Annotated in this window: 42 protein-coding genes and 3 pseudogenes; 25 read left to right on the top strand and 20 right to left on the bottom strand. The window is 71.5% G+C overall.

The features are described from left to right. Window positions 1-238: 238 nt before the first annotated feature. From ACZ6ZT_RS32815 to ACZ6ZT_RS32805, 3 genes and pseudogenes are all read right to left on the bottom strand, one after another. On the bottom strand, window positions 239-811 hold the full coding sequence (locus tag ACZ6ZT_RS32815) for a pYEATS domain-containing protein (protein WP_469723947.1): 573 nt from the start codon (window positions 809-811) through the stop codon (window positions 239-241). Between the two features lie 295 nt (window positions 812-1,106). Then, window positions 1,107-1,598, bottom strand: a pseudogene (tpg, locus tag ACZ6ZT_RS32810) (telomere-protecting terminal protein Tpg); the annotation flags it as partial. A gap of 889 nt (window positions 1,599-2,487) precedes the next feature. Then, on the bottom strand, window positions 2,488-2,763 hold the full coding sequence (locus tag ACZ6ZT_RS32805; protein WP_469723946.1) for a hypothetical protein: 276 nt from the start codon (window positions 2,761-2,763) through the stop codon (window positions 2,488-2,490). A 533-nt stretch (window positions 2,764-3,296) separates the two neighbouring features. On the opposite strand from ACZ6ZT_RS32805, the gene ACZ6ZT_RS32800 reads away from it, so the two are divergent. Beyond that, entirely contained in the window at window positions 3,297-3,545 is a 249-nt protein-coding gene (locus ACZ6ZT_RS32800; protein ID WP_469723944.1) for a zeta toxin family protein, read from the top strand. Between the two features lie 523 nt (window positions 3,546-4,068). On the opposite strand, the gene ACZ6ZT_RS32795 is transcribed toward ACZ6ZT_RS32800, so the two are convergent. Continuing rightward, complete coding sequence (locus ACZ6ZT_RS32795; protein WP_469723943.1) at window positions 4,069-4,251, bottom strand: hypothetical protein; 183 nt, start codon at window positions 4,249-4,251, stop codon at window positions 4,069-4,071. A 163-nt stretch (window positions 4,252-4,414) separates the two neighbouring features. On the opposite strand from ACZ6ZT_RS32795, the gene ACZ6ZT_RS32790 reads away from it, so the two are divergent. Then, window positions 4,415-5,482: a helix-turn-helix transcriptional regulator gene (locus ACZ6ZT_RS32790; RefSeq protein ID WP_469723941.1), complete on the top strand. Its 1,068-nt coding sequence runs from the start codon at window positions 4,415-4,417 to the stop codon at window positions 5,480-5,482. 29 nt (window positions 5,483-5,511) lie between these two features. Here ACZ6ZT_RS32790 and ACZ6ZT_RS32785 read toward each other — a convergent pair whose 3' ends face one another. Further along, window positions 5,512-5,955 carry a hypothetical protein gene (locus ACZ6ZT_RS32785; RefSeq protein WP_469723940.1) on the bottom strand — a complete coding sequence of 148 codons (444 nt, stop codon included), beginning with the start codon at window positions 5,953-5,955 and terminating at the stop codon, window positions 5,512-5,514. Between the two features lie 342 nt (window positions 5,956-6,297). Between ACZ6ZT_RS32785 and ACZ6ZT_RS32780 the strand changes: the two genes are divergently transcribed. Next, window positions 6,298-6,567, top strand: a complete 270-nt coding sequence (locus ACZ6ZT_RS32780; protein ID WP_469723939.1) for a response regulator transcription factor — start codon at window positions 6,298-6,300, stop codon at window positions 6,565-6,567. Between the two features lie 253 nt (window positions 6,568-6,820). Here ACZ6ZT_RS32780 and ACZ6ZT_RS32775 read toward each other — a convergent pair whose 3' ends face one another. From ACZ6ZT_RS32775 to ACZ6ZT_RS32745, 7 genes are read right to left on the bottom strand one after another with little or no spacing between them, the layout of a single operon-like run. Beyond that, a complete protein-coding gene (locus tag ACZ6ZT_RS32775) occupies window positions 6,821-8,260 on the bottom strand; it encodes a DUF6421 family protein (protein WP_469723938.1) in 1,440 nt (479 codons plus the stop codon). A gap of 29 nt (window positions 8,261-8,289) precedes the next feature. Then, on the bottom strand, window positions 8,290-9,114 hold the full coding sequence (locus ACZ6ZT_RS32770) for an ABC transporter permease (RefSeq protein WP_469723936.1): 825 nt from the start codon (window positions 9,112-9,114) through the stop codon (window positions 8,290-8,292). Beyond that, on the bottom strand, window positions 9,107-9,865 hold the full coding sequence (locus tag ACZ6ZT_RS32765; protein ID WP_469723935.1) for an ABC transporter permease: 759 nt from the start codon (window positions 9,863-9,865) through the stop codon (window positions 9,107-9,109). Before ACZ6ZT_RS32765 ends, ACZ6ZT_RS32770 begins: the two co-directional genes overlap by 8 nt. Continuing rightward, window positions 9,865-10,803, bottom strand: a complete 939-nt coding sequence (locus ACZ6ZT_RS32760; protein ID WP_469723933.1) for an ABC transporter ATP-binding protein — start codon at window positions 10,801-10,803, stop codon at window positions 9,865-9,867. The genes ACZ6ZT_RS32765 and ACZ6ZT_RS32760 overlap by 1 nt, the downstream gene beginning before the upstream one ends. Before the next feature lie 5 nt (window positions 10,804-10,808). After that, a complete protein-coding gene (locus ACZ6ZT_RS32755; RefSeq protein ID WP_469723932.1) occupies window positions 10,809-11,957 on the bottom strand; it encodes a hypothetical protein in 1,149 nt (382 codons plus the stop codon). A 41-nt stretch (window positions 11,958-11,998) separates the two neighbouring features. Next, window positions 11,999-12,853 carry a hypothetical protein gene (locus ACZ6ZT_RS32750; RefSeq protein ID WP_469723930.1) on the bottom strand — a complete coding sequence of 285 codons (855 nt, stop codon included), beginning with the start codon at window positions 12,851-12,853 and terminating at the stop codon, window positions 11,999-12,001. Then, entirely contained in the window at window positions 12,850-14,076 is a 1,227-nt protein-coding gene (locus tag ACZ6ZT_RS32745) for a M16 family metallopeptidase (protein ID WP_469723929.1), read from the bottom strand. The genes ACZ6ZT_RS32750 and ACZ6ZT_RS32745 overlap by 4 nt, the downstream gene beginning before the upstream one ends. 534 nt (window positions 14,077-14,610) lie before the next feature. On the opposite strand from ACZ6ZT_RS32745, the gene ACZ6ZT_RS32740 reads away from it, so the two are divergent. The 12 genes from ACZ6ZT_RS32740 to ACZ6ZT_RS32685 are packed head-to-tail and all read left to right on the top strand — an operon-like array spanning window position 14,611 to window position 28,128. Further along, window positions 14,611-15,504 carry a hypothetical protein gene (locus tag ACZ6ZT_RS32740; RefSeq protein WP_469723928.1) on the top strand — a complete coding sequence of 298 codons (894 nt, stop codon included), beginning with the start codon at window positions 14,611-14,613 and terminating at the stop codon, window positions 15,502-15,504. Next, window positions 15,501-17,087: an amino acid--tRNA ligase-related protein gene (locus ACZ6ZT_RS32735; RefSeq protein WP_469723926.1), complete on the top strand. Its 1,587-nt coding sequence runs from the start codon at window positions 15,501-15,503 to the stop codon at window positions 17,085-17,087. Before ACZ6ZT_RS32740 ends, ACZ6ZT_RS32735 begins: the two co-directional genes overlap by 4 nt. Continuing rightward, on the top strand, window positions 17,051-18,607 hold the full coding sequence (locus ACZ6ZT_RS32730; RefSeq protein WP_469723925.1) for a class I adenylate-forming enzyme family protein: 1,557 nt from the start codon (window positions 17,051-17,053) through the stop codon (window positions 18,605-18,607). Before ACZ6ZT_RS32735 ends, ACZ6ZT_RS32730 begins: the two co-directional genes overlap by 37 nt. Continuing rightward, window positions 18,604-19,446, top strand: a complete 843-nt coding sequence (locus ACZ6ZT_RS32725; RefSeq protein ID WP_469723924.1) for a sugar phosphate isomerase/epimerase family protein — start codon at window positions 18,604-18,606, stop codon at window positions 19,444-19,446. The genes ACZ6ZT_RS32730 and ACZ6ZT_RS32725 overlap by 4 nt, the downstream gene beginning before the upstream one ends. Further along, window positions 19,443-20,870, top strand: coding sequence for a pentapeptide repeat-containing protein (locus ACZ6ZT_RS32720; protein ID WP_469723923.1), 1,428 nt, complete (start codon window positions 19,443-19,445; stop codon window positions 20,868-20,870). Before ACZ6ZT_RS32725 ends, ACZ6ZT_RS32720 begins: the two co-directional genes overlap by 4 nt. Next, window positions 20,867-21,532 (top strand): PIG-L deacetylase family protein, encoded by a 666-nt coding sequence (locus tag ACZ6ZT_RS32715; RefSeq protein WP_469723922.1) that lies wholly within the window; start codon window positions 20,867-20,869, stop codon window positions 21,530-21,532. The genes ACZ6ZT_RS32720 and ACZ6ZT_RS32715 overlap by 4 nt, the downstream gene beginning before the upstream one ends. 48 nt (window positions 21,533-21,580) lie before the next feature. Next, window positions 21,581-22,969 carry a UDP binding domain-containing protein gene (locus ACZ6ZT_RS32710; protein WP_469723920.1) on the top strand — a complete coding sequence of 463 codons (1,389 nt, stop codon included), beginning with the start codon at window positions 21,581-21,583 and terminating at the stop codon, window positions 22,967-22,969. Between the two features lie 40 nt (window positions 22,970-23,009). Further along, window positions 23,010-24,215, top strand: coding sequence for a pyridoxal phosphate-dependent aminotransferase (locus ACZ6ZT_RS32705; protein ID WP_469723919.1), 1,206 nt, complete (start codon window positions 23,010-23,012; stop codon window positions 24,213-24,215). Beyond that, window positions 24,212-24,976: a YggS family pyridoxal phosphate-dependent enzyme gene (locus ACZ6ZT_RS32700; RefSeq protein ID WP_469723918.1), complete on the top strand. Its 765-nt coding sequence runs from the start codon at window positions 24,212-24,214 to the stop codon at window positions 24,974-24,976. The genes ACZ6ZT_RS32705 and ACZ6ZT_RS32700 overlap by 4 nt, the downstream gene beginning before the upstream one ends. Next, window positions 24,973-26,169 (top strand): class I SAM-dependent methyltransferase, encoded by a 1,197-nt coding sequence (locus tag ACZ6ZT_RS32695; RefSeq protein ID WP_469723916.1) that lies wholly within the window; start codon window positions 24,973-24,975, stop codon window positions 26,167-26,169. Before ACZ6ZT_RS32700 ends, ACZ6ZT_RS32695 begins: the two co-directional genes overlap by 4 nt. A 1-nt stretch (window position 26,170) precedes the next feature. Further along, window positions 26,171-27,397 (top strand): DapH/DapD/GlmU-related protein, encoded by a 1,227-nt coding sequence (locus tag ACZ6ZT_RS32690; RefSeq protein ID WP_469723915.1) that lies wholly within the window; start codon window positions 26,171-26,173, stop codon window positions 27,395-27,397. Beyond that, on the top strand, window positions 27,394-28,128 hold the full coding sequence (locus ACZ6ZT_RS32685) for an aspartate/glutamate racemase family protein (protein WP_469723914.1): 735 nt from the start codon (window positions 27,394-27,396) through the stop codon (window positions 28,126-28,128). Before ACZ6ZT_RS32690 ends, ACZ6ZT_RS32685 begins: the two co-directional genes overlap by 4 nt. Before the next feature lie 109 nt (window positions 28,129-28,237). Here the strand turns inward: ACZ6ZT_RS32685 and ACZ6ZT_RS32680 are convergent. Both ACZ6ZT_RS32680 and ACZ6ZT_RS32675 read right to left on the bottom strand, forming a co-directional pair. Next, a pseudogene (locus ACZ6ZT_RS32680) lies at window positions 28,238-28,522 on the bottom strand (NAD(P)-binding domain-containing protein); the annotation flags it as partial. Window positions 28,523-28,710: 188 nt separating this feature from the next. Beyond that, window positions 28,711-29,565: an NAD-dependent epimerase/dehydratase family protein gene (locus tag ACZ6ZT_RS32675; RefSeq protein WP_469723912.1), complete on the bottom strand. Its 855-nt coding sequence runs from the start codon at window positions 29,563-29,565 to the stop codon at window positions 28,711-28,713. A gap of 136 nt (window positions 29,566-29,701) precedes the next feature. Here ACZ6ZT_RS32675 and ACZ6ZT_RS32670 point away from each other — a divergent pair, with 136 nt between their 5' ends. After that, the gene (locus tag ACZ6ZT_RS32670) at window positions 29,702-30,550 is read left to right on the top strand and encodes a helix-turn-helix transcriptional regulator (protein WP_469723910.1); all 849 of its coding nucleotides are present in this window, start codon (window positions 29,702-29,704) and stop codon (window positions 30,548-30,550) included. Between the two features lie 83 nt (window positions 30,551-30,633). Here ACZ6ZT_RS32670 and ACZ6ZT_RS32665 read toward each other — a convergent pair whose 3' ends face one another. Next, window positions 30,634-31,440 (bottom strand): helix-turn-helix transcriptional regulator, encoded by an 807-nt coding sequence (locus tag ACZ6ZT_RS32665; protein WP_469723908.1) that lies wholly within the window; start codon window positions 31,438-31,440, stop codon window positions 30,634-30,636. 159 nt (window positions 31,441-31,599) lie between these two features. Between ACZ6ZT_RS32665 and ACZ6ZT_RS32660 the strand changes: the two genes are divergently transcribed. Then, window positions 31,600-32,379, top strand: coding sequence for an NAD(P)H-dependent oxidoreductase (locus ACZ6ZT_RS32660; protein ID WP_469723907.1), 780 nt, complete (start codon window positions 31,600-31,602; stop codon window positions 32,377-32,379). A gap of 197 nt (window positions 32,380-32,576) precedes the next feature. On the opposite strand, the gene ACZ6ZT_RS32655 is transcribed toward ACZ6ZT_RS32660, so the two are convergent. Further along, complete coding sequence (locus ACZ6ZT_RS32655; RefSeq protein WP_469723905.1) at window positions 32,577-33,308, bottom strand: helix-turn-helix domain-containing protein; 732 nt, start codon at window positions 33,306-33,308, stop codon at window positions 32,577-32,579. A 265-nt stretch (window positions 33,309-33,573) separates the two neighbouring features. Here ACZ6ZT_RS32655 and ACZ6ZT_RS32650 point away from each other — a divergent pair, with 265 nt between their 5' ends. From ACZ6ZT_RS32650 to ACZ6ZT_RS32630, 5 genes are all read left to right on the top strand, one after another. Beyond that, complete coding sequence (locus ACZ6ZT_RS32650) at window positions 33,574-34,245, top strand: DUF4097 family beta strand repeat-containing protein (protein WP_469723904.1); 672 nt, start codon at window positions 33,574-33,576, stop codon at window positions 34,243-34,245. A gap of 20 nt (window positions 34,246-34,265) precedes the next feature. Next, complete coding sequence (locus ACZ6ZT_RS32645) at window positions 34,266-35,261, top strand: ATP-binding cassette domain-containing protein (protein WP_469723903.1); 996 nt, start codon at window positions 34,266-34,268, stop codon at window positions 35,259-35,261. After that, on the top strand, window positions 35,258-36,049 hold the full coding sequence (locus ACZ6ZT_RS32640) for an ABC transporter permease (RefSeq protein ID WP_469723901.1): 792 nt from the start codon (window positions 35,258-35,260) through the stop codon (window positions 36,047-36,049). The genes ACZ6ZT_RS32645 and ACZ6ZT_RS32640 overlap by 4 nt, the downstream gene beginning before the upstream one ends. A gap of 211 nt (window positions 36,050-36,260) precedes the next feature. After that, window positions 36,261-37,583, top strand: coding sequence for an aminotransferase-like domain-containing protein (locus ACZ6ZT_RS32635; protein WP_469723900.1), 1,323 nt, complete (start codon window positions 36,261-36,263; stop codon window positions 37,581-37,583). Window positions 37,584-37,619: 36 nt separating this feature from the next. Continuing rightward, complete coding sequence (locus tag ACZ6ZT_RS32630; protein WP_469723899.1) at window positions 37,620-38,081, top strand: GNAT family N-acetyltransferase; 462 nt, start codon at window positions 37,620-37,622, stop codon at window positions 38,079-38,081. Between the two features lie 88 nt (window positions 38,082-38,169). On the opposite strand, the gene ACZ6ZT_RS32625 is transcribed toward ACZ6ZT_RS32630, so the two are convergent. Beyond that, window positions 38,170-38,676, bottom strand: a complete 507-nt coding sequence (locus ACZ6ZT_RS32625) for a DinB family protein (protein WP_469723897.1) — start codon at window positions 38,674-38,676, stop codon at window positions 38,170-38,172. Window positions 38,677-38,737: 61 nt separating this feature from the next. Further along, complete coding sequence (locus tag ACZ6ZT_RS32620; RefSeq protein WP_469723896.1) at window positions 38,738-39,037, bottom strand: DUF4287 domain-containing protein; 300 nt, start codon at window positions 39,035-39,037, stop codon at window positions 38,738-38,740. A 159-nt stretch (window positions 39,038-39,196) separates the two neighbouring features. Between ACZ6ZT_RS32620 and ACZ6ZT_RS32615 the strand changes: the two genes are divergently transcribed. The 3 genes from ACZ6ZT_RS32615 (at window position 39,197) to ACZ6ZT_RS32605 (ending at window position 41,229) form a co-directional block, all read left to right on the top strand. Then, window positions 39,197-39,682 carry a DUF3515 family protein gene (locus tag ACZ6ZT_RS32615; protein WP_469723895.1) on the top strand — a complete coding sequence of 162 codons (486 nt, stop codon included), beginning with the start codon at window positions 39,197-39,199 and terminating at the stop codon, window positions 39,680-39,682. 89 nt (window positions 39,683-39,771) lie between these two features. Then, on the top strand, window positions 39,772-40,182 hold the full coding sequence (locus tag ACZ6ZT_RS32610) for a rodlin (RefSeq protein ID WP_469723893.1): 411 nt from the start codon (window positions 39,772-39,774) through the stop codon (window positions 40,180-40,182). Window positions 40,183-40,305: 123 nt separating this feature from the next. Continuing rightward, window positions 40,306-41,229, top strand: coding sequence for an alpha/beta fold hydrolase (locus ACZ6ZT_RS32605; protein ID WP_469723891.1), 924 nt, complete (start codon window positions 40,306-40,308; stop codon window positions 41,227-41,229). A gap of 17 nt (window positions 41,230-41,246) precedes the next feature. Here the strand turns inward: ACZ6ZT_RS32605 and ACZ6ZT_RS32600 are convergent, their stop codons facing one another. Together ACZ6ZT_RS32600 and ACZ6ZT_RS32595 are read right to left on the bottom strand one after the other, a co-directional pair. Then, a complete protein-coding gene (locus ACZ6ZT_RS32600) occupies window positions 41,247-42,299 on the bottom strand; it encodes a 2-oxoacid:ferredoxin oxidoreductase subunit beta (protein WP_469723890.1) in 1,053 nt (350 codons plus the stop codon). Beyond that, window positions 42,292-43,385 (bottom strand): annotated as a pseudogene (locus ACZ6ZT_RS32595) (2-oxoacid:acceptor oxidoreductase subunit alpha); the annotation flags it as partial. The pseudogene ACZ6ZT_RS32595 and the gene ACZ6ZT_RS32600, both read right to left, overlap by 8 nt.

Genomic DNA, 43,385 nt, shown 5'->3' with positions numbered 1-43,385 from the left:
TCACCTCAACCTCACCGGCGTCACTCGATCAGTGACCACGCTGAAAACGCTCACTCATTGCCGAAGAGCTTATGCATTAAGTCACCCGCCTCTTCCGGGTGGTCCGTGGCCATCGGCGCTTGGCCCCCCGCGGACACGCGAGTGAGGCCCCACACCGGCTCCAGGAGCGCGGTGCAGGGCCTCTGTGACGGAGCGCTTCAGTTGGCGAGTTGGGCGTTGGCCGGGCAGGCTCAGCCGGTCAGAAGTTCAGGTACCGCTCCAGTCGGATGGGCTCGGTGCTGTCGTTCACGTAGACATCGGCAGTAAGGCTGAACGTCCCCCACGCGGCCGTGGTCAGCTCGAAGCCGGTCGAGCGATTCGTCACGGTGCGATCGGGATCCCGGAAGGTTGGGTGCAGGTGGTAGACGACCTTAGTGACACGGTCGAGATCCGAGTCGGTATCGCCCTCAAGGGCGATCCGGACCCGGAAGTACCTGTAGCCGTTCCGGTCGACCGTGTTGTCGCGGTGAGCGGTGTGAACCAGATGAACCCTGGGAGCGGCTTCGGTCGGGGCCTCGGTCAGTACGGCTAGCGGCGGTGGCACTTCAAGAACGGGCTGCGCGCCCGGCTGTGGCTCAACCCCGGTCGGGATCTGTGGGGCCCCGGGCCCGAGCCTGATTCCTGATGGCCCTGCCCAGAAGGGGTCACCACGCTCGACTCGACTGTTGACGGCTCCGATGAATCGTCTCAGGCCGGTGCGGAATGTGAACGCGAGCGTTAGCAGGACGGTCGGCCAGGCTAAGCCCTGAAGAAGCGGTATCCAGTCCTTCATCTTTCCCCAGACATCCCAGACAGACCGGTGTAGCCACCAGCAAGTCCGTCCCCCGATATCAGAAAACCGTCACCCAGTCTGCCACGAGCCAGGGGGGCATAGTTGTGTTGGGCGCCCTGGTTCTGCAGGGCCCTCTGCCTCTGCCGACCGTGGCTCCAAGCTGCGTCGCGGCGTCACGATTGGTATGGCTCCGGCACACCAAGCGACGCCACACACAGCCCGCCACCTGAACGGTTCACTCGCCAACTGAAGCGCTCAGCCACAGCCTCACGGTCGTCCGGGACGTTCCGGGCTCTTACAGCTCGATGTCGAGCCGCTCCACGTCGGTGAACTCCACGCCCAGCCCATGGGCCCGGCTGTTGTTGGCGCGGAAGTACATCCGGGCGAGGCCGTCGGCCGCGATCTGCCGGAGCTGGTCCTCGTTGGCGCCCTGCTCCCGTGCGCTGAACAGCTGGTCGGCGTACTCGGGTGGCAGAGCCTGGGTGATGTCGCGGATCCGGGCGTCGTCGGTCGTGCCCCCGGCGGCTTCGAATCCGAAGCGGGCGCGGGTGGAGACGACCAGCCCTCCCGTGGTCGCCGCCTTCTTCCTCGCTTTCGGGCGGATCTGGGGCTGCCAGCGCGTCTTGACCTCGCGTTCCAGGCGGGCGCGCAGGTCCTGGCGGGGCTGCTTGATCTTGCCGGTGACGTACCGCTCCACGGTGCGCCGGGTGATCCCGAGCGCCTGGGCGGCGGCCTTGGTGCTCTTGAGCTGCTTGACCAGGTACTTCATCTGGGCCTGGGCGCTCTGCGAGCTTGCGGTGCAGGCCGGTCCGCTGGGTCGCCAGCACGGCGGCCCGGATGTCGGGGCGCCACGTCCACCGTTCCAGCGCCGGGTAGGGCTCGTAGTACGGCACCTGGCCCCGGCTTCGCTGGCGCAGCTTGCCGATCGCACCCTTGGCCGTGGCCTTGATCGCGGTCTCCAGCAGTGCCATCGTCGGGTCGACCTGCTTGCGGCGCGCCATCGCCTCGAGGAACTCGCTCCCGGTGAGGTCGGTGGTGACGCCCATGTCGGCCATCGTGTCCACGTACGCGTCGCGCAGTCGCTTGTACCAGAACAGGCCGGGCCTTCGGGGCGGTCGCCCTTCGGCGTGAACGGGCTCGGGAGCCGGGTGCCGTCGACGGTGCGGCCGTTGATCCGTACGCGGGACAGGTCGACGTGGCTGAGGTCGACCAGCCACAGCCGGGCAGCGCCGGGTCGAAGGCCGGGTTGCCGGTCAGGTGGGTGGGTCCGTTCAGCCCGACCGTGAGCCTGTTCGCGGCTGCGGCGAACGATATGTTGATGTCGACGACGACCAGGTACGGGTTGGCGCACTTCTCATCGGTCAGCGGCCGGCACCAGTCGTAGGGCTCCTCCACCAGCATCTCTGCCGGCGTGCGCAGGTGGTGCCGGGCGAACTTGCCCTTCAGGATCGGATGCTCGTCGGGGACCTCGCACGGTACGACGTCGTACTTGGCGGTGATCGAGTCGTCGTTGAAGGCGGGCTTGAACTCGCCGGTGTCCTCGTCCTTCTCCGCGCGGGTGGGCGGGCGCAGCGCGGTCATCAGCTCCAGGCCGGTCGTCGCGGTGCTGCCGCGCGGCGTGATCACCCGGGCCGCGTACAGGCCTAGCTACTGGACGAGGTCGGCCGGGTGCATGGTCAGCAGTAGCTGCGGGTCGTCCTTCCGGCTCCACTCGCGGACGTCCGGAGACCGGCCCGTTCGATCTGCTTGACCACCTTGTGGCCGGCCCGGAGTCGGCTCGCGTTGCGCTCCTCCTCCGGCAGGGCGGCGGGCAGGCCGAAGCGCTGCAGCGCGGCCGCGGTGAGGACGAGGATCGGGTCGGCGTCGCGGCCGTTGCGGTGCAGGCGGGCCTGTCCGAGGCGGCCTTCGGTCAGCGTCCAGTCGACCAGGGCCGGGATCGTCTTGGCGGGCACGTCCAGGACCAGGCCGCCGATGCAGTACGCGGAGACCTGCCCGTCCTCGCAGTCGATGACCGCGAGGTGGCGGCGAATCCCACGGCGGCCGCGACCGCCGTCGACCCCCGCTTCGAGCACGGCCCGCTGCCCGGGCGCCGCGACGACGTCGACGGCATGGTGGTGCTGCTCGCCGGCGGGTGAGACGGCGGTACCGCTGCGGGGCGCGCGGTGGGGGTGGGATCCGGGGCCGGGCCGGTGAACGACTCCGGGACCAGCGGGGCCGGGGCGGTGGCGGGCGCGTCGGCGGCCGGGGTGGGGAAGCGGGCGGCGAGGCCCTCCAGGAGCCGGGCGTACGCGGCGCGCTTCGCCGGCCGCGGCTCGGTGGTGCCGGACTCCCAGTTCCCGGTGGTCTCGCGTCGGCTCTTCAGAGCGGTCGCGATCTGTTCCTGGCTCAGTCCGGCGGCTTCGCGCGGACGCTTGCGCTCCTCGGGTGACCTATGGTCTGCCGGACCGATCCAGTGAGCGTGGAAGCTGATGAGGCTGGAGGGCCCGTGGAAGACCTGGACGCCTGCACCGTGCTCTCGGCGCACGAGAGCCAGGACGTCCTGGAACGCGTACTCCTGCCTGCGGCCACCAAGAGCGCCGTACCCCAGCGCCGCCCGGTCGTGATGATCGTCGGCAGCCAGCCGGGAGCCGGGAAGACCAAGGTCGCCGACTCGGTGCAGGCGGCGCTCGACCTGCGCGGCGGGGCCGTACGGATCGAGGTGGCGACCTTCGTCAGCCGATTCGCCGCGTCGTAGCTGTAGCCGGCCGTCTTACCCGAGCGTCGTGGCCCGCACAGGCCGTCATCGCCCTCAATGACCTGCACCGCCGACCAAGGTGTCGCGTCGGCATCCCAGCGACGGGCCAGGATGTGGCCGAAGGCGTGGTCGATACGGGGTTTGTTGTGGGCGCGAGTTCGTGGCCGGTGCTGTGTCCACGGCCGCAATCCTGGTACTCGGACACGGCGAAGCACATGCGCAAATACAGCGGATTTTGCGCCGTTGCGGTGTCCGGTCACGGCTTTTCGATACAGACTGCCCGGGAATTCTCGCGCGAGATTTTACCGGTTCATTGCCCGCCGATTGTAAACCGTGGCTGGCGCGGCACCCTCCGCCCCTCAGGGCGGCGGCCGCGGCACCAGGGGGTGCGGCAGCCGCCGCCCGCGGCGGTCCGGCCGGCGTGGGGCCTCAGCCCCTGTGAGGGGCCCCGGCGGGAGCGGATGCCCTTTCGGGTAACCGGTCGTGGCACTTCAGACGGGGTATGGGACCGCGGGGTCGGTCTCTACTGAAGCTTCGGCGGTACACCGCCCCAGCCCCAGGAGGTGTCGGTCGGCTCGCTCTGCCCGTCGGCCAAGGCCACACGCGCCGAGTCGTGGGCGGCCGCCTGGTACGCCTCGACCGCTACCGGCGACAGCAGGGCGGCGACGGAGGCCGCGATCGTCACTATGCGTGCAACGCGCTTCATGGGACTTCTCCAAGGGATCTAATGAGAGAACGCCGTGCGAGGTAACTCTGACGGCTCGCCGTGTTCCCGCTTTCGAGAGAAGTCTTTCCCGGCGCCTATCCTGGCCGCAATTGGTCACCCCCTTCATCAAGGTGCGTGGCAGCAAGGCGAGGAGGGGACATTAATGGACATTAGCCGCGATCATGGTCTATCTACGGTTCTGGGTGGCTGGCAGAAGGCCGACACGGCTGTCTATGGGTGGGTCCTGGAGCAGGGGCGTCTGGACGAACCCGCGGTGGCGGCCGGTCTCGGCCTGCGGGAGGAGGAGGTACGGGAGGCTCTCGCCCGCCTCACCGCATCCCGGCTGATCCGGCGCGACCCCCAGGCTCCGGCGGAGGGTTTCGCCGTGTCGCCCGATGTCGCCCGTGCGGAGCTGGCCGCCCCCGTGCGGTCGCGGATCCGTCAGGTCGAGGAGGAGCTCGACCGTGCTCAGGAGAAGTTGGATCACTTCTCTGTGGAGTACCTCCGGCACGCCAAGGGGGGCAACGGCCAGATTCGGGTGATCGGCAACATGCTGGAGGTCCGGGTAGCTCTCACCCAGGCTTCCGAACGGTGTACCGAGGAGGTGCTCTGCAGCCAGCCGGGGGGTGGCAGCCGGGTGGTCGAGGCGATGAGTGAGGCCTTGGACCGCGACCGGGCGATCCTGGAGCGCGGTGTGCGGATGCGTACCCTCTATCACCACACTGCGCGTTTCAACGGTCCGAGCCAGGCGTATGTCGCGGCGGCCTCGGAGTTCGGGGCGCAGTACCGAACCGCGCACGAGCTCTTCGGCCGGCTCATCGTCTTCGACCGGAAGTTGGCTTTCATCCCGTTGAACGACGGCTCGCGCGGTGCGGTGGTTGTCAGTGAGCCTTCGGTGGTGTGCTATCTCGCCGAGGTCTTCGAGCAGACCTGGACGCATGCCACGCCGTTCGCGGACGCAGCCAGTCAGGGCTTCGGCGAGGTCGCCCAGGAGATCGACCAGACCATCCTGCGGCTGCTCGCCGCGGGGTTGAAGGATGAGGCGGTTGCCCGGCGTCTCGGTATGTCGCTGCGTACGGCGCGGCGCCATATCGCGGACATGATGCAGCAGTTGGGGGCGGAGAGCCGCTTCCAGGCGGGTGTGGCCGCCGTACAGCGGGGGCTGCTGGATGCCGGGGAGGTGTGTGCTCCCCTGGCAGATGGGTCCGGGTCTGCCTGTGCGGAGGCTTGACCACGGTGCCTGGGCATGGGCGGCCGGGGTCAGGGGGCCGTCTCGATGCGGATCAGCAGATAGCGTGCGGAGGCCGAGAGGTCGGCCGTCCATGCCCGTCCGGGGGGTACGTAGAGCAGCTCTCCTGCTCGCAGGCGGCAGTGGAACGGCTCCGTCGGGGAGGTTTTCCCCGTGCCTGGGGGGAGTGTCCAGTCGCCGCCGCCCGAGAGCTGCTGGACGAGGGAGTGGGTGAAGTCGGGGTCTTGGCGGATCTGCCGCGGTGCGTCGGGGGCGTCGCGGGTGATGCGTACCGTGGTGCCGAGCGCGGTGGACAGTTCGGCTTCCAGCAGTGCGAGATCGGCCGCGGTGGCGTTCGCGTGGCAGCTCGGGTGGTCGTGTTCGGCCCAGAGGATCGCCGGGCCGGCGTTCCGGTGGACCGAGAGGAACAGCGCGAGCTCCCTCACGTGGCGGGCTCCGTTGTCGCCGGACGGCATGTCAGTCCTCCTGCTCTTTGTGCGACACGGAGAGCTCTTCCCGGTGCCGCGTCCCGGCTCGGGTGCCGGAACACATGGGCGGCGTGCCGGGGCCGTGACCAGACTGGTGCACCGGCCCAGTCTGCGACAGTCACGTGATTCCGGTTCCCCGCAGCCGCTCGCTGGGGTCAGATGGTCGGATTGCGTCCGGTTTGCTCCTGCCTCGTTTTGCTGCCAGGCACCTTGCTGAGGCCCGTGGGGGGTGGAGGGCGGGCGTCGCGGTGGCCAGGCTGGGTCACGGAGCCGGCACCGTCCACCAACGAGATGGCTGCCTCGAGCCACGCCCGGACGAAGGAATCAGCCATGACCGACACACTCGCCACATCGCCTCAGTTCAGCGCCCGTGAAGCGGACATCCTCAGCCTGCTCATCGGCGGCGGCACCTACGGTGCCATCGCCCGGCAGTTGGGCATCAGCCCGCACACCGTCGACACCTACCTGCGCCGGCTGCGCGTCAAGACGGGAACGGCCAACCGCACCCAACTCGTCGTGCTGGCGCTGCAGCGGGGCTACGCCACCCGGACGGCGGACGGACTGCCGCACGGCCCGGGACAGCACCAGGCAGCCGACTAGCGCCCAGCCCACCGCGACCAGGGCCTCGGCGAGGACCGGTCCCACCGGGGTGCTTCCGTTCTGCGCCAGTCGCCGGACGCAGATGCCGGCAAGCCCGGCAAAACGGCGTCGCCCAGCGCATGACACCCACTTCGGCGCGTCCCGGCCGGGCCGGGTGACCACACCGTCGGGACGAACATCCGCCCCATGGGGAGCAGGCCGTGTGCGAGGAGCAGCGCCCGGCTCGCCACCCGCTGGGCCAGGCAGGGGGGTGCTACCGGGCCTGAACCGTCGGACGAGCTCCCGATGGCCCGGCTACCGGTTCCGGGCCGGCGGCCGTCCGGCTGGAGAGGCCGCGGGACGCGGTGATCGCGCCGCGCAGCCGCTTCGCGAGCTGCTCGTGGAACATGCCGAGGGGGAACTCGTCGGGCAGCACCTCGTCGCAGAGCTCCGGGAGCGCAAGCCCGAGGTCGAGCGCGTCGGGCCCCTTGGCCCAGTGTGAGCCCGGGTGCGGCGGGACCAGCGCGGTGACCAGGTCGTACCCGGCGAGCCAGTGGACCAGCCGGGGGCGCTCGACACCGTCGTGGTAGAGCTGCTCGATCTGCGCGAGCAGCAGCGCCACCACCTCGGGCACCCGCTCCCACGCGACCCGCAGGGTGCCGTCCAGCCACTGCAGGACCCCGTGGCGGCGCAGATGGGCGAAGAGCAGCTGTCCGGCCAGACTGTCGTAGTTGCGGACCCGGTCACTGGTGGCCGGGAAGCGGAACAGCCGGTCGAACAGGACGGCGTACTGCATGCAGCGACCCACCTCGCGTAGCGGCCCGTCGGCGGCGTCGGCGGTGAGCCGCACCGCCGCGCCGAACGCGGTGAGGTCGCAGCGGAGCTCCTCCAGGGCGTACATCCAGAACGGCGCCCGCCGCTTGGCCATGAACAGGTCGTACGGCAACGAGCCGAGATTGTGGGTGCGGTCGTGGATGAGGTCCCAGAGCGCGAAGGTCTGCTGCGCCAGTTCCTGGTCTGCCAGCAGCCGGGTGGCGTCGGCGGGTAGGTCGATCCCGAGGACCCGCACGGCCTCCGCCGCCACCACGCGGAAGCGGGCGGACTCCCGGTCGCAGAACACCCCGCCCCACGGGTAGCGCTCCGGGGGCGTGCGCACCGGGATGTTCTCGGCGAAGAACACGGCGTTGTTCCCCCGGTACTCGGGGGTGTAATCCTCGAAGGCGAGCGTCACGAAGGCCGGATTGCCGAACGTGGTGCGTTCCAGTTCGGCCAGCCAGTCCGGCCACACCAGCCGCATGGCCACGGCCTCCAGCCTCACCATGGCGCGGGCGTTCTGACTGCGCATCGGAAAAAGCGCCAGGTGCTCCCGCCCGTCCCGGCGGTCACCGGCCGGGTCGAAGGCCAGCAGCGAGTCGAGGAAGTCCGGTACGCCGAAGCCGCCGTCGGTCCAGCGGCGCAGATCGGCGGTGAGCGCGTGGTGGTAGGCGGCGTCGTGCGGGAGTAGTGCGGTCAGCTCGCCCACCGCCTCGATCATCCGGCCGACCGTGGCCCGCAGCTCGGCGGGGGAGGGGGCGCCGTCGGCCGAGAAGTCGATGGAGCCGTCCTTCCGGTGCCAGGGCCGGACGGATTCCACCGCGTTCTTGAGCACCGTCCAGGCGGGGTGGCCCGCGATGCTCCCGGGGTCGCGCGGTCGCGCGTGGGTCGGTGTGCTCATGTTTCGACTCCTGTTCTCGTGGTGGGCGTTCAGCGAAGGGTGAGCGTGCCGGTGCGGACGGTGTGCCGCAGGCCGTGGGTGAGCACCAGGAAGCCCGCCGCCGCCCAGCCGGCCGCGACCAGGGCCTCGTCGAGGACGAGCGGCAGCGGCAGCGCGCCGCCGTGAGCCAACTGCCGTACGGCGTTCAGGCCGTGGCTGACCGGCAGAAGCTGCGCGAGCACCGCCAGGGGACCGTTCTGCGGGACTGGCGTGCTCACCCCGCCCACGAGCATCAGCACGATGGTGGTGCCGGCCGTCAGGTACATCCGGGACTCCGGCATCCGCAGACTGATACCGGAGAGGCACAGGGCGACGGAGTAGCCGCCGAGGGTCATCAGCGTCGTCACGCCGATGATGGCGGGCAGCGCCGCCCAGTGCAGGGAGACCGGGAGCAGCAGGTTCATCACCAGCAGCGCGATCGTCGAGGTGATCAGGCCGTCGGCGACCCAGTGCAGGCCGCGCGAAGCCAGTGCGAGGAACGGCGGGGTGCGACTGAGCAGCAGGAACTGCAGTGTCCCCGAGCGGCGTTCGCCGACGGTCGATGAGACCACGCCGAGCGCGCCCAGCGGGCCGAGCACGACGGCGTTGCCCAGGGCGAGATAGCCCTGGGATCCCGGGGAGCCGAGCAGCTGCCCCAGACTCGCGAAGAAGAGGACCTGGCACAGCAGTCTGATCAGCCAGCCGCACAGCCATGAGCGCCAGCCGAACATGGCGCGGTAGTCCTGATAGCTGGCGAGAGCCCCGTAACCCATCAGCCGGAGGGTCGAGCCGACGGTGCGGCGAGGTGTGAGGAGCGCCCCGGCCTGGCTAGTCATGCAGAATCACCCTTCCGCTGCGGACGGACGTCAGGACGTGGCGCAAGACCAGTACGCCCAGCAGGCTCTGCAGCAGGATCAGGGCGCACAGCATGCCCAGCCGCTCGGGCAGGTGGGTGACCGGGCCGCCGGCGGCAGCGCTGCGGAGCAGTCCGGTGCCCCAGGAGAGGAAGAAGGCCTTCGCTAGAACCGGGAAGGGGAACGGCAGGTGGGAGGCGGGCAGGATGAGCCCGCCCATCAGGTAGAACGGGTAGGTGAGCGAGTTCTGCAGGGTCCGTGCTCCACGGACCACGATCATGAGCCCGCTGACCAGCAGCGCGCTGCTCGCACAGCCGGCGGCCAGCAGGACGACGACCAGCACGGTGAGTCCTGGGCTGTGCAGCGTCACGTCCATTGCGAACACGCCTCGCCCGATCAGGACGACTTCGGCCAGGGCCGGCAGGGCGAGCACGGTGGTGGTGGCGATCCGCACGATCAGTGAAGTGAGATAACGCCCGGGGTTGAGCAGCGACAACTCCAGCGTGCCGTCAGACCGGTCGTCGTCGACGACCTCGGAGGCCACGAAGACGGAGTGCGCCCACAGGCTCATCATGAAGGAGGTCAGCGCCACCGTGGTGGCGAGGTCCTCGCGGTGATGGCGCTGCAGGAAGTGGAAGAAGACGAGCGAGTACAGCGGGATCACGGCCAGGGTGGCGAGCATGCCGGGAGAGCGGGCGATGATCACCCCCTGTGCTCGGGCGTAGGGGAGCATCACAGCGCGAACTCCCGGTCCTCGATGATGCTGCGGTAGACCTCGCTGAGACTGGGAGCGGTGACCGCGATCGAGGATGCCCTGACCTGGACGAGCAGCATCAGCGCCTGGGACAGGGTGTCCTCGTCGGCCGGGTGGGCCGTCAGGTTGCCCTCGGCGTCGGTGGCCGCGCCGCCCGGGAGCGCCGCGATGCGTGCTGCGGTCTCGGCGGGCACGCCTTGGGCCGTCAGCGTGCGTGAGGTGCCGATGTCGGCGAGCAGTTCGGTGGCGGAGCCGATCCGCAGGATCCGGCCGTGGTCGATCAACGCCACCCGCGAGCACAGCGCCTGGGCCTCATGCATGTCGTGCGTGGTGAGCACCACGGTGGTGCCGCGGTTCTTCAGTGTCCTGACCAGTTCGCGGAAACCGGTGGCGGCGTGCGGATCCATGCCGTTGGTCGGCTCGTCCATGATCAGTACGGTCGGCTCGCCGAGGAGTGCACGGGCCAGGTGGACCCGCTGCACCATGCCCCGGGAGAAGGTCTCGACCCGGTCGTCGGCGCGGCCGGACAGTCCCAGGAGCTCCAGCAGCTCGTCGGCGCGACTGCGGGCGGCCCGGGTGTTCAGCCCCTGCAGCGCGGCCCAGTAGCGCAGGTTCTGGCGTGCCGTGAGGCGTCCGTACAGGCCGCGGTCGCCGCCGAGGACCAGGCCGATCCTGCTGCGCACCTCGCGCGGCTGGCGGACGACGTCGAAGCCGGCCACCCGGGCACTGCCCGAGGTGGGCACCAGCAGGGTGGTGAGGATGCGGGACAGGGTGGTCTTCCCGGCCCCGTTCGGTCCGAGCAGGCCGAGGACCTCGCCCTGCTCGACCTGGAAGGTGACGTGGTCGAGCGCGGTGACCTCGCGGCCCCGCCTGCTGCGGTAGCTCCGGCTGAGATCGCGGACGTCGAGTACGGCCATGGGGCTCAGACCTCTGTGCCGTAGTGCGGGCGCGCCGGACGGCGGTCGTCCGGGCGCAGCGGCCAGGGAGTGAGTGTGCTCAGCTCGGCGAGGGCGGATTCGTAGCTGTGAGGGTCGACGAGCTCGCCGGGGACCATCAGAAAGTCAGCGATCGGCGTACGGGTGATGGCGCCCCCGCTCCAGCGGTGCTCGGTGCAGCTCTCGCCCGCGCCGCGCCGCAGCGGTGTGGCCAGCAGCATCCCGTAGCGCGGTTCGGGTGAGGCGTCGGCCGCGGCCGGTGGCTGCTGCGGACCGCCGGCCTGTTCGGCGCGGCGCAGCCGCTCGGCCTCGGCCGGTCCGCGCAGCCCGTCGACGAGTTCGGACGGCAGGGTGGCGGCGAGCCGCGGACAGGCCCGCACCTGCTCGCAGAGTTCGAGCAGCTCGGGCGCGAGCGCGAACTCTGTGGCGGCGGCGATCAGGCCGCTGCTGCGGGGAGCCGCGGGCGAGGTCATGACGAAGACCAGATCGAGGATGTCCTTGACGGTGAACGGGCGCTGGAAACGCTCCTCCGCAAGGGAGAGCACGTCGGCGTGGACCTGCTCCTCGGGCAGCGCGGCGCGCAGCGGGACCGTGCCCGGCTGGCCGGCAAAGCCGAAGGTGGTGATGTCGACGCAGTAGTTGGGATCCAGCAGGGGATCCTCGCCGGTCCACCACACGCCCGCGAACACATGCCGCCGGCCGCCCTCGTACAGCTCGGTCAGTTCGGCCTCGTCGCTGTGGTGGCGGTCCAGGACGAGCGCCAGCACCTGCCACAGGGCGGCTTCGGTGGAGGTGACCACGTCGAGATCGCCGAGCGGCCGCAGCACGCCTTCGGGGTAGTAGCGGGCGATCGACGGGCCCTTGACCACGCGGGCGCCAGGCACCCGGGCGATCTCCTCGGTCAGGCGGGCGTAGGTGTCGATCCGCCGGTGCAGGCGCTCCAGCTCGCCGCGCGAGCCACTGCCCATCGGGGTGCCCTCGCGGACGGCCAGCGACAGTACGAGCGGGGCGAGCACGCCGCGTACCTGCCGGGCGGCCTGCAGCAGCCGGCGCACGGGCAGGTTGCGGTCGACGTCGAGAAGCTCGTAGAGCAGGTCGAGGGTGATCGGGAAGGACGAGCGCGGATCAGGGGTCATGCGGGAGCTCCTCGAAGCCTGGGCGGCAGCGGCGGCCTTGATCATGGGCGCGCGGCATAGCGGTAGACATGGGTCGGGGTCCAGCCCCGACGGCACAGAGCGGCCACGATCGCGGCGGCCGGATCCGCGCCGTCGGGGCCACGGGGGTGCGAGACGTGGCCGATGAGCGGCAGGTCGAGCTCGGCCGCGGTGCGGGCGCAGGCGGCCACCAGGCGGTCGGTCGCGGACCGGCGCAGGCCGCTGTCCTCGACCAGAATGTCCACCAGTTCCACGAAGCCGGTGCCGCTGACGTCGTCGTACGCGTCGGTCAGGATCGTCGCGTGACCCACCGGGTCCACCTGTCCGGGGGCGCTGACCAGGTACGAGCGCCGGTCGGGCGAGGTGAGCAGGCCGCGGACGCAGTTCTCGGCCCCGAGCTCGTCCACGGTGACACCGCGGCCGGCGCAGGCCCCGCGGATCGCCTGCGAGAGCCATCGGCCCACCGCTTCCTCGTCCGTGTCGGCGGCATCGCGGATGTCGACGGCGTGGGACGGGCGGGCTACGGGTGGGGGCGGCTCGGCGAGGTGCCGCAGATACGTCAGCAGGGGCTGCAGGAGCGCGTGGGGAGCGAGGTACGCCGGCACCCGCACCACGGCGGCCGTGCAGTCGGGGTGACGACTGAAGAGGGTGTCGAGCAGCCGGGGCGCGTCGGCGAGCAGTTCCGGGGCGGCGTACTCCACCAGGCACTGCAACTCACCGCTGGCGGGCTCCGGATACTCGCCCGCCACCAGCGGCAGGCCGTCGAGGCGGCTCAGCAGGCCGACCTCGTCGGCGGCTCGGAGATAGCTGTCGGTGACGGTGAAGTCGGCGGCGGGAAGAGGGGGCGGGGCCGTGACGGCCGCCGCCTCGCCGCTCATCGGCCCTCCGGCCGGACCACCGCGATCAGCTGCGCGGACAGTTCTGCTGCCGCCCGGCGAACCTGATCCGCCGTCACGGCCTTCAGGGCGGCGATCTCCTCGTCCGCGTCCCAGACCCGCTCGCTCAGCAGCCGCTGGGTGGCCAGCACGATGGCCAGGTCGAGCGGGGCCTCGGCCTCCCGGACGGTCTCGACGGTCGCCTGGCGCTTGGCGGCCAGGAAGGCCCGTTCCTGCGGACCGTCGACGGCGACCTGGTCCAGCACCTCGCGGAACGCGCCGAGCAGCCGGGGGGCGTTGTCCGGCTCGCAGCCCGCGAGCATCCGCCAGGCTCCCGTGTCGCTGTAGCTGCGCGACCAGGATCGAAACGAGTACGCCAGGGCGTCCTGGTTGCGGAACCGGTCGTACAGCGGTGACGCGGGGCTGCCACCGAGCAGGTGTCCGAGGACCGCGAAGGCGTGCCGGCGCGGATCGGTGGCCTGGGGGGCGCGCCCCCCGACCAGTATCCAGCAGAACTCGTCGGGCCACTGCTCCACCAGCCCCGCGGCCAGCGGACCGGGCACTCCACCGGTCGAGCCGAGGTCCGGATCCGGTACCGCACCGCGCGCTATCCGGCCCAGCCCCGCCACGGACAGTGCCTCGCGCAGGGCTTCCCCGGTCAGGCCGCCGACGCTGGACACCGCGAGAGGAGCGGTCCGCAGCGCGCGGTCATGAGCATCGCGCACCGAGTCGACGGTCAGCCCGGATACCGTCTGCGGCAGGCCGCCGACCGGGGAGCCCAGCGGATGACCGGCGAAGAGACGGCCGAGGAAGGCTTCCTGGACGGCGTCCGCGTCGTCCGAGGCCGCCGCCGACAGTTCCTGCAGGACCACCCGTCGCTCGGTGTCCAGCCGCTCTTGGTCCACGCGCAGGTCCAGCAGCGCCTGGCAGATCCACTCGGCCACCTCGGCGGCGTCCTCGTTCAGGACCTGGGCGTGGACCACCAGCGACTCGGGCCCGGTCATGGCATTGCAGTCGCCCCCTCGGTGCTCGATCCGCTCGCACAGGGAGAGGCCGTCCGGGAACGGCGTGGACATCACCAGGTGTTCGAGCATGTGGGCGACCCCGGCACTGCCGGGGGGATCGTGTCGTGCTCCGAATCCGAGCGCGAAGCAAAGGCTTGTGGTGCGCAGCCGGGGTTCGTGGTTCACCACCACGGGGACGTCGAGCGACAGCGGTGCGTTCATGGGAATTCCCGTCGTGCGGAGAAAGCGGAGTGCGGGTGGGGCTATACGGGTGGGTCCAAGCAGGCGAGGGTGCCGCCGGGTGAATACCCGGCGACACCCTCAGTGCTGCGAATTACTTGCCGGTGCGGACGTTGACCTTGTCCAGACGCGGGCGCATGCCGACCAGGTGGTTGCGAGTCATGATGGCTCCTCAGAAGAGATGGAATGGGTAATTCGGTGCTCGTCCCGCCGGGGATGTTTTTCCCTGGCGGCACGTTCAGTAGTTCACCGGAAAACCCGGACGGTGTCAACGAATTCCCTGTTTCCCGCTTGTCACGGGATGGCGTGTCACGTGAATTCGTTACCGATTTCACGGTAACCGGAAAACGGTGCCCGAGGGGAGTGTCACGCGAATTCGGCAATGCGTGCGGAGCTTCATTCCTGGCATTGTCGGATCGCGTAGCCGTCAATTTCGCTCGGCCGGGTTCGGTCCTACCGTGCACTTCCGGGGCGTATCACACACGTGGCACACGTGTATTCATGAAGGAGAGCTCAATGGCAGATCAGCACTCCCTGTTCCTGATCAAGCCGGACGGGGTTGAGCGGAATCTCGAACAGGCGGTCGTCGAGGCGGCCCAGGACGCGGGCCTGACCGTCGTCTGCCGGCACCGGCTGCTGCTGGGCGAGGAGGAGATCGTCCGTGCCTGGGCCGACACCCGTCGCACGGAACATCCGCTCGAACACCTCTCCCTGGACCTCTGGTACGGCGCGCGTCCGATGGAGATGCTGCTGGTGACGGGCCCGGACGCGCTGACCCGCGCCGACCGGGTCAAGTCACGGGTGCGGGCCGGCTACCGGCGCGGCCCGTTCACCAACGTCCTGCACACCCCGGACCACCTGGGCGAGTTCGAACTCCAGCTGTCGGTCTTCGGCCGCGGCTGTGAGACCTGCACGGCCGTGCTCACCACCGATTTCGGCGACTACTCGACGGTCCCGCAGGCCTACCCGCCGGGCACGCTGCTCCCCGAGGAGTGGCGCGACATCGTCCGGCTGCGGGAGCTGATCCAGCCGCTGTGGGACGACCCCGACTCCTGCTTCTGGCGTCCGGCCTACCCGGAGCCCTTCTGCAGCGAGCAGTCGGTGGGCACAGCGGACCACGCGCTGTACATCGCCGCCTCCCCCAATCAGCTCTCCTTCGACAACCTGATCGGCGCGATGCTGACGGCGCTGCCGGGGATCGGGTTCGCCCAGGCGACGGAGTTGATCATTTCGGCACTGCACCACCGTGACTTCACGCTGGCGGTGGGATCCGCCGAGGAGTGCGGGCGCTACCGTGCCTCGCTGACGGCGCAGGGCCTCGTCACCCCGGTTCGCACGCTCGACCAGGACACCCTGCGCCGCGCGGAACAGGTGCGCTCCGGCGGCCTGACCGACTTCGCGACGGTATGAAGAGCTCGGCCCGGCCGGCGCCTGCCGTCCCCCAGCACGAGCAGGAACGGCGCTCCGGCCAGATCCAGGACCGGCTGGCCAGGCGCACCGCCCTGCTGTCCGAGGGTGTTGACCTCTACCCGGCGGCCCAGCCGGTCGCCGACCGCGTCCACCTCCTGCGAGGGCGCTACGGGGGTCTGCCGCCAAGGGTCCGCACGGGGGCCAGGGTGAGCGTGGCCGGCCGGATCATGAGCCGCCGGGACCACCGGGGCGTCGAGTTCGCGACCCTGCGCGACATGTCCGAGGAGATTCAGATCCTCCTGCCGGGGGACCGTGCCGCGGCCGAGCCGCGCGCCCGCTGGCGTGCGTCGGTCGACCTGGGCGACCTGGTGGTCGTCGAGGGCGAGCTGATCACCACGGACAGCGGCGCCCTGGCCGTCGAGGCGGTGGACTTCCAACTGGCCTCCAAGGCCCTGCGCCCACTGCCGGGCCGGCCCGTGGGCGCAGCCGGGGCGTGCCGGCCGGCCACCGCCCGGCACCGCTACCAGCGCATGTTGCTCGACCCGGCCGAGACCGCCCGGACCCAGCGCCGGGGCGCCGTTCTGCGGGTCCTGCGGGAGGAGTTGTACGCCCGCGGGTTCACCGAGGCCGACACCCCGCTGCTGCACCCGGTGCACGGCGGCACCGCCCGTCCCTTCACCGCACGGATGAACGCCTGGGGCATACCGCTGCACCTGCGCGGCACCGCCGAGATGTACCTCAAGCGGCTGATGGTCGGCGGGATGGACCGGGTCTTCGAGATCGGCAGGTCCTTTCGCAACGAAGGTGTCGACGCCACGCACTTCCCCGAGTTCAGCGCCTGCGAGGCCTACCTGGTCCACAGCGACTACCTCGCCACCGCCGATCTGGCCGAGCAGCTGGTGGCCGCCGCGGCAGTGGCCCTGAACGGCCACGGGAGCGCCGTCCCGGTCTTCGCCCGCCACCGGCTGCACGAGCTGCTCGGCCGGGTACTCGGCACGCCGGTGGACAGCGCCACCTCGCAGGCCGAACTGGCGGGGCACGCCGAGCGCCACGGCGTTCCTTTCCCACCGGGAGCCGGCGCCGGCGCCCTGGCCGTGCTGCTCTACCGCAAGCTCGTCGAACCGGGCCTGCGCGAGCCGACGTTCGTCCTCGACTTCCCGCTGGAGGGCGCGATACTCGCCCGCCCGCACCGCCGGGACCCCGCGCTGGTGGAGGCCTGGACCCTGGTGATCGGCGGCCTCGACGTCGGACAGGGCTGCAGCGAGTTGACGGACCCGGTGGAACAGCGGCGCCGCTTCACTGAGCAGGCGCTGGCCCGCGAGCGCCAACAGCTCGGCGTCACGGAGCTGGACGAGGAGTTCCTCGCGGCTCTGGAACACGGACTGCCGCCGCTGGGCGGACTGATGTTCGGGGTGGACCGCCTGATCACCGCCCTCGGCGGCGGCGGACGGCTGCGCGATCACCAGTGTCATCCGATCGTGCGCCCGGCCCCGGCCCCAACCGCCGTCCCAGCCCACCCGACCACGGACCGGAAGGAAACAACGCAGTGGACACCAGCCACCAGCGACTCGACACCCTGCTGACCGAGGCATGCGCTCGGTTCTCCGGGCAGACCGCGCTCGTCAGCGGCGCGCAGTCGCTGACCTACGCCGAACTGGCGGAGGCGGCGTCGGGGTGGGGCGCCGACCTGGCCGACGTCGGCCACCGGTCGGGGGAGCCGGTGCTGCTCTCGGTCGGCAACCGCTGTGCGGACATCCCGGCCCAGCTCGCGATCTGGCGGGCCGGCGGCATCGTCGTCCCGGTACACCACGGCGTGCCGCAGACGGTGCTGCGGGAAACGGCGCTGCGCACGGGCGCCCGCCTGCTGGTGCGCCCGGAGCAGGACCGGCCCGCTGAGAGGGTCGGCCGCCTGGACCTGTCGCCGCACCCCGCCTCCGGAGAACTCGACGCCGACCAGGCGCTGGTGGCCTTCACCTCCGGGTCCACCGGTCAGCCCAAGGGCGTCATCCTGTCCCACCGCGCGTTCACCGCCAAGCTGGGGGCCATCGCGCAGGCGCTGCCGTTCCGCTCCGGCGACCGGGCCGTCCAGGTGCTGCAGCTGAACTTCACCTTCGGCCAGTGGACGTCGCTGCTCACCCTGGCCACCGGCGGCACCCTGGAGCTGGTCGAGCAGTTCAGCGCGGCAGCCGTCCTGCGGCGGCTGGCCGAGCGGTCCGTACAGCGGATCGCCGTGGTGCCCAGCATGCTGCGGCTGATCAGCCGGGAACTGGACGCCCCCGACACGGGACCGGGCCTGCGTGCGGCTCTACGGGAGGCCGGCTCCCCGGCCCTGTGGATCACCGGCGGGGAACCACTGCCTGCGGGACTCGGCCGGCGGCTGCGCGCAGCCCTTCCGAGCGCCGGCATCGCCGATGTCTACGGGCTCAGTGAGACCTCGACCTCCGACTTCATCCTCACCCCGGACCAGTACGAGGCCGGTGCCGGCACCATCGGCCGGCCCAGCCCCGGGGTGGAGTTCCGGATCGTCCCGGACGAGGGCCCGGACTCGGCCGCGCCCGGTGTCGCGGGCGAACTGTTCCTGCGCACCCCGTACCTGATGACCGGCTACCTGGACGATCCGGCGGCCACGGCCGAGGCGACCGCCGGCGGCTGGCTGCGCACCGGCGATCTCGCCACCGTCCGGGAGGCCGACGGCCTGGTCCAACTGGTCGGCCGAAAAAAGCAGCTGATCTCCCGCGGTGGCGCCAAGATCTCCCCGCTGGAGGTGGAGCACGTCTACTCCCGGCATCCGTACTGCGGCGGTTGCCTGGCCGTCGGCGTCCCGGACCCGATGCTGGGTGAGCGCGTCCACCTGCTCTTCGTCCCCGCCGTCGGCAGCAGCCCGACCGAGGACGAACTGCGTTCCTACGGCCGCGAGCGGTTGGAGGAGTACAAGGCGCCCGAGCGCGTCCACCTGGTGGCGGAGCTGCCGCTGGGGCGTACCGGCAAGGCCGACCGGGCCGCCGCCGCGCGCCTGGCGGAGGCTGCGCGCCTGGCGGAGAGTACGCGCCTGGCGGAGACCGTGGCCCAGAATCCAGCGACCGAGCCGCAGGTGGCCCGATGACCCTGCTCGGCGTCTCGACCGCGGCCCTGGCCGACCGCAACGACTTCGAAGCCCTGCTCCCCTACCACCCCGACGTGATCGAGTTCTACGGCTACCCCAGCTCGGCGCTGCCCCGGATCGCGCGGTTCTGCGCGGACCACGGCATCCGGCCCGCGCTGCACACCCCGGTCCCGTACGACCTCGACACACCGCTGCGCCGCTTCGCGCCCACCGGCCCCGACCCGCGGCAGGCGGCGGCCGCGCTGCTGCTGACGGAGGCCACCGTGCGGTGCGCGGCGGACCTGGACGCGCTGCACGTCGTGGTTCACTTCCCCAGCCCCTACCCGCCCTACCACGAGGCGGGATTCGAGGAAGCCGGCCAGGAGTTCCTGGCGGCCACGGCCGCGCTGGTCCGCCGCTACGGGGTTCCCGTCCTCATCGAGAACCTTTCGGCGCACCCGCTGATGCGCACCCCCGAGCAGTACCACCGCGCCCTCGACGCCCACCGCGACCTCGGCCTCTGCCTGGACCTCGGCCATGCGCACCTGCTCGGAGCGGAGCTGGGGACGCCGCTCGGCTTCGCGTCCGCCTTCGGGAGCCGGGTCCGCAGCATGCACGTGTACGAGACCACGGCCGAGCGCTACCCCCAGCACGGACACGAGCCCGCCACCGCCCACCGTTCGAGAGCCGACGGCTTCGTCGGGCTGGCCGAGCTGCTGCCCGACCTGTTGCGCCTGACCCGGCCGGCGGTGCTGGTCATGGAGCACGGCCCGCCCGCTCCGGGCGCACCTCAGGCCCTGGGCACCGCCGCCTGGCTGAGAGAACTGATCCACCATCACGACGCAGGAGCAACCGTATGAGCAACAGCACGCATCTGGAGCTGATGACCCGCCTGGCGCAGAGCAAGGACGCGCACCGGAGGACGGTCCTGAAGGAGCTGTCGGAGACCACCCAGCACCTGATCGACACCACCGGCCGCGGCCTGGACCTGGTCGAGGCCGATTTGACCGGTCTCGACCTGAGCGGCGCCGACCTGCGCCGGGCCACGCTCAGCCGGGCCGTCCTGCACAGCACCCTGCTCGTGGCGGCCGACCTCTCCGAGGTCACCATGGTCTGCCCGGGCATGGAGCGCACCAACCTGCGGGACGCCAGCCTGCGTTCCGCCTACGTCCACGCGCTGGCCGCGCAGACCTGCAACTTCGACGGTGCGGACCTCACCGGCCTGCGGGACGCCACCGGCACCCTCTTCCACGGGTGCAGCATGCGCGGCGCCCACCTGGACGGCGCCCACCTGGCTGCGTCCTTCTTCTACCAGTGCGACTTCTCCGACGGGTCCGCCCGCGCCACCAACCTCCAGGGCGCGCTGATCAACGAGTGCCTGCTGGACGACGCCTTCTTCGATGGTGCGCTGGTGGACCAGCTCACCATCACCAAGTCGTCGATGCGCGAGGCGTCGCTGCGCGGCGCGAGCGGACAGGGACTGGTCCTTCAGCGCCTCACCGCCGCCGACGGCCTGGTCCTGGCCGGCGCCGCGCTGCCCGGGCTGCGGCTGTCGGAGGTCCGCGGTGACAGCGTGCACGCGGCGGGGCTGGCCGCCCGCGACGCCGACTTCGCCGATGTCGCGCTGACCGGTGCCGAACTGGCCGGCGCCGATCTCACCGGGGCCCGGTTCAACCGCTGCGACCTGCCGGGCGCAGGGTTGACCGAGGCCCACCTCACCGGCGCGTCCATCAGCTCCAGCAGCCTGCGCGGCGCCGCCCTGCGCGGCGGCCACGGCGAGAACCTGCGCCTGGTGGAGAGCGACCTGTCCGACGCGGACCTGAGCGGATTCACCGGCCGCTGCCTGACCGCCCGCGACGTCAACCTGGCCCGAGCGAACCTGCGCCACGCGAACCTCTACCGCGCCATGATCACCGGCGACCCGCCGCGTGCCATGAGCCTGCGCGGCGCGGTCCTGGAGGGCGCCACGCTCGTCCAGGCGTACCTCGCCGCGGATCTGCGCGGGGCCGACCTGCGGAACGCCAACTGTGCCTACAGCCGGTTCAGCCAGTCCGACCTCAGCGGCGCGCGTCTGGACGGCGCGAACATGTACCAGTCCACCTGGATCAAGGTCCCGGTCAGGGACGCCGTGCTCACCGGGGTCCGTGCCCCCGTGTTCGCCAACCGCTGCCCGGGCCTGCCGGAGGCGCTGCACCGCGCCGGCGGACCGGCCGCGGCGGAGTTCACCGCGTTCCTGGAGGGCTTCGACGCCGCTCTGGCAGCCGGCCGCAAGGGCTCCACATGACCCGCGTACTGATCGTCGCGGCTCACCCGGACGACGCCGAACTCGCGCTCGGCGGCACCATCGCCCGGCTCACCGAGCGCGGGGACGAGGTCACCGTCGCCCTGTTCACGGTGTCCGAGACCACGAGCACGCAGAACCGCGACCGCCGCGCCCTGCGGATCGCCGCGGCCGAGGCAGCCGCGCAGACGCTGGGGCACCGCCTGCACTGGCTCGGGGACGGCCGGTACGACCAGGTCGAGGACATCCCCGAGTACCGGGCCGTCGGCCTGCTCGACGACCTGGTCGCCGAGGTCGAGCCCGACACCCTGCTCACCCACTGGGACGGCGACTCGCACGGCGACCACGTCCGGGTCGCCCGCGCGGCGATCGCCTCATCGCGCCGCTGGCCGCAGACCGCGCTGCTGCAGTTCGGCCCGAACGAGCACCGCACCGTGCGCCACGCGGAGTTCGTCCCCACCCTCTACGTCCCCACCGTCGCCCAGCTTCCCCGCAAGCTGCGGGCGCTGGCCTGCTACGCCTACCCCGGGCAGGGATTCCGCGCCTTGGACCCCGACGCCGTCGAGCTCCTCGACCGGGCCCGCGGGGCCGCCGTGGGGCTGGCCGCGGCGGAAGGCCTGCGTCTCGTCCGCCACTGTCTCACCCCCGGCCGTCCGCTCCTCTGAGTGCCCGACTCTGAGTCGCCGACCCTTCACACCAAGGGAGTCACCGCTATGACGATACTGACCATCGAGGAGCTGCCGACCCGGCCCGGTCCCGGCACCGGCCCCGCCGACCTCGCCCCGACCCACCGCGAGGACCTGCTGTCCCTGCGCACGACGGCCTGTGTCTGGGGGCTGGGCCACATCGGCTGGTCCACCGTCGAGGCACTGCGCGCCGAAGGCGTCGCGGTCGTGGGCTACGACGTCGATGCCCAGCAGGTCGCGGAGCGACGCAGGTGTGCAGCCGAGCAGGCCGGGCCGGTGCCCCAGGTGACCACGGAGCTCACCCGGGCCCTGAAGGACGACGTCGGGGTGCACTTCATCGCGGTTCCCACCGAACGTGAGGCGCAGCCGCTGACCGACATTCTGGTGGAGGTCGTCGCCGCGATCGTCGCCGCGACCGCGGCCCGGCAGCCCGGCCGGCCACCGCTGGTGGTCATCGAGTCCACACTGACCCCCGGCACCGTCGAGGACCTGCTGCTGCCGATCATCACCACGGCCGGTCTGGTGCCCGACCGGGACCTGCTGGTCGCCCTCGCGCCGCGCCGCGACTGGTTCCTGGTTGAGGGCTACGGACTGCGGGACCTCGACCGGATCTACTGCGGCATCGGCGCGCGCTCGGCCGCCGCCGCCGAGGACGTCCTCTCCCTGATGTGCGACACGCTGCACCGCGCGCCCAGCCACGTCGAGGGCGAACTCGTCAAGTGCGTCGAGAACGCCTACCGCCATGTGGAGATCACACTCGCCAACCAGCTCAGCCTGGCGTATCCGCACGTCGACATGGTGGAGGTGCTGCGGCTGGCCGGCACCAAGTGGAACATCGGCACGTTCCACCCGAGCTTCGGCACCGGCGGCTACTGCATCCCGCTCTCCAGCCGGTACCTGCTCAAGGGCGCCACCGACGCGGGACAGCTGACGCTGCTCAGCGACGCGGTCGAGACGGACATGCGGATGCGCGGGCTGGTCGCCGAGGCGGTCGCGGCCCGGGGGCCCGTCCTGGTGCTGGGACTCGCCTACAAGGGCGGGATCAAGGTGTCCACGCTCAGCCCCACCGTGCGGATCACCGAGGAACTGCGCAGACTGGGAGCCCCGGTGAGCGTGCACGATCCCCTGTACAGCGCCGAGGAGATCGACCGGTTGCTGGGCCCCGGCACCGCCACCACCGACCTTGCGCAGGCCTTCCGGAAGGCCACCACCGTGCTGGTCGTGCCCGACCACCCGCAGTTCCGCTCCGAGCCCTACCTGGGGCTGCTGGCCGAGCCGCGCGAGCACTCCCTGCTGGTGCTGGACAACCACGGGGTGTGGGCGGACCAGCCGTGGGCCGACCACATCGTGTACCGCAGGGCCGGCGGAGCCTCCTGGCTGGCCGCCGCCCCGAATGGCTCGGCGGACCCGCGATGAGCACCGCCGCTCCGGCCACCGCCCGCTACCGGACGTCCCCGTGACGGCCGGCCCCCGCCGGGTCCGGCTGCGCGACGCCGGCCCCACCGTTTTCACGCAGATGTCGCAGCTCGCCGGCCTGCACGGCGCGATCAACCTCGGCCAGGGCTTCCCGGACACGCCGGGACCGGCTGTCGTGGTCGACTCCGCCGTGGCGGCCCTGCGCGCCGGGCACCACCAGTACCCGCCGGTGCCCGGTCTCCCTGCACTGCGCGAGGCCATCGCCGCACACCAGCGCAGCTGGTACGGAATCGAGTGGGACCCCGCACGCGAGGTGGTGGTGACCACCGGTGCGTCCGAGGCACTGGCGGCGGCGCTGCTCGCCCTGGTCGGGCCGGGCGACGAGGTGATCGTCCTGGAGCCGTACTACGACTCCTACGCCGCCTGCGTGGAGCTGGCCGGGGCCACCCTGGTCCCCGTGCGGCTGACCCCGCCCGCGTTCGCCTTCGATCCGGCCGCATTGCGGGCGGCCGTGACACCCCGCACGAAGGTGCTGCTCCTCAACACGCCGCACAACCCCACCGGGACCGTGCTACCCCCGCAGTCCCTGCGGCAGATTGCCGAAACGGCCTGTGCCCACGATCTGCTGGTCATCGCCGACGAGGTCTACGAGCATCTGGTCTACGAGGGGTCGCACCTGCCCATCGCGGCGCTGCCGGGCATGACCGAGCGGACCCTGACCATCGGCTCGGCGGGCAAGACCTTCTCCTTCACCGGGTGGAAGGTCGGCTGGGCCACCGGCCCTGCGGACCTGGTCGAGGCGGTCACCGCGGTCAAGCAGTATCTGTCGTTCAGCTCCGGCACCCCGTTCCAGCACGCCGTGGCCGAGGCCCTGAGCCTGCCGCCCGTCCACGTCATGGCGCTGCGCGACTCGTTGCGGGAGCGCCGCGACCGGTTCGTCGCCGGCCTGCGGGACGTCGGCTTCGCCGTCCACGTCCCGCAGGGCACGTACTTCGTGACGGCCGACATCCGCCCGCTCGGGGAGGTCGACGGCCTTGCCTTCTGCCGCTCGCTGCCCGCCCGCTGCGGGGTGGCGGCCGTCCCCAACCAGGTGTTCTACGCAGATTCGGGCGCCGGCCGGCCCTACGTCCGGTTCGCCTTCTGCAAACAGCAGGCGGTACTCGACGAGGCGCTCAGCCGACTGGCCGCCCTGCGCGGCGGCAGCTCTCCCGCATCCACCCTCCCTACGGAAGAGGCGAGTTCGTGACGACAACGGCCGACCGTTCCCCAGGCAGCCAGCTCGACGCTCGCCAAGCCGAGCTGGCCGCCAACCTGCGGGCCGTCACCGCGCGGGTCGAGGCCGCTGCGGCCGACTGCGCCCGCGATCCGCGCGACATCACCGTGGTGGCCGTCACCAAGACCTGGCCCGCCTCGGATGTCCGCCTGCTGCACGGGCTCGGGGTCCGTCACGTGGGCGAGAACCAGGACCGCGAAGCGGCGGCCAAGGCAGCGGACTGCGCTGACCTCGCCGAGCCGCTGCACTGGCACTTCGTCGGCACGCTCCAGCGCAACAAGGCCGCGTCCGTCGCCCGGTATGCCGATCTCGTGCACTCCGTCGATCGTCCGACGCTGGTGACTGCGCTCTCACGGGCGGCGCTGGCCGCCGGGCGGACCGTCCCCTGCCTGATCCAGGTCAGTCTCGACGGGGATTCGCGCCGCGGCGGAGTACCGGCCGACGACCTGCCGGCCCTGGCCGAGGTGTTGGCCGCAGCTCCCGGCCTGGAACTGGCAGGAGTCATGGCGGTGGCCCCGCTGGGCGCGTCGGCGCACGCCTCCTTCGCACGGCTGGGGGAACTCTCGGAGCGGCTGAGAGACGACCATCCGCAGGCCACCGTGATCTCCGCCGGCATGAGCGGTGATCTGGAGGCAGCCGTCGCCGCCGGCGCGACCCATCTGCGGGTGGGCTCCGCGCTCCTCGGCGGACGCGGCTACCCCGTGCCCGCCCGCGTGCCGGAGATGAGCGCATGACCCGCCGACCTGTCGCCCCCGCACAGCTGTCCGACTCCTTCCGTGCGTTGCTGCGCAGCCCCAGCACGGGCGGTGAGCTGCACTGGGCGGAGCCGTGCGTCCTCACCGACGGCGAGTCGCTCTGGCCCTGCCTGGAGGGCATCCCCTACCTGCGCCTGGGGCGAGACGCCCTGCGCGCCGCAGCGGTCGCCGCCATCCGCGCCGGGGACCTGCCCGGCGCGCTGGCCATGCTGCTGTGCGACCGCAAGGACGACACCATCCCGCCGGCCGATCCCGAGGCGGTGCGCGAGCTGGTCGACTGCGCGGGGACCGCCGCCGAGGCGATGGCCGCCCTCGGCTACGGCGGCCTCGCCCCCTACTTCCTGCACCGCTGGTGCCAGCCGACCTATCTGAGCGGGCTGGCCCTGCTGGAAGAGCACGCTCCGGCCGGTGGCACCCTCTTCGAAGTCGGTTGCGGGGCGGGCCACTTCCTTCGCACCTGGCTGGAGCGCTCGGGACCCGCGATCGGGTCCGATCTGGTGTTCTCCCATCTGTGGCTCGCCCGGGTGTTCGTCGCCCCCCAGGCCCACCTGGTCTGCTTCGACGCCGAGGGTTCCTTCCCGCTCGCCGACGGCGTGGCCGAGGTCGCCCTGAGCCACGACAGCTTCCACTACTTCCGTGACAAGAAGCACGTCCTGGACGAGCTGCTGCGGATCGGCGGCACCGGACCGGTGCTGCTGGGACATGTCCACAATGCCTCCTACGACAACTTCTCCGCAGGGCTGCCGCTGCCCACTGACCGTTACACCGCCACCGTGCACCCGGACCTCTGCTACGACGACGCCGCGCTCACCACCGCGGCGCTCGACGGGAAGGCGGCGTCCCCGCAGAGCGCCGAGGCGTTGCGCGAAGTGGCGGCACTGGCCTTCGCCTGCCGCACGACCGGCTCGCCGACGGCGCCCGGACAGCTCACCAGTCCGGTGCCCGGACGCCCGCTGACGGTCAATCCGCTCCTCGGCGACGACGGTCCGCGCTGGCCCGACGAGAAGTTCGCCCGCGAGTTCACCGATGGCTGGTCCTATCTGCGCGACCTCGCCAGACCCGACGAGGCGACGGTGACCGCAGCGCGCGGGGGCCTCGTCGACCGCGACCCCGAAGTCGCGCGCCTCGCAGCCCGGCGCGTGTTCCTGGACCTCCCGGAAGGCTGGATCTGAGATGAGCCCCACAACCCCGCCCAACGTCCTCCCGCCGGTCACGCCGGTCCCGCTCGTCCCGCTCGTCCCGCTCACGAGCCTCCCGGACTCGTGCGTGGCAGGCCCTGGAGTCCGTATCCATGCCCGGCGGCTGACCGTCGGTGAAGGTGTCAGGATCGGCGCCGGCACCACCATCGTGGGCGATGACGTGGTGCTGGGCGACGGGACGACCATCGGGGACGGCGCCGATCTGCGCGCCTCGGCACTGCACGTCGGCGTCGGCTCGGAGGTCGGCCCCCGGGTCCGGGTGCTGGTCGCCGAGCGCTTCGCGGTCGCAGCTGCCGCGCGTATCGGTCCTGACGCACAGATACTGTGCCGCGACTTCGTCGCCGGGCGGCTGTTCTACTTCGGCGACGGCGCACGCGTCGGTTACGGCGGGACGACGACCTCCACCGCCCGGGTCGCGATCGGTGACCGGGTGACGATCGGTCAGCACACCATCCTGAACGCGAACCACGAGATCACGGTGGGCGACGGCGTCGGCACCGGGTCCTACCTGGCCGTCTGGACTCATGGCTACCACTTCGGCCACGGCCCCCTCAACGGGACCCAACCCGCCTACGCTCCGGTCCACATCGGACGCGACGTCTGGCTCGGCTACCACGTCACCCTGCTGCCCGGCGCCCACATCGGGGACGGCACCGTGGTGGCGGCCGGCTCGGTCGTCACCGCCCCGATTCCCGCCGCCGTGCTGGCGGGCGGAGTTCCCGCCCGGGTGAAGCGGCAGCTCGACCTGAGCCCCGTCGCCGACAAGCAGGCTCATGACGCTGTCCTGGAAGTACTGCGCGCCTGGCACACCGAGCTCGACTGGAAGGGGTGCCAGGTCCAGTGGCAGGAGTGCCCGAACGCCTTGGCCGCACTGACTGTCAGCCTGCCGGACGGCTCCCACCGCACCCAGGTGCTCTTGCTCGCCCCGGGCGCTGATGGGCCCGCCGCCCCGCCGGCCGCCCCGCCCGATGGAGAGGCCCTCGCGATCATCACGCTGACCGACAGCGGTGCCACGATGCGGACCGACGGCCCGGTCGCCCTGTTCGAGCTGCGCTCCGGACAGTTGTCGGGCCACACCTCGCCGGTCATCGAGGACCTGCGTGACCAACTGCGACGGCACGCGATGCCGTGCGGCGACGACCGCAGCTTCTCCTCGATCGAACCCAGCGCGTTCGCCCGGCTCAGGGGAGCCGCCGTATGACACCGGTCGGCCCCCGGCGGGAGCCCGCAGTCATCGGCCTGCTCGGCGGCATGAGCTGGCCCTCCACGATCACCTACTACCGGGCGATCAACGAGGCGGTCGCCGGCCGACTCGGCGGCTCGCACTCCGCGCGCATCGTGGTCTGGTCCCAGGACTATGCCGAAGTGGAACAGCGGCAGTTGGCCGAGGACTGGCAGGGAGCGGGAGAGTTGCTCGCCCTCGGAGCCCGGCGGCTGGAGGCGGCGGGCGCGGACCTGCTGGCCATCGCCTGCAACACCATGCACCGGGTGGCCGACGCCGTACAGGCCGCCAGCAGCCTGCCGCTGATCGACATCGTGGAGGTGACAGCGGAGGCCGCCGATGACCGCGGCATCACCCGCGCCGCGGTGCTGGGGACCCGCTTCACCGCCGAGGGCGGCCAGTTCGCGCGCGCCCTGACCGCTCGAGGCATCGAACCGGTACTGCCCACCCCCGGGGACCAGGCGCTGATCGATCGCCTCATCTACGAGGAGTTGTGCCTGGGAACCATCAGCGCCTCGGCCTCAGCGGCGTTCCGCGACCTGCGGGCCCGGCTGCGTGCCGACGGCGTCGACGGTGTGCTCCTCGCTTGCACCGAACTCGGCCTGCTGCTGACCCCGGCCGAACGCGCCGCACGGGAGCTGATCGACACCGTCGAGGCCCACGTCGACGCGTTGGTGAACGCCTCCCTTACGGCTGAACCGACTCGGTGACGGCCACCTTCCCGGACGGTAGGCGTCCCACGCCGTCGGCACTATGGGGATCGAGATCAGCGGCTGGCCGCGCGGCCCCTTCGCACATCATCCGGGCCAGGCCCGGGTCGCCGGCGAGCGATTCGGAGGCGCCGTCGAGGACGTGGTACATCGCCTGGTAGTCGGTGAGGCTGAGGATCACCAGGTCACTCGCTTCGAGCGCCTCGCCGGGAGTCGCCGCGAGCGTTGCTCCGTCGGTCACGACGCCGTCGGCCCGGCCGGCGGTGCGGTTCCAGACGGTGACCGGGTGGCCGGCGGTGAGGAGGACGCGTGTCATCGCCTGACCCATCGGGCCAAGCCCGATCACGGTCACAGGGTTGTCGTGCCTGGTGGTGGGGTTCTGTTGTTCGTTCACCCCTCCGCTCGGGCCGCTCGGCGCCTGGGGGGCTGAACGGATGCGCCGCGAAGGCCACGACACGGTCGAGGTAGTCGAGACCTCACGCGGCTGAGCGTCCCGGCCATCGACCCTGTGCGTGCGCGCCCCTCCTGAGGATGGTGGCCTGGCCGAGGGGCGCCGCCTAGCCAGGGAGCCGGGCCAGGGTGTCACAGGGCTCCGGCGTCCCGGGCTGTCCAGGCGCTCGGGTAGATCGGGCGGAAGCCCAGCTCCCGGCGGATCCGTTGGTTGGACGTGATCCCGAACCACGGGTCGGGGTCCTTGAGGTCGTGGAGTCCGGCGGGGACCTCGACGCCGTTGAGCTGGTAGAGCTCGACCGTCGTGACGGGGGCGTCATCGGCGATGTTGTAGATCCGGCCGGCGATGCCGGGCGCGTACAGCAGACGCATCAGGCCCTGGGCGACGTCGGCGTGGTGGGCCATCTGAAGGCGCTGGTGCGGCGCCCACCGGGATGCCCAGTGCAAGGAGTCGGTGAGGTGCGGGTCGCCCTCGCCGTAGACGAAGGGGAGCCGTCCGATGCGTACGTCCAGGCCCTTGAGGGCGAGCAGTTCGCGCTCGGCCTCGGCCTTGGACTCGGGGTAGGCGCCCCACATCGCGCCGCCCGGCCGGCTCTCGTCCTCCTCGGTCAGCGGGCGGCCCCGTCCGACGCCGTACACGTTGTTCGTGCTGACCTGCACGAACCGCTCCACGCCCAGGGCCCGCGCGGCGCGGCCCAGGGCCACCGCCGCGTCCCGGTTGACGGCCCACGCCTCCTCGTCCGGCACCCCGCGGAAGGAGGCGGCGACGTTCACGACGGCGCCCACGCCGGTGAGCGCCTTGCCGAGTGTCTCCTCGTCCCGCATGTCTCCTACGGCCACCTGGGCGCCCAGCTCCGCGAAGCGCTCGCCGCGGGCCGCGTCTCGTACCAGGACTCGCACCTGCTCGCCCGGCTGCCGCTGGGCCAGCAGCCTCGGTACGAAGCGGCGTCCGACCTGTCCCGTCGTACCGGTCACCAAGGTCAGCATGATGTGCTCCTCACGCAGTGTGTCGCCTGTCGTCGAGACCAGCCTCGGCCGGTGCGGGGGGCGAGGGGGAGAGACCTGTTCATCAGGGGATCGGGAGTCCCTGGATAAGCCGGCCGGCCTCCCGCACCCTGGAAAGGTGAACCGAGCCGAACTCGCCGACTTCCTGCGCCACGCCCGCGCCCGCCTGAACCCCTCCGACGTGGGGCTCACGGCCGGCACCCGGCGCCGTACGCCGGGGCTGCGCCGCGAGGAGGTGGCCCAGCTGGCCGGCATGTCGGTGGACTACTACACACGGCTGGAACAGTCCCGGGGCCCGCGCCCGTCCCGCCAGATGCTCACGGCGCTGGCCCGGGCGCTGCGGCTGACGGAGGACGAACGCGACCACCTCTTCCACCTCACCGGTGAGCAGCCGCCACGCCGGGAGGCGACCAGCACGCACGTGCGTCCGGGCCTGCTCCTGGTGCTGGACCGGCTGCACGACACCCCGGCGATGGTGGTGACCGACTGCGGCGAGGTCCTGGCCCAGAACGCGCTGTCGCGGGCGCTGAGCGGAGACGTCCTCGCCCGCCCGCCCCGAGGGCGCAACATGATCCGCCGCTTCTTCCTGGACCCGGCGGCCCGGGAACTGTTCCCGCCCGAGGACCGCCCGGAGCGCGCCCGCGAGCAGGTGGCCGGCCTGCGAGCGGTGTCCTCGGCCCGCCCCGCGGACCCCGAACCCGCCGCTCTCATCGCCGAACTACGCGCCACGAGCGAGGAGTTCGCCCACCTCTGGGACGAACACGAGGTGGCCGTACGCCGCGCCTCCACGAAGCGCTTCCGACACCCGGCGATCGGCATTCTCGAACTCGACTGCGAAGTCCTCGTCAACTCCGACCACAACCAGCAGCTCGTCATCCACACGGCCCGCCCGGGCACGGAATCGTACGAGCGCTTGCAGTTGCTGCGGGTGGTGGGCATGCAGGACCTGACGCCGACGGGCTCCTGACCGCGTACCCACCGCCTCTGACGCGAGCTCGGCCTCTTCCTCGCCCGTTGCGACCTGGACCGTCTGCCGCCCGTCAGCGCGCTTCAGGGGTGGGGCAGGGTGGTGAGGCGGTGGAGGGCGGTGGCGGAGGGGGTGTGGGGGGTGGGGGACAGGATCAGGAGTTCCAGGCCTGGTTCGTGGGGGAGGGCGAAGTTCTCGTGGTGTAGTTCCAGCGGGCCGACCAGGGGGTGGCGGTACCGTTTGGGGCCGTGGGTACGGGCGCGTACGTCGGCGCGGGCCCAGAGGCGGCGGAAGCGTTCGCTGCCCATGGCCAGTTCGCCGATCAGGGAGGTCAGGCGGGGGTCTTCGGGGTACTTGCCGGCGGACAGGCGCAGGTGCCCCACCACGTCGCGGGTGCATGTCTCCCAGTTCGCGTAGAGGCCTCGTTCGGCTTCCTCCAGGAAGATGTGCCGGGCGGTGTTCAGGCCCGGTATCGGCCGGCCGTAGAGGAGTCCGGCGAGGCGGTTGCCGGCGAGGGCGTCCAGGCGGTGGTTCATGATCAGCGCGGGGGCGTCGGTGACCAGGTCGAGGACGCGCAGCAGTTCCGGCCGGACGCGTCCGCCCGGTGTCTTCGCGCGGCGGCGGCGCTGGCGGGCGAGCCGGTCGAGGTGCCCGCGTTCGGTCTCGTCCAGGGCGAGGGTGCGGGCGAGGGCGTCGAGGACCTGTTCGGAGGGCTGGGTCGCGCGGCCCTGTTCCAGGCGTACGTAGTAGTCGACGCTGACGCCCGACAGGTGGGCGACCTCTTCGCGGCGCAGCCCCTCGACCCGGCGGCGGCTGTCGGCGGGGATGCCGACGGATGCGGGGTCGACGCGGGAGCGCCGGGTCCGCAGGAAGCCGGCAAGATCGTCCATGGCTCCAGTATCGCCCCGGTGGCGCCGGTGATCGCCTCGGTGAGGCCCGTGAGGGTGGCCCTGTCAGGACCAGGAAGTCCGGTCCGACGGAAGGAGCGTCCCTGAACGCTTCGGCGCCGGACGGTCAGGATCGGGGCAGTCGATTTTTTGGGAGTGATCGTGAAGACGCTGATCGTCCATGCCCACCCGGAGCCGAAGTCGCTCAACAGCTCGCTGAAGGACCTCGCGGTGTCCACGTTGGAGGCTGCCGGGCACGAGGTGCGGGTGAGTGATCTGTACGCGATGGGCTGGAAGGCGGTGGTGGACGCCGCGGACTACGGCCCCGAGGCGTCGAGTCCGCTGCGGGTCGCGGCGGATTCGGGGCGCGCCTTCGTCGCCGGGACGCTCACGCCGGACGTCCGCGCGGAGCAGGAGAAGCTGCTGTGGGCCGACACGGTCGTCTTCCAGTTCCCGCTGTGGTGGTACTCGATGCCCGCGATCCTCAAGGGCTGGGTGGACCGGGTGTTCACGTACCGCTTCGCGTACGGCGTCGGCGAGCACAGCGAGACCGCGTACGGGGAGCGCTTCGGCGAAGGGACCCTGGCGGGCCGGAAGGCCGTTCTGTCGGTGACCGTCGGCGGTCCGGAGCCGCATTACGCCGCTCGTGGGATCAACGGGCCGATCGATGATCTGCTGTTCCCGGTGCACCACGGCATCCTCTTCTACCCGGGCATCGAGGTGCTGCCGCCGTTCGTGGTGTACGGGGCGGACCGGATGACCGGGGAGGAGTACGCGGTCGCCGCCAAGGCCTGGGAGGAGCGGCTGCTCACCTTGGAGTCGACGGAGCCGATCGCGTTCCGGCGGCAGAACTTCGGGGACTACGAGATCCCCTCGCTGCGTCTGAAGGAGGGGCTGGAGCCCGCGGGGCGGACGGGGTTCGGGTTGCACGTGCGCGGCTGAGGGGCCGAGGGAGGGGCGTGTGAGGCCGGCTCAGGTGGTGGTGGTCGGCCGGGGGGGGTCGGCGGACTTGCACTTCGGCGGGGTCCAGGGGCTGGTCATCACCGGCCCCGGGACCGAGCCGGAGCCGGTCCTCAACCGGCCCCAGGCGCTGCTGGTGTGGCCGGACGGGTACGTGGCCTGGGCGGCGGGGTGCGCGTTCAGCCGGTGGGCTCCGTGGGGGTGTCGGGCTTCGTGTAGAGGATGTCGCGGGCCTGTTCCGCGGCGCGGGCGATGCTCTCGCTGACGAAGTCGAGGAAGCGGGAGATGTTCTCCAGGCGGGTGCCGGCCGGAGTGGCGGGGCCGAGGACGGCGGCGCCCTGACGGGTGGTCTCGACGATCTGGGCGGTGGAACGGGCGCTGGCCATCATCGACTGGTACCAGATGTCGTCGTCCACGACGTAGCGCTCGCGGCGGCGTTCGTCGCGTTCGCGGCGGATGAAGGCCTGTTCGTCCAGGAAGGCGACCGCCTTGGAGATGGAGGCCGGGCTGACCTGGAGACGCTCGACGAGTTCGGCCGCGGTGAGGCTGCCGGTGTCGGCGAGGGTGAGGCTGGCGAGGACCCGGGCCATCATCTTGGGCATGCCCGAGGCCATGACGGCGGTGGTGAACGTCTCCTCGTACTCGCGCACGGCCTCCGGGTCGCGCCCGTAGGCCCGTTCGGGCGTGTGCGGTCCGCGGGGGGCGGCCTTGCGCCGCTGGGCGCGGCGTTCCGTGGCGCGGTGGGCGAGGTCGGCGCGGTAGGCGGTGGGGCCGCCGTTGCGCATGACTTCGCGGGTGATCGTCGAGGTCGGGCGGTCGAGGCGTCGGGCGACCTCCGCGTAGGCGAGGCCGTCGGCCAGTCCCAGCGCGATCTGCTGACGTTCCTGCTGGGTGAGTCTGCCTCCCGGCATCGGCGTCTCCTTCGTGGTGCGTGGTGCGTGGTCGTGGTTCGTCGGCCGGGGGCGGGCCGTGGGACGTGGGCCCGAGCATAGCGTTCAGTTGCAATCCATTGCAACGGAGGGTGAGGTTCTGTTGCGTTAGATGGGAGGTCGTTGCAATGAAATTGCGGCTACTAGCTGGGGTTATTGGGTTTTGACGCAACGAGGCTGTTGCGGGGAGCGTGAACGCAACGTAGCGTTTTATGCATCGGAAACAGCGAGTCGCAGGAGAGAAACGATGCAGAAGTACGACACCCCCGCCCCCGTCTCCGTCATCCTGGACGTCCCCGCCGGGAACATCCGCTTCCTCGCCGCCGACCGGGTGGACACCGTGGTCGAGGTCCGCCCCGCGAACGCGTCGAAGAGCCGGGACGTGAAGGCGGCGGAGCAGACCACGGTCGCCTGCGCCGACGGCGTCCTGCGGATCAGCGCCGCCCCGGCCAGGCACCAGCTGCTCGGCCCGTCCGGGTGCGTCGAAGTGACGGTCCAGCTGCCGGCCGGATCGCGGGTGGAGGCGAAGACCGCCGCCGGGGAGCTGCGGGGCGTGGGCCGACTGGGCGAGGTCGTCTTCGAAGCGGCGCAAGGTTCGGTGAAGCTCGACGAGACCGCCGGGGCGCGCCTGGTCCTGATGGCCGGTGACGTGTCGGTGGGCCGGCTCGGCGGTTCGGCTGAGATCAGCACCCAGAAGGGCGACATCAGCGTCACGGAGGCCCTGGGCGGCAAGGTCGTCCTGACCACGCAGGCCGGTGACCTGAGCATCGGCGCCGCTCGCGGGGTGTCCGCCTCCCTGGACGCCGGGACCGGCTCCGGCCGTATCCACAACAGCCTGACCAACGCCGACGGCGCCGACGCCGTCCTCGTCGTCCACGCGACCACCGGCTACGGCGACATCACCGCCCGCGGCCTGTGAGCGAGAAGGAGCCCCCTCGCATGAGCGACCTGGCCATCGCCGCGCACGGACTGCGCAAGTCCTACGGCGACAAGACCGTCCTCGACGGCATCGACCTGGCGGTCCCCGCCGGCACGGTGTTCGCGCTGCTCGGCCCGAACGGTGCCGGGAAGACCACCGCGGTCAAGATCCTCTCCACCCTCGTCGGCGCCGACGCCGGTGAGATCCGCGTCGGCGGCCACGACGTCGGAGCGGACCCGCAGGCCGTCCGTTCCGTGATCGGTGTCACCGGGCAGTTCTCCGCCGTCGACGCTCTGATCACCGGCGAGGAGAACATGCTCCTCATGGCCGACCTGCACCACCTGACCAAGGCCGAGGGACGGCGGGTCGCCGCCGAACTCCTGGAGCGCTTCGACCTGGTGGAGGCCGCGAAGAAGCCCGCGTCCACGTACTCGGGCGGGATGAAGCGGCGCCTCGATATCGCCATGACCCTGGTCGGGAACCCGCGGATCATCTTCCTGGACGAGCCGACCACCGGCCTGGACCCCCGCTCCCGGCACACCATGTGGCAGATCGTCCGCCGCCTGGTGAACGACGGCGTCACCGTCTTCCTCACCACCCAGTACCTGGAGGAGGCCGACGAACTCGCCGACCGCATCGCCGTGCTCCACGACGGCGGGATCGCGGCCGAGGGCACCGCCGCTGAACTCAAGCGCCTGGTCCCCGGCGGCCATGTCCGGCTGCGCTTCACCGATCCGGTCGTCTACCGCTCCGCCCTCCTCGCCCTGGACGGGGCGGCCGGCGACGACGAGGCGCTGGCGGTGCGGATCGCCGGCGACGGCAGCCAGCGCCACCTGCGCGCCGTCCTGGACCGGCTCGACGCGGCCGGCATCGAGGCGGACGAACTGACCGTGCACACCCCCGACCTCGACGACGTCTTCTTCGCCCTCACCGGCGACGGCGCCCGGGTCCCCAGCCAGTCCGGTCAGTCCGGTCAGGCCCGTCAGTCCCGTCAGTCCGAGGAGAACGTCCGATGAGTTCCCTGTCCCTCGCCGTGCGCGATTCGTCCACGATGCTGCGCCGCAACCTCCTGCACGCGCGCCGCTACCCCTCCCTCACGCTGAACCTGCTGCTCACCCCGATCATGCTGCTCCTGCTCTTCGTCTACATCTTCGGAGACACCATGAGCGCGGGGATCACGGGCGGAGCCCCCGACCGCTCGGCGTACATCGCCTACCTCGTGCCCGGTCTGCTCCTCATGACCATCGGCAGCACCACGATCGGCACCGCGGTCTCCGTCTCGAACGACATGAGCGAAGGCATCATCGCCCGCTTCCGCACCATGGCCATCCACCGTCCCTCGGTGCTCGTCGGGCACGTCGTCGGCAGCGTCCTGCGGTCGGTCGTCAGCGTGGTCCTGGTCGGCGCGGTCGGTGTGGCCATCGGCTTCCGCTCCACGGACGCCACCGCCCTGGAGTGGCTGGCGGCCCTCGGGCTGCTCGTCCTGTTCGCCCTGGCGTTCACCTGGATCGCCGTCGGCATGGGTCTGGTCAGCCCGACGGCGGAGGCGGCGAGCAACAACGCCATGCCGCTCATCCTGCTGCCGCTGCTGTCCAGCGCCTTCACACCCACCGCGTCGATGCCCGGCTGGTTCCAGCCGATCGCCGCGTACCAGCCCTTCACGCCGGCCATCGAGACCCTGCGCGGTCTGTTGCTCGGCAGTGAGATCGGCGCCAACGGATGGCTCGCCGTCGGCTGGTGCGTGGGGCTCACGGTGCTCGGCTACTTCTGGTCCGCCGCCAGGTTCGCTCAGGACCCGCGGTAGGCGGCGGGCTCCGGCCGGTCCCCGGCCGGCTCCGGTCGGTCCCCGGCGGGCTCCGGTCGGTCCCCGGCGGATCGCGAGGCGGCCTTGAGCGGGCCACCAGCGCGGGCGCGCATGCTCCCACAGCAGGGACCGAACGATGTTCGAGCAGGCGCCGCACGGACGGTCCCGCCCCGCAGTACCCCCGTCCACCGAACCCCCGGGTGTCGCCTTCATGATCGAGAACCTCCTCACCACGCCGCGGAGTGGCCACCACACCCTCGGCCCGCGCCCCGACCCGCACCTCGGCCGGTACGCCGCGCGCACGGCCGGTATGACGGCCTCGGAGATCAGGGCGCTGTTCGCGGTCGCCAGCAGACCGGAGGTGGTCTCGCTGGCCGGCGGCATGCCGAACCTGGCGGCGCTGCCGCTGGAGACGCTCTCGGAGCAGGTCGCGTCGATCGTCGCGCAGGAGGGGCTGACGGCCCTGCAGTACGCGTCGGCGCACGGGCTGCCGCTGCTGCGGGAGCAGATCTGCGACGTGATGGCGCTGGAGGGCATCACGGCCCGTCCGGACGACGTGGTGGTGACGGTGGGCTCGCAGATGGGCCTGGACCTGGTGGCCCGGCTGTTCTGCGACCCGGGTGACGTGGTGGTGGCCGAGGGACCCTCGTACGTCGGTGCGCTGGGCTCGTTCGCCGCGTACCAGGCGCAGGTCGTGCACGTGGAGATGGACGAGCACGGCCTGGTGCCGGAGGGGCTGCGGGCGGCGCTGCGGCGGGCCGCGCAGACGGGTCGGCGGGTGAAGCTGCTGTACACGATCCCGAACTTCCACAACCCGGCCGGTGTGACGCTGGCGGTGGAGCGGCGGGCGGAGATCCTGGAGATCTGCCGCGCGTACGACGTGCTGGTGGTCGAGGACAACCCGTACGGTCTGCTCGGCTTCGACGGGCAGACGTATCCGGCGCTGCGCTCCCTGGACCCGGAGAACGTGGTGTACCTGGGCTCGTTCTCGAAGACGTTCGCCTCCGGGCTGCGGGTCGGCTGGGTGCTGGCGCCGCCCGCGGTGCGGGAGAAGCTGGTGCTGGCCACGGAGTCGGCGACGCTGTGTCCGCCGACGCTCAACCAGATGATGGTCTCGCGCTACCTGGCCACGCAGGACTGGCAGGGGCAGATCAAGACGTTCCGGGAGAACTACCGGGAGCGGCGCGACGCGATGCTGTCCGCGCTGGAGGAGTACCTGCCGCCGGGGTGTACGTGGACGAAGCCGGACGGCGGGTTCTACGTGTGGGTGACGGTGCCGGAGGGCGTGGACACGAAAGCGATGCTGCCGCGCGCGGTGGACGCCGAGGTGGCGTACGCGTCGGGGACCGGCTTCTACACGGACGGGTCCGGGCGGCGCCGGATGCGGTTGTCCTACTGCTATCCGACGCCGGAGCGGATCCGTGAGGGCGTCCGGCGGCTGGCGGGGGTGCTGGAGTCCGAGCTGGAGCTCGCGCACGCCTTCGCCGGCGGAGGCGGGGGCGGCGCGCATGCCTTGGAGCGCGTGGGCGGGTAAGGGGCCGGCGCTTATGGCGCTCCTATACTTCGGCGGATGGAAGAGATGACGGTACGGCGTGCCACCGGGCAGGACGCCGAAGTTCTCACCGCGTTGGTGCGGGAGTCGAGCGCCTACCGGGGGCAGTACGCCGCGATGATCGCCGGATACCGGGTCACGGCGGAGTACATCGAGCGCCACCGGGTCTTCGCGGCGGTCGACGGGTCCGGGCAGGTGACGGGTTTCTACTCCCTGGTGCTGGAACCCGCCGAGCTGGACCTGGCGTTCGTCTCGGACGGGGCGCAGGGGAAGGGCGTCGGCCGGCTCCTGGTGGAGCACATGACAGGCCAGGCCAGAGTGGCGGGCCTGACCGAGGTGCGGGTCGTCGCGCACCCCCCGGCCGAGCGGTTCTACCGGCGGCTGGGCGCCGTGCCGGTGGGGATGGTTCCGCCTTCGCCGCCGAAGGTGACCTGGGAGCGTCCGGAGTTGCGCTTCGTGCTGGGGGGCGGCCGGGCCTGAGCCCGGAGCTGCGCTTCGTCCGGGGCGGTCACGCCCGAAGCCGGAGCTGCGCTTCGTCGTGGCGGGCTGCCCCGTCCGGGGCGGGGGTTCAGACGCCGGTGGTGCCGTCGATGCCTTCGCGGAGGAAGTCGGCGTGGCCGTTGTGGCGGGCGTATTCGTGGATCATGTGGAGCATCACCCAGCGCAGCGAGGCGTCGAAGCCGCGGCGGCGTTCCCGGACGACCAGGTCGAGGGAGGGCGCCCGTTCCTCGATGCGGCGGGCGTGGCCGATCTCGGCCCGCCAGGCGTCGAACGCTGTCGCCGCGTCCGCGTCGGCGGCCTCGTACGCCGCCTGGAAGTCGAAGTCCTCGGACCACACCAGCGGGACGTCCTCGCCGTCGACCACCCGCCGGAACCAGTTCCGTTCGACTTCGGCCATGTGCCGGACCACGCCCAGCAGGCTGAGGGTGGAGGGCGGCATGGAGCGGGTGCGGAGCTGGTCGTCGGTCAGGCCGGCGCACTTGACTTCCAGGGTCTGCCGGTGGAAGTCCAGGTGGGCGCGGAGCATCTGCCGCTCGTCGGCGACGGTGGGCGGGGAGAGGCGTTCGATGGTCACGGCCCCGATCCTCTCAGCTGGGTTCGGGCGGCGGTGCGGGGGGTCTCGGGGAGGGGCCGGTTCAGCCGTGGGCGGCGGGGCGGGTGGCCTTGCCGTCCAGCCAGAGGGTGTCGGAGGCGTCGCGGTGGGAGCCCGTCGTGCCGACGTGCTTCGCGTCGATCTTCGCCCCGTGCTTGAGGACGTGGACCAGGGCCATGCCGTGGCCCCGCCCCAGGCCGTAGTCCTCCTTCAGCCACGCGAGGACGGTTCCCGCCTTGGTGGACGGGTCGGCGTAACCGCGCTCGCCGGCGAGGGCGACGAGCCGGCGGGGCGTCAGGCCCGTCTTGGTCTCGATGGTGTCGAGGTACGCCTGGAACGACATCTGTTCTCCCGGTGGGTGGTGCGTGGGTGGGTGGTGGGTGGGGCGCGGCGCGGTGTGCGTCCGGAGGGTGGACCTCGGGCGGCGCGGAAACTCATCGGTCACCCCGGAGATCTTTTCGGTGCGGGTGGTCTCTAGGCTGCTGCGGTGGGGGGTGTGCCGATGCGGAAGATGACCGCGTTCGGGTGGGTCGCGGGTGTCGTGGTTCTGGGCGGCGTCGTCGCCGGGGCGCAGGTCTTCGGGGGTTACCGGGTGCAGGCCGGGCCCTTCGCGGGCGGCGCGGCCTGTGCGGAGGCCGTCGCCGGGCTGCCCGGGCGGCTGGCGGGGCGGGAGCGGGACTCCGTCACGGGGGCGGGTGCGGCGGGGTGGGGCGACGGCGCCATCGTGCTGCGGTGCGGTGTGGAGCCGCCCGCCCCGACCATCGACAGCTGTGTGAACGTCAACGGCTTCGACTGGGTCCTCGACGACGAACGGGCCGAGCGGCGCGGGGAATGGGTGTTCACGACGTACGGGCGCGAGACGGCGGTGACGGTCGCGTTCAAGGGCGGGCAGGTGGCGGGTGACGCCCTGGTGGTGCTGAGCGGAAGTCTGCGGCATCTGGCGCAGCGGTCCCGGTGCCTGGGAGTGGACGACGTGGCAATCGGGTGACAGCCCGCCACGAGCGGGGCACGGGGGCGTTAGCAGGGGGACTTCCCCAATCGGGGCCCGTTATCCCTCAAGCGAAGGACTGCTGGAGAATGCTGAAGAAGATCATGACCGCTGCCGCGGTCTCCGCCGTTGCCGTCGGCGCGGGCGCGGCCATTGCGACTCCGGCCATGGCCATCGGCAATGACAACGGGATCAACACCGTCAACGGCAACGGTGCCCAGCAGATCTACGGCAACCAGAAGACCGCCGGTGACCTGAGCCCGCAGCTCGGCCTGGTCCAGGGCACCCTGAACAAGCCCTGCATCGGCCTGCCGGTCAAGGTCAACGCGCAGTCGCTGGTGGCGCTGGTCAACGTCGGCGTCCAGGACATCAACGTCCTGTCCAACCCGCAGAACCAGCAGTGCACCGAGAACTCCACCCAGGCCAAGGGCGACGAGCCGCTCTCCCACATCCTGGACAACATCCCGGTCCTCTCCGGCAACCTCTCCGCCAACAGCTGACCGGCCGGGAGGGCCGGCCGAGGGCGTCCGCACGAGCGCCCTCGGCCGGCCCTTCCGCATGTCCGGGGCCGGGTGAACTCGTTGGACAGCCGCCTCCTCTCCCCCAGATGATCTGATGGTCAGATGATCAAGGTGACGTGGATGGTCCGGATGGTCTGGTCCGGCCCGTCCGGCCCGTCACCGGACGAGGGAGAGAGAACGACGATGGACTCCGACGCGCTTGTGAGCGGAACCCTGAAGGTGCCCGGCGCCACCCTGCGCTACGAGCGGCGCGGCAGTGGCCCGGTGCTGCTGCTGATACCCGGGGGCGGAGCCGACGCCGCGCTGTACGCGGCCGTCGCGCCCGGCCTCGCGGCGGCCGGGTACACCGTCGTCTCCTTCGATCCGCGCGGCCAGTCGCGCAGTCCCCTCGACGGGCCGCCCGTCGACCAGCGGGCGGCGGACTGGGCCGACGACGCGTACCGCCTGCTGGAGCTGGTCTCCCCGGACGAGGCGGCGTACGTCCTCGGGTGCAGCGCGGGGGCGATCGCCGCGATCGAGCTGGTGGCCCGTCACCCGGAGCGGGTGCGCCGGGTGGTGGCGCACGAGCCGCCGCTGGTGGAGGTGCTGGAGGACCCGGCGCCGTACCGGGAACTCTTCGCGGAGGTCCGTACGCTGCTGCGCGCGCAGGGCGCGGGGGCGGCGATGGCGCGTCTCGGCGAGGGGCTGGGCGGCGGCCCGGACGAGGAAGCCTCTCCTGCCGAACTGCCGCCCGAGGTGCGGGAGATGACGCCGCGCATGTATGCCAACGTGCCCGCGTTCCTGGAGCACGTGCTGTGCCAGTTCACCTCCACCGAGCCGGACCTGGCGGCTCTGCGGCGGGCGGCCGGGCGGCTGGTGACGGCCGCCGGGCGGGACTCGCGGGAGCAGCCCGCGCTGTCGGGTCCGGCGCGGCGGCTGGCCGGGCTGACCGGGGCCGCCTTCGCGGAGTTCCCGGGCGGGCACCTGGCCTGTACGGAACGGCCGCGGGAGTTCGCGGCGCGGCTGTTGGAGGTTCTCGCGGACTGATGTCCCCTTCCGGCGTGTCAGCGGGGGACGGTCCAGGTGTCCTGGCCGGTGAGGAGGGTGGCGAGGTCGCCCTTGCCGTGGAGGTCGATGGCGGTGTCGAGCTGGTCTGACATGAGGGTGTCGTAGACGGGGCGGTTCGTGGTGGCGCGGAAGACGCCTATGGGGGTGTGGTGGAGGGTGTCGGGGTCCGCGAGGCGGGAGAGGGCGAAGGCGGTGGTGGGGGAGGCGGTGTGCGCGTCGTGGACGAGGATCCGGTGCTCGTTGTCCGGGGTGACCGTCACGACGTCCAGGTCGCCGGTGTGGGGGTCGCGGAGGACGCCCTTGGTGTGGTCGGGGCCGAAGCGGATGGGCTTGCCGTGTGCGAGGCGGATGACGGCTTCCTGGGCCTGTTCCTGGTCCTTGAGGATCTCGAAGGCGCCGTCGTTGAAGATGTTGCAGTTCTGGTAGATCTCGACCAGGGCGGTGCCGGGGTGGTCGGCTGCGGCGCGCAGGACTTCGGTGAGGTGTTTGCGGTCGGAGTCGATGGTGCGGGCGACGAAGCTCGCTTCGGCCCCGAGGGCGAGGGAGACGGGGTTGAAGGGGGCGTCGAGGGAGCCCATCGGGGTGGACTTGGTGATCTTGCCGAGTTCGGAGGTGGGGGAGTACTGGCCCTTGGTCAGGCCGTAGATCCGGTTGTTGAAGAGCAGGATCTTGAGGTTGACGTTGCGGCGCAGGGCGTGGATGAGGTGGTTGCCGCCGATGGAGAGGGCGTCTCCGTCGCCGGTGACGACCCAGACGGAGAGGTCGCGGCGGGAGGTGGCCAGGCCGGTGGCGATGGCGGGGGCGCGGCCGTGGATGGAGTGCATCCCATAGGTGTTCATGTAGTAGGGGAAGCGGGAGGAGCAGCCGATCCCGGAGACGAAGACGATGTTCTCCCTGGCCAGTCCCAGCTCCGGCATGAAGCCCTGGACGGCGGCGAGGACCGCGTAGTCACCGCAGCCCGGGCACCAGCGGACCTCCTGGTCCGACTTGAAGTCCTTGGCCGCGAGCGCCGCCTCCGCCCGGGGGATCAGGCTCAGTGCCTCAGTCATCGTTGGCCTCCTTGAGGACCGCGGCGAGCTGCTCCGCCTTGAAGGGCATGCCGTTGACCTGGGTGTGGGAACGGGCGTCCACCAGGTACCGGGCGCGCAGCAGGGTGGCGAGCTGGCCGAGGTTCATCTCGGGGACGACCACGCGCTCGTAGCGGGCGAGGACGGCGCCCAGGTTCCGGGGGAAGGGGTTGAGGTGGCGCAGGTGGGCCTGGGCGATGGCCGTGCCCTCGGCGCGCAGGCGGCGGACGGCGGCGGTGATGGGGCCGTAGGTGGAGCCCCAGCCCAGGACCAGGGTGCGGGCTTCGCCGGTGGGGTCGTCGACGTCCAGGTCGGGGACCTCGATGCCGTCGACCTTGGCCTGGCGGGTGCGGACCATGAGGTCGTGGTTGGCGGGGTCGTAGGAGATGTTGCCCGTGCCGTCCTGCTTCTCGATGCCGCCGATACGGTGTTCCAGGCCGGGAGTGCCGGGCACTGCCCAGGGGCGGGCGAGGGTCTCCGGGTCGCGTTTGTACGGCCAGAACACCTCCGTCCCGTCGGGCAGGGTGTGGTTCGGCCCCATGGCGAAGCGGGTGCGCAGGTCGGGCAGTTCGTCGGGGCGGGGCACCCGCCAGGGTTCGGAGCCGTTGGCCAGGTAGCCGTCGGAGAGCAGGAACACCGGGGTGCGGTAGGTCAGCGCGATCCGGACCGCTTCCAGCGTCGCGTCGAAGCAGTCGGCTGCGGTGCGGGGGGCGACGATCGGGACGGGGGCCTCGCCGTTGCGCCCGTACATCGCCTGGAGGAGGTCGGCCTGCTCGGTCTTGGTCGGCAGACCGGTCGAGGGACCGCCGCGCTGGATGTCCACGATCAGCAGCGGCAGCTCCAGCGACACCGCCAGCCCGATCGTCTCCGACTTCAAAGCCACACCCGGCCCCGACGTCGTCGTCACCCCCAGCGCCCCGCCGAAGGCCGCCCCCAGCGCGGCGCCGATGCCGGCGATCTCGTCCTCCGCCTGGAACGTCCGCACACCGAAGTTCTTGTGCCGGCTCAGCTCATGCAGGATGTCCGACGCCGGAGTGATCGGATACGAGCCCAGGTAGAGCGGCAGCT

The organism is Streptomyces sp. NPDC102258 (assembly GCF_055584685.1).
Note: the sequence above shows the minus strand (reverse complement) of the source record. Positions and strands in the feature narration are given on the sequence as shown.

What these genes read in the sequence shown, in the direction of transcription:
- ACZ6ZT_RS32630 (WP_469723899.1), top strand. Translation starts at nt 37,620, where the DNA reads ATGGAAGAGATGACGGTACGGCGTGCCACCGGGCAGGACGCCGAAGTT.
- ACZ6ZT_RS32605 (WP_469723891.1), top strand. Translation starts at nt 40,306, where the DNA reads ATGATCAAGGTGACGTGGATGGTCCGGATGGTCTGGTCCGGCCCGTCC.
- ACZ6ZT_RS32710 (WP_469723920.1), top strand. Translation starts at nt 21,581, where the DNA reads ATGACGATACTGACCATCGAGGAGCTGCCGACCCGGCCCGGTCCCGGC.
- ACZ6ZT_RS32635 (WP_469723900.1), top strand. Translation starts at nt 36,261, where the DNA reads ATGATCGAGAACCTCCTCACCACGCCGCGGAGTGGCCACCACACCCTC.
- ACZ6ZT_RS32725 (WP_469723924.1), top strand. Translation starts at nt 18,604, where the DNA reads ATGACCCTGCTCGGCGTCTCGACCGCGGCCCTGGCCGACCGCAACGAC.
- ACZ6ZT_RS32780 (WP_469723939.1), top strand. Translation starts at nt 6,298, where the DNA reads ATGACCGACACACTCGCCACATCGCCTCAGTTCAGCGCCCGTGAAGCG.
- ACZ6ZT_RS32785 (WP_469723940.1), bottom strand. Translation starts at nt 5,955, where the DNA reads ATGCCGTCCGGCGACAACGGAGCCCGCCACGTGAGGGAGCTCGCGCTG.
- ACZ6ZT_RS32685 (WP_469723914.1), top strand. Translation starts at nt 27,394, where the DNA reads ATGACACCGGTCGGCCCCCGGCGGGAGCCCGCAGTCATCGGCCTGCTC.
- ACZ6ZT_RS32770 (WP_469723936.1), bottom strand. Translation starts at nt 9,114, where the DNA reads ATGACTAGCCAGGCCGGGGCGCTCCTCACACCTCGCCGCACCGTCGGC.
- ACZ6ZT_RS32690 (WP_469723915.1), top strand. Translation starts at nt 26,171, where the DNA reads ATGAGCCCCACAACCCCGCCCAACGTCCTCCCGCCGGTCACGCCGGTC.
- ACZ6ZT_RS32775 (WP_469723938.1), bottom strand. Translation starts at nt 8,260, where the DNA reads ATGAGCACACCGACCCACGCGCGACCGCGCGACCCCGGGAGCATCGCG.
- ACZ6ZT_RS32665 (WP_469723908.1), bottom strand. Translation starts at nt 31,440, where the DNA reads ATGGACGATCTTGCCGGCTTCCTGCGGACCCGGCGCTCCCGCGTCGAC.
- ACZ6ZT_RS32715 (WP_469723922.1), top strand. Translation starts at nt 20,867, where the DNA reads ATGACCCGCGTACTGATCGTCGCGGCTCACCCGGACGACGCCGAACTC.
- ACZ6ZT_RS32815 (WP_469723947.1), bottom strand. Translation starts at nt 811, where the DNA reads ATGAAGGACTGGATACCGCTTCTTCAGGGCTTAGCCTGGCCGACCGTC.
- ACZ6ZT_RS32790 (WP_469723941.1), top strand. Translation starts at nt 4,415, where the DNA reads ATGGACATTAGCCGCGATCATGGTCTATCTACGGTTCTGGGTGGCTGG.
- ACZ6ZT_RS32640 (WP_469723901.1), top strand. Translation starts at nt 35,258, where the DNA reads ATGAGTTCCCTGTCCCTCGCCGTGCGCGATTCGTCCACGATGCTGCGC.
- ACZ6ZT_RS32795 (WP_469723943.1), bottom strand. Translation starts at nt 4,251, where the DNA reads ATGAAGCGCGTTGCACGCATAGTGACGATCGCGGCCTCCGTCGCCGCC.
- ACZ6ZT_RS32650 (WP_469723904.1), top strand. Translation starts at nt 33,574, where the DNA reads ATGCAGAAGTACGACACCCCCGCCCCCGTCTCCGTCATCCTGGACGTC.
- ACZ6ZT_RS32740 (WP_469723928.1), top strand. Translation starts at nt 14,611, where the DNA reads ATGGCAGATCAGCACTCCCTGTTCCTGATCAAGCCGGACGGGGTTGAG.
- ACZ6ZT_RS32735 (WP_469723926.1), top strand. Translation starts at nt 15,501, where the DNA reads ATGAAGAGCTCGGCCCGGCCGGCGCCTGCCGTCCCCCAGCACGAGCAG.
- ACZ6ZT_RS32745 (WP_469723929.1), bottom strand. Translation starts at nt 14,076, where the DNA reads ATGAACGCACCGCTGTCGCTCGACGTCCCCGTGGTGGTGAACCACGAA.
- ACZ6ZT_RS32760 (WP_469723933.1), bottom strand. Translation starts at nt 10,803, where the DNA reads ATGGCCGTACTCGACGTCCGCGATCTCAGCCGGAGCTACCGCAGCAGG.
- ACZ6ZT_RS32620 (WP_469723896.1), bottom strand. Translation starts at nt 39,037, where the DNA reads ATGTCGTTCCAGGCGTACCTCGACACCATCGAGACCAAGACGGGCCTG.
- ACZ6ZT_RS32695 (WP_469723916.1), top strand. Translation starts at nt 24,973, where the DNA reads ATGACCCGCCGACCTGTCGCCCCCGCACAGCTGTCCGACTCCTTCCGT.
- ACZ6ZT_RS32610 (WP_469723893.1), top strand. Translation starts at nt 39,772, where the DNA reads ATGCTGAAGAAGATCATGACCGCTGCCGCGGTCTCCGCCGTTGCCGTC.
- ACZ6ZT_RS32645 (WP_469723903.1), top strand. Translation starts at nt 34,266, where the DNA reads ATGAGCGACCTGGCCATCGCCGCGCACGGACTGCGCAAGTCCTACGGC.
- ACZ6ZT_RS32615 (WP_469723895.1), top strand. Translation starts at nt 39,197, where the DNA reads ATGCGGAAGATGACCGCGTTCGGGTGGGTCGCGGGTGTCGTGGTTCTG.
- ACZ6ZT_RS32765 (WP_469723935.1), bottom strand. Translation starts at nt 9,865, where the DNA reads ATGCTCCCCTACGCCCGAGCACAGGGGGTGATCATCGCCCGCTCTCCC.
- ACZ6ZT_RS32655 (WP_469723905.1), bottom strand. Translation starts at nt 33,308, where the DNA reads ATGCCGGGAGGCAGACTCACCCAGCAGGAACGTCAGCAGATCGCGCTG.
- ACZ6ZT_RS32755 (WP_469723932.1), bottom strand. Translation starts at nt 11,957, where the DNA reads ATGACCCCTGATCCGCGCTCGTCCTTCCCGATCACCCTCGACCTGCTC.
- ACZ6ZT_RS32720 (WP_469723923.1), top strand. Translation starts at nt 19,443, where the DNA reads ATGAGCAACAGCACGCATCTGGAGCTGATGACCCGCCTGGCGCAGAGC.
- ACZ6ZT_RS32750 (WP_469723930.1), bottom strand. Translation starts at nt 12,853, where the DNA reads ATGAGCGGCGAGGCGGCGGCCGTCACGGCCCCGCCCCCTCTTCCCGCC.
- ACZ6ZT_RS32675 (WP_469723912.1), bottom strand. Translation starts at nt 29,565, where the DNA reads ATGCTGACCTTGGTGACCGGTACGACGGGACAGGTCGGACGCCGCTTC.
- ACZ6ZT_RS32600 (WP_469723890.1), bottom strand. Translation starts at nt 42,299, where the DNA reads ATGACTGAGGCACTGAGCCTGATCCCCCGGGCGGAGGCGGCGCTCGCG.